A 53971-nucleotide genomic window follows, 5' to 3' on the forward strand; every position below is an offset into this window, starting at 1 on the left:
CTGGTGGAGCATCCGGGCGACGCCCCGGCCGCCGGTGCCGTGGCCGGCGGGGAGCAGCAGGCCGTCTTCCGCCACGCCCTGATGGGCGAGGCCCTGTACGCGGCGACCCCCTGGGTGCGCCGCCGCCGGCTCCACGGCGCCCTGGCCCGGGCCCTGGAGGCACACGGTGAGCCGCCCGCCCTGGTGGCCGCGCACTGGGAGAAGGCCCACGAGCCGGGGCGGGCCCGGCCGCTCCTGCTGGCCGCCGCCGAGGCCGCGTGCCGGGTGCACGCCTACCGCGACGCCAAGGACGCGCTCGGCCGGGCGCTCGCCCTGTGGCCCCCGGGCGCGGACGGCGCGGCCCGGCTGCGGGCCCTGGACCGGCTGGCCGAGTGCGCCGAGCGCTGCGGCGACACCGCCGGGGCGGCCCGCGCCTGGGAGGAGGTGGCGGCCGCCCACCGGGCCACGGGGGACCACGCCGGGCTGGCCCGGGTCAGCCGGTGCCTGGCGGGCGTGTACGAGCTGGCGGACGACTGGCCGCGCGCCCTCGCGGCCCGGTACGCGGCCGTCGAAGGTTTCACCCGCACCGGCCGGCGGGCCGAGGCCGCGGCGGAGCGGCTGGCGGCGGCCTCCCACCTGCACTCCGCCGGCGACCTCAGCGGGGCGATGCGGCTCGTACGGGAGGCGTGGGCGGACATCGACGCGGCGGCGCCGGAGGTGCCCGCCGAGCTGCGCGCCCGCGCCATGGGCGTGGAGGGCCTGATCAGGACCAAGCTCGGCGAGGGAGCGGCCGGCGCCGAGCTGACCCGCAAGGCTCTCGACCTCGCCCTGAGCCGTGGCCTCGACTCCCTCACCGCCGACATCTACTACCTGTACGCCGACGCCCTGGAACAGCGCACCGACTATCCGGCCGCCCTGGACGCCTGGACCGAAGCGCTCACCTTCTGCCGCACCCGGGGCCTGGACGCCGACGCCCACGTCTGCCTGGCCTGCCTGACCCCCGCGCTGCGCCACACCGGCCAGTGGGACCGCGCGCTCCAGGCCGCTCGCGAGGTGCTCGCCCGGGACGGCGCTCCCGAAGTGGCGCACATGGTGGCCGCCGGGGAGATCGGGCTGATCCTCGCGAACCGGGGAACGACGGCGTCGGCACGCCGCCATCTCGCCCGCGCCGGGGCGTACGCGCGGGTCCACGAGCTGTTCGGGCTGGAGATCGACACCGACTGGGGCCTGGCCCGGGCCGACGCGCTGGACCACGACGACACCAGCGCCACCACGCGGCTGCGGGAACTGGCCGCCCGCTGCCTCGCCCGCGAGGAGCGCCACTACTCGGTGGCCGCGCTGCGCTGGGCCTCGACGTACTTCGCCCGCCACGGGCACCCCGGCGACCTCGGCGCGTGCACGGACGCCCTGGCCCGTATCGCCGCCGCCACGGGCACCGCCGAGGCGACCGCCGCGCTGGCGCACGCCCTCGCGGAGGCGGCCCTGCTGGAGGGCGACGCCCGCCGGGCCGCCGACCTGTTCGAGCGCGCGCTCGGCTTCCTGGGCGCCGTCGCGCTGCCGCCCGAGACCGCCGAGACGCAAGCGAGGGCCGGGGCCGCCCTGGCCGCCGCCGGTGACCGGACGAAGGCGGTCGAGCGCCTCGTCGGCGCGTACCACACCGCACGCGCCCTCGGCGCCCGTCCACTGGCCACCGCGGCGGTCCGGGAGCTGGAGGCGCTCGGCGAGGACGTACGCGTACGCCACCGGCCGGGCGACGCCGCCCGGCTCACGCGGCGGGAGGGCGAGGTGCTGCGGCTCGTCGCGGCCGGGCTCACCAACGCCGAGATCGCCGGCCGGCTCTTCCTCAGCACCAGGACCGTCGACATGCACGTCCGCAACCTGCTGGCGAAGCTGGGCTGCCACACCCGTACGGAAGCGGTGCGGAGAGCCGAGGAACTGGCCGTCCTCACCACCGTGGCCTGACCGGTCGCACCCGTCCCCGACCGGCCGCGCGAATACGGCAATTTCGCCGTTCCTGCCGGTCCGTCCCCTCCATAGATTCGGTGCGTGACCAGGATTCGGTGCGTGACCAGGAGGAGTGAGGAACATGGAGACCAGGACGACGACCATCGAAGACACCACCGCGATGTGGACGCGCGAGCCGGACCGGGCACGCAGCGCCCCGACCGCCACCGCGCGCGTGGAGGGCGGCCAGGCCGCCATCCAGACCGGCCCCTTCACCCTCCGCGCCGACCTGCCGGCACCGCTCGGCGGCACCAACCAGGCGCCCAGCCCGACCGCGCTGCTGCTCAGCGCGCTCGCCGGCTGTGCCGTCGCCTTCGTGTACGACACGCTCGGCCCCCAGCTCGGCGTGCGGATCGACGGCGTGGAGGCGACCGCGCGCTGCGCCGCCGACGCGCGTGGCCTGCTGGGCATGGACGGCGCGGAGCCCGACCTCCGCGACCTGGCCGTGGACATCACGGTCGACTGCCCGGACGGCGAGGAGGCCGTCGCCGAGGTCGCCCGCGCCTGGCGGGAACGCTGCCCCATCTACCTGGCGCTCCAGCGCCCCACCGACGTGGCCGTGCGCTTCCGCGCGGCGGCCTGAGGAGGAGGCGGCCATGTCACTGATGGAGTCACTCCGGCCCGGCATCCACCCCCGGAAGGCCACGCCGGACGAGACCGGGCCCATCGCCCGGACGCTCGCGTCGGCGTTCTTCGACGACCCGGTGATCGGCTGGGCGTGGACGAACGCCGACAGGCGCCGGCGGATCCTCCCGGACTTCTTCGAGCTCTGGGTCGCCGGCTGCATGGAACACGACGAGGTCTACACGACCCCCGACCTCGCGGGCGCCGCCCTGTGGATGCCGCCGCACGTACAGCGGGCGTTCGACGACAGGGCCGACGCCTTCACCGCCGACGTCGAACGCGCGTCCCGCGAATTCGCCCCCGCCGTCCTGGAGTTGCTCACCCTCCTCGACGACCACCACCCGCACGAGCCCCACTACTACCTGCCCATCATGGGCACCCGCCCGGACCGCCAGGGCCACGGCATCGGCGCGGCACTCCTCGACACGGTGCTGGACGAGTGTGACCGCCGGGGGATGCCCGCCTACCTGGAAGCCACCAGCACCCGCAACCAGTCCCTCTACGCCCGCCACGGCTTCCACCCCACCCGCGACCTCCGCCTCCCCAACGGCCCCACGCTCCACGCCATGTGGCGCGAGCCGAGCGCCTGACGACCGTCACCCCGGCGGGCGCAGGCCTGCCAGGGTGACGGTGACGAGCCGTCGGACGGCGGCTTCGGAGGGCAGGTCGCCGGCCGCGGCGAGGGCGTGGAGGCAGTAGCTCGCGAGCTCGTCGGGGGCGACGTCGGCGCGGAGGCCGCCGGTCGCCGCCACTTCGTGCAGGAGCTCCCGGAAGAGCGCGAGGAGCTGTCGCTGGGCGTGGTCGACGTGCTCGCCGCGGTGCAGGAGCGCCGCCAGTTCCTCGGTGCCGTGGCGGCGGCGGTGGTGGCAGATGAGCGCGTACCGCTCCAGTACCGCTTCGAGCCGTTCGCCGGGGTCGCCGGGCCGGTCGCGGAGTTCGGCGAGGTGCGCGAGGTGGGCGGTGACGTGCCGCTCGTGACGGGCGGTCAGGATCGCCGTGACGTCGGGGAAGTACTTGTACAGCGTGGCCCGGCCGATGCCGGTCCTCTCGGCGATCTGCGTCATGGTCACCGACATCGGTCCGTGCTCCGCCACCAGCGCCCAGGTGTTCTCCAGGATCGCCTCACGGACGGCGTTGCGGTGCGTCTCGATGGTCTCGTTCCACAGCTTCGGCACGCCGCAAGTGTACGGGGCGACCAGGCCGTGACAGGCTGACGTGTGGTAGACACAGTGTCTCGTAAACTGGTGTGGTCCGACGGAGGAGTCCCATGGCCGAGTCACCTCGCCACCCCGACCGGGGAACGCCCCCACCCATGCCGCGCTGGGTGAAGTGGCCCGCGATCGTCATCGGCATCGTGGTCCTGCTGTTCGTCGTCCTCCAACTGACCGGCCATGGCGGCGATCACGGGCCGGGACGACACCTGTCCGGCAGCGGTGTGCCGCAGGCCGGCGTCACGCAGGAGTACGTACGCCGATGACCATGTCCCCGCGCCTCCGCAAGGCCGTCCTCACCGCGCACGTCACGACCTCGCTCGGCTGGCTCGGCGCGGTCGCCGCGTACCTCGCCCTCGACGTCGCGGCCGTGGCCGGTCAGGACGTCCGGACGGTGCGGGGCGCGTACCTGGCGATGGAGCTGATCGCCTGGTACGTCATCGTTCCGCTGGCCCTCGCGTCGGTGCTCATCGGGGTGATCAACGCGCTGGGCACCCAGTGGGGGCTGTTCCGGCACTACTGGGTGCTGGTCAAGTTCCTGCTCACCCTCCTCGCCACCGCCGTGCTGCTGGTGGAGACGCGGACCATCGGCGCCCTGGCGGACGCGGCGGCCTCCGGAGCCGACCCCCGGGAGCTGCCCGGTACCCTCGCCCATTCCGTCGGCGGCCTGGTGGTCCTGGTCCTCATCACGGTCCTCTCGGTGTTCAAGCCACGGGGCCTGACCCGGTACGGGTGGCGCAAGCAGGAGCGGCAGGGGGGTGACGACCAGGCGGGGCGATCGTCACGAGGGGCGGCCGGCGTGGCTTGGTAGGGTCCCGCGCGGGGGTCGAACGTGAACCCGAGCAGCGACGTACGCACGGGCGGTGCCCTCCGGCGCCTCCTGCCGACACGAGGTGCAACCCGACCATGAACGTCTGCGCAAACCCGCCCCGCCGGCCACGCCGCCGCGCCCTCGCCGCCATGGGGGCCTTCGCGGTGGGAGCCCTGCTCCTCGCCGGCTGCGGCGAAGGCCCCACCGGTGACGCCGCCCCGGCGGGCGACGACCACAGCGAAGCCCACCAGGAGGCCGGCCAGGAGGCCCACCGGCAGGGCTCCGCCATACGCAGCCACATCCACGGCCTGGGCATCGACCCGGCCGACGGCCGGCTGTACGTGGCCACCCATGAGGGCATCTTCACCGCGAGCGGATCGGGAACGCCGCAGCCGGTGGGAACCAGCAGGGACGACTTCATGGGCTTCACCGTGACCGGGGGCAGGACGTTCCTGGCCAGCGGCCACCCGGCGCCCGGCGGCGACCGGCCCATGAACCACGGGCTGATCAAGAGCACCGACGCCGGGAAGTCCTGGCGGACCACGTCGCTCCGGGGTGAGGCGGACTTCCACGCCCTGGAGTACGCGAAGGGCACCATCTACGGCTACGACAGCACGGGCGGCCTGCTGCGCGTCAGCGAGGACGGCGCCGCCTGGCAGGACCGGGCCCGGCTCCAGGCCCTGGACATCGCCGTCGATCCCGCCGACCCGGACCAGGTCGTCGCCAGTACGCCGGAGGGCGTCGCCCGCAGCACGGACGGCGGCAGGACCTTCGCCCCCGGTGAGGCGCCGGCCATGGAGTTCCTGTCCTGGGCGGCGCCGGAGGCCCTGTTCGGCGTCGACTTCACCGGCGCGCTGAGTGTGAGCCCGGACGGCGGATCCACCTGGCGGAAGACGGCCACCGTGCCCGGAGGCGGGCCGCAGGCCCTGACGGCCGTGAACGAGCGGCACATCCTGGTGGCCACGCAGAACGGCGTCTACGAGTCGAAGGACGCCGGAGAAACCTTCACGAAGCGGCTCACCGTGGCGAGCGAGGGCCACCACTGACTCCGTGCCGGCGTCACCGCCTCCGTGCCGGTCGTCACTGACTCCGTGCGGGCCGTCAGTGGTAGGCGTGGACGACGGCGTGGCCCTTACCGCGGCCGATCATCCACTTGTTCACCGGCGTGGTGATGAGGAAGGCGACGGCGAAGCCGCCCAGCAGCGCCGACCAGAACAGCCCGTCCGAGAGGTGGGCGTCCAGGGCGCCGGGCGTCAGCGCGATGATGAGGTTGTCCACCAGTTCCATGATCGCGATGGACACGGTGTCGGCGGCGAGGGCGACACGGATCGCGGCCTTCAGGCTGAGGCCCGCCTTGCGCACGGCGTAGAGGGTGAACGAGTAGCCGAACAGGAACGCCAGGGCGATCGCCAGCACCATGGTCGGGACGTTGCTCCAGAGCAGCGCGGTGCCGATCACCATGCCCAGGATCTCGCCCAGCGCACAGCCGGTGAGGCAGTGTGCCGTCGCCTTCGCCGCGGTACCCCAGGAGGCACCCTCGGCACCGTGCCCCTGGTGATCGTGGGCGTGACTCTCCCGAGCCGACGGGCCGGCCTGGTGATCGGGGTGATCCATGTGATCCATGTGGTCCATGACGTACTCCCTCTCACCCTCCAGTGTGGGTGCATGACCGCGCTCGCACATACCGCGGGGCGGCGGGCGGAGGCGGCGGAGCCGGTTACTCCGCGGCCGCCGGGGCGATCTCCTCGATGAGTCCTTCGACGAGCTTCTTGATCTCGTCGCGGATGGGGCGTACGGCCTCGACGCCCTGGCCGGCCGGGTCGTCGAGCTTCCAGTCCAGGTAGCGCTTGCCGGGGAAGACCGGGCAGGTGTCGCCGCAGCCCATGGTGATGCAGACGTCGGACGCCTTCACCGCGTCGACGGTGAGGATCTTGGGAGTCTCGGCGGACATGTCGATGCCGACCTCGCGCATGGCCTCGACGGCGGCCGGGTTGACGCGGTCGGCGGGGGCGGAGCCGGCCGAGCGGACCTCGACACGGTCCCCGGCCAGGTGGGTGAGCCACGCGGCGGCCATCTGGGAGCGGCCGGCGTTGTGGACGCAGACGAACAGCACGGAGGGCTTGTCGGACATCGAGGTCTCTCTTCACGTCTTCGCATCGGTACCCGGTGGTGTCAGCCACCGATGATGTGAAAATATCAGCCCATGATGACGTCAGTCGACACTGAACTGATCCGGGTTCTGGCCGACCCGCTGAGGCTCCGGATCGTGACCCTGCTCGCCCGCGAGACCCTCTGCACCACCCACCTCGTGGAGGAGACCGGCGCCCGGCAGACGAACCTCTCCAACCACCTGAAGGTGCTCCGGGAGGCGGGAGTCGTGGAGACCGAGCCGTGCGGCCGTTTCACCTACTACAAGCTGCGCCCCGACGTCATCGCTCAACTCGCTGACCGATTCGCCGAGCTGGCCGCCACCGCTCGTACCGCCGCCGACAACAAGAGGGCCTGTCCGTGACCCGCACCGAAACACCCGCGACCACCGCGGAGGAACCGTCCGTCGTCGCGAAACTCTCCACGCTCGACCGCTTCCTCGCCCTATGGATTCTTCTGGCGATGGCGCTGGGTCTCGGCCTGGGCCGCGTGGTTCCAGGATTGAACGACGCCCTGGCGAAGGTCGAGATCGGCGGGATCTCGCTCCCGATCGCCGTCGGCCTGCTGATCATGATGTATCCGGTCCTGGCGAAGGTCCGCTACGACAAGCTCGACTCCGTCACCGGCGACCGGCGGTTGATGGTCTCCTCGCTGGTCATCAACTGGGTCCTCGGCCCGGCCGTGATGTTCGCGCTGGCGTGGATCTTCCTGCCGGACCTGCCCGAGTACCGCACCGGCCTGATCATCGTGGGTCTCGCCCGCTGCATCGCCATGGTCGTCATCTGGAACGACCTGGCTTGCGGCGACCGCGAAGCCGCCGCCGTCCTCGTCGCGCTCAACAGCGTGTTCCAGGTCCTCGCCTTCGGCCTGCTCGGCTGGTTCTACCTGGACCTGCTGCCCGGCTGGCTCGGCCTGGGCGATGGCGCGGCGCTCGACATCTCCATGTGGGAGATCGCGCTCAACGTCGTCATCTTCCTGGGCGTACCGCTCCTCGCGGGCTTCCTCACCCGCCGGATCGGCGAGAAGAAGCTCGGCCGGGAGTCGTACGAGTCCGGCTTCCTGCCGAAGATCGGCCCGTGGGCGCTGTACGGCCTGCTCTTCACGATCGTGATCCTCTTCGCCCTCCAGGGGAGGACGATCACCTCGCAGCCGCTGGACGTGGCCCGGATCGCGATTCCGCTGCTGGTGTACTTCGCCGTGATGTGGTTCGGCGCCTTCGCCCTCGGCAAGGCGATCGGCCTCGCGTACGACCGCACCGCAACGCTCGCCTTCACGGCGGCCGGCAACAACTTCGAGCTGGCGATCGCGGTCGCCATCGCCACCTTCGGTGTGACGTCCGGCCAGGCGCTCTCGGGCGTCGTCGGCCCGCTGATCGAGGTCCCGGTACTGGTGGCGCTGGTGTACGTCTCCCTTGCCTGGCGACGCACGTTCACCACCGCGTGAGGCCCGGCCCCGATGCGGTGGTGACCGGCGCCCGTCACGTCCTGCTGGTGAGCATCCGCCCCATGGCCGCCATGACGGACGGCTCCACCCGGTAGAAGACCCAGGTCCCGCGCCGCTCGGAGGTGAGCAGCCCGGCTTCCTTGAGCTTCTTCAGGTGGTGGGAGACGGTCGGCTGCGAGACGCCGACGTCGGAGATGTCGCAGACGCACGCCTCGCCTCCCTCGTGGGAGGCGACGGCGGAGAACAGCCGCAGCCGCACCGGATCGCCGAGCGCCTTGAACATCGCGGCGGTACGTACCGCCTCCTCGGCCGTCAGCGGGCGTTCGTTCAGCGGCGGGCAGCACGGCTCGACGTCCGACTCCAGCAGCGGTGGCGCCTTCGCGATCGACATGGCTCTATGTTGACACATGTCGAATCAAGGCTCTGTTTTGAAGCTTGTCTATGTTGACGTATGTCGAATCAGGGCGCATGCTGATCACCTAAGCATCGACGAACGTCGAACCAAGGGAGTCGTCGTGAACGCGCCCACCACACCGGAGCCGCCCGTCGTCGTGATCGGCGCCGGCCCGATCGGTCTGGCCGCCGCCGCCCACCTCGTGGAGCGGGGCCTCGAACCGCTGGTCCTGGAAGCGGGCCCGGCCGCCGGGTCCGCCGTACGGGAGTGGTCGCACGTGCGGCTGTTCTCCCGCTGGGCCGAGCTCGTCGACCCGGCCGCCGAACGGCTGCTGGCCCCGACCGGCTGGGTGAGGCCCGACCCCGCCGCGTACCCGACCGGTGGCGACTGGGCCGACCGGTACCTCCAGCCGCTGGCCGACGTGCTCGGCGACCGCGTCCGGTACGGCGCGCGGGTCACCGGCGTCTCCCGGGCGGGCCGCGACAGGGTCGTCGACTCCGGGCGCGACGAGCAGCCGTTCACGGTCCACCTCCTGGGCGCGGACGGCCGCGAGGAGCGCCTCACCGCCCGCGCCGTGATCGACGCCTCCGGCACCTGGTCCACCCCCGGCCCGCTCGGCGGCAACGGCCTGCCGGCCCTCGGCGAGCGCGCGGCCGCCGACCGCATCGCCTACCGCGTCCCCGACCTCGGCGACCCTGCCGTCCGGGCCCGTTACGCGGGCCGGCGCACCGCCGTCGTCGGCTCCGGCGCCTCCGCCTTCACCGCCCTCGCGCACCTCGCCGACCTGGCCGAGGACGAGCCGGGCACCCACGCCGTCTGGATCCTGCGCCGCGGACTGAGCGAGTCGACCTACGGGGGCGGCGAGGCCGACCAGCTCCCCGCGCGCGGCGCGCTGGGCCTGCGGGCCAAGGCGGCCGTCGAATCCGGGCGCGCCTCCGCGGTCACCGGCTTCCGCGCCCAGGCGGTGGAGCGCACCGACGCGGGACTCGTCCTGGTCGGCGAGGACGGCCGCCGCCTCGACCCCGTCGACGAGGTCGTCGTCCTGACGGGCCTCCGCCCCGACCTGTCGCACCTGACCGAACTGCGCCTCGGTCTCGACGAGCGCCTCCAGGCACCCACGGCCCTCGCGCCCCTCATCGACCCGAACGTCCACTCCTGCGGCACGGTCTATCCCCACGGCGTCAACGAGCTCACCCACCCGGAGAAGGACGTCTACCTGGTCGGCATGAAGTCCTACGGCCGCGCCCCGACGTTCCTCGCCATGACCGGTTACGAGCAGGTCCGCTCCATCGCCGCGGCCCTGGCGGGCGACCGCGAGGCCGCCGAGCGCGTCGAACTCACCCTCCCGGAAACGGGAGTGTGCGGCGGCGCGGGCCTCTTCGACGAGCCCGAAGCGGCCGAGGCGGACGCGGGTGGTGCGGGCGGCTGCTGCGGCGCCCCGGTCACGCTCCGGATCGGGGCCGGTGCCCCGGCCTCCTCCCCCTCCTCCGGCGGCTGCTGACGCGCCGTGCGATCCGGCCGCTCATGGTGATCCACGACACACGCTGTCACAGCGCCCCGCGCCGCGGTGTCTTGAGGCCGAACCCGTGGAGACGGAGGAGACACCATGGCTGGGAACACCGAGGTCGTCGTGATCGGTGGCGGATACGCCGGCGTCATGGCGGCCAACCGCCTGACGCAGCGCGCCGACGTGGCCGTGACGCTGGTCAACCCGCGCCGGACCTTCGTCGAGCGGATCCGCCTGCACCAACTGGTGGGCGGTTCCGACGACGCGGTCGTCGACTACCGGGAAGTCCTGAGCGAGCGCGTCCGGCTGGTGGTCGACACCGTGACCCGGATCGACACGGCCGGGCGCGCCGTGTCGCTGGCGTCGGGCGGCACGGTCGGCTACGACTACGCGATCTACGCGGTGGGAAGCGGCAGCGCCGACCCCCGCGTGCCCGGGGCGGCCGAGTTCGCCCACCCCATCGCCACCCTGGAGGAGGCGCGGCGATTGCGGGCGGTCGTCGACGCCGCGCCCGCCACGGCCGCGGTGACGGTCGTCGGCGCCGGTCCGACCGGCATCGAGACCGCCGCCGAGCTGGCGGAGGCGGGCCGTCCCGTGACCCTCGTCTGCGGCGGGTCGCTCGGCCCGTACCTGCACCCGCGGGGGCGGCGCTCGGTCGCCACGTACCTGGCCGGGCTCGGTGTGACCGTGCTCGACGGCCCCGGTACGGAGGTGACGGCCGTGACGGACGACGCCGTGCGGCTCGGTGACGGCCGCACGGTGCCGAGCGACGTGACGATCTGGAGCGCCGGGTTCGGTGTGCCGGAGCTGGCCGCGCGCAGTGGGCTGCGTACCGACGCCCTGGGCCGCCTGCTCACGGACGAGACGCTGACCAGCGTGGACGACGTACGCATCGTCGCGGCCGGGGACTCGGCGGCACCGTCGGACCTGCCGTTCCGGATGAGCTGCCAGTCCGCGGTGCAGCTCGGCCCGCAGGCGGCCCGGACCGTGCTCAGCCGGATCGCCGGTGAGCGGCCCGCGCCCGTCGAGGTGGGGTTCGCCGGCCAGTGCATCAGCCTGGGGCGCCGTGCCGGCTTCTTCCAGCTCGCCCGCCGGAACGACACCGCGGTCGGGCTCTGGCTCGGCGGCCGTCCTGGCGCGAAGCTCAAGGAGTTCGTCGTCGAGCACACCGTCAAGCAGTTGGCGTACGAGGCACACAAGCCCGGCGCGCGCGATCGGTGGTTCAAGGACGACGAGCGCCGGGAGCTGCTTCAGGCCCGGCTCGGCGCGTAGCGGCCCAGCGAAGGAGAAAAGCGGAGAGATGATGAGCGACGACCACACCACGGCCCCGGCCACCGACCCTGCGACCGAGGCGTTCGTCGCCCACCGCAATCTGCTCTTCACCGTCGCGTACGAGATGCTCGGATCGGCCGCCGACGCGGAGGACGTTCTCCAGGAGACCTGGCTGCGCTGGGTCGGTGTCGACCCGGGCCAGGTGCGCGACCCGCGCGCCTACCTGGTCCGGATCACGACCCGGCAGGCGCTCAACCGGCTGCGCACCATGAAGCGCCGCCGGGAGGCGTACGTCGGCCCCTGGCTGCCCGAGCCGCTGCTCACCGCCCCGGACGTGGCCGAGGAGGTCGAGCTCGCCGACAGCGTCTCCATGGCGATGCTGCTGGTCCTGGAGACGCTCTCCCCCACCGAACGCGCGGTCTTCGTCCTCCGCGAGGTGTTCGACCTGCCGTACGACGACATCGCCGCCGCCGTCGGCAAGGGCCCCGACGCCGTCCGCCAGATAGCCCACCGCGCCCGCAAGCACGTCGATGCCCGCCGCCCCCGCCAGGCGGTCTCCTCCCGCGAGACCCGGGCGGCCCTGGAGTCGTTCCGCCGCGCGGTCGAAACCGGTGACCCGCAGGGCCTCCTCGACGTACTCGCCCCCGAGGTCGTCCTCGTCGGCGACGGGGGTGGCGTGAAGAAGGCCGCGCTGCGGCCGGTCACCGGCGCGGACAAGGTCGTCCGCATGTTCCTCGGCAGCCTGCGCAAGGGCGACCGCGCGTTCACCCTCGCCCCGACCGCGGTCAACGGCAACCCGGCACTCCTCGTCCACCTGAACGGCGAGTTCGACGGCATCCTGGCGGTCCGCACCGAGGACGCCCGCATCACCGGCCTCTACTACGTCCGCAACCCGGAGAAGCTGTCCCGCATCGCCTCCGAGACCCCGCTCACCCGCCGCTGAACGAGCGTCGTTGATCGACGCCCTTTATGTCCCGATATGATGGCTTTTATGATCACGTTCGGGCGCCTGCGTCGCCGCCGCGTTCCCCGCGGCGGCGAATGGCAAGCAGCACTGCTGTCCCCCGTGATCCTCACGGTCCTCATCGCCGGCCTGGCGTTCTCCACCCCACGGGAGATCGCCTTCAGCCGCCTCCTGCCCGCCGCGCCCGCCCTGGCCGCCGCGATGTGGCCCGTGCTCCCCACGATCCTGCTGGGCACGTTCTGCCTGCTGGTCATGATCACCCTCAGCTTCTTCCACACCGACCTGGGGACGCCGTACACGGGGGCCGCGATCGTCGCCGTCACCCTGGCCGCCGCGTACGCGAGCCACCTCCGCCTCCAGCGGGAGGAGACGCTCTTCCATGTCCGGCTCGTCGCCGACGCGGCCCAGAAGGTGCTGCTGCGCCCCCTGCCCTACCGCATCAGCGACATCGAGATCGAATCCCTCTACCTCGCGGCCCAGGAGCAGGCCCGCATCGGCGGCGACTTCTACGAGGCCGCCGACACGCCGTACGGGGTACGCCTGCTCATCGGTGACGTACGCGGCAAGGGCCTGTCCGCCGTGGGGGCGGCCTCGGCGGTGATCAGCTCCTTCCGGGAGACCGCGTACGAGGAGCCCGACCTGCGGGGCATCGCCCGGCGCCTGGAAACCAGCATCACCCGCTACATCGCCGCGTTCCCCGGCCCCGACGTCCCGGAGCGCTTCGCCACCGTCCTCATCGCGGAGGTCACCCGCGGCGGCGGCGAGCTCAAGATCCTCAACTGCGGCCACCCCCCGCCCCTGCTCGTCCACGACGGCCGAACCCGCGTCCTGGACCCCTCCGTCCCCTCGCCACCCCTCAACCTGGCCACCCTCATCGGCGACACCTACTACGTCGACACCGTCCCCTTCGCGCCGGGTGACCAGCTACTCCTCTACACCGACGGCGTGACAGAGGCCCGCGACCGCACGGGCGAGTTCTTCCCCCTCCCGGACTGGCTGGCCCAGCAGCCCCTGCTGCCGCCCCACGACCTCCTCGACCGCCTCCACCACGACCTCCTCCACTACAGCGGCGGCCGCCTCGACGACGACATCGCGGCCCTCGCCCTCCGCTGCCCGAGCGCCCACCCCCGCACGTCGCGCCCCGGTCTCGCTACCGGGTGAGGGCGAGCGCCGCGTCGAGGAGCGCGGAGGTCAGGGCGGGGAGCCGGCCGGGGGACTCGGACAGCAGGAACAGCCAGGCGAAGACAGGGCCGACCAGCAGGGCGTTGAGGGCGGCCGGGTCGGGGCGGCTGGTGATCTCGCCGCGTGCGGCCGCGCGGTCCAGGATCTCCATGAGGGTCTGGCGCTGGGCCCCGAGGTACTTCTCGTCGAACCGCTCACGCAGCGCGGGGTCGGCGTCGATGTCGGCCAGCAGCCCCGGGATCGTCCCCGGCGGCGGCGCGGCCATGCTGTCCGCGACCTCGGCGAGCACGGCGGCCAGATCGGCGCGGAGTGACCCGCGGTCGGGTGCCACGGCCAGGAACCGGTCCGGCAGGAGAACGTCGAAGATCATCTCCTGCTTGGTGGCGTGGCGCCGGTAGATCGCCGCCTTCCCCACCCCCGCTCGCGCGGCCACCTCGGCCATCGTGAGCCGCATGTACCCCACCTCGGCCAGCAGCTCCCGCACGGCGGCGGCGATGGCGTCATCCACCCGGCTGTCCCGGGGACGGCCCCCCTGGTTACGGACTTGCTTTGGCGCAGACATGGCTGCATCATACGAAACCAAGAGTATCGAAACTGTCGGTTCCATAACTATGAGGGCGGCCCGTCAACCGGCCGACCACACCGCAACGGATGGGACGCTCAGATGATCAAATGTGCCGGCTGGCTCCTCGTCCTCCTCGGAGCCGCACACACGCTCCTCGCCCTCACCCTGGAAGGAGCAGCCCGCCACGCCGGCGAGTGGTTCAGCGGTGCCCTGTGGGGCGCGGACTTCTCCGACATGACCCCGGCCAACAGCGCCCTCTGGCTCTCCCTGGAGAGCTTCGGCCCGCCGCTCGTCGTGGTCGGCCTCATCGTCCTGTGGCTGGACCGCCGCGGCATCACACCCCCGCCCTTCATCGCCTGGACGCTCGGCGTCTGGGGCGTCGTGGACGCCTTCATCCTCATCACGACCCCCTGGCCGCTCTTCCTGCTCGCCAACACCCTCCTCCTCATCGGAGCCCACCGCGCCACCCGCCCCACCACCCCCGCACCCCCCGCGGACGCCACGCGGGCGCCGTAGCACACCGCGTGGCGACCAGCTCTGGGGGCCTGGGTGCGGGGTCACCGGCCAGGAGCGGGGCTCAGTGGTGGTGGCCGTCTTCGTGGGCGGGGTCCTCGGCGGGGTGGGGGTCTGCGGGTGCCGTGGGGGTGGGGGCGGTGGGGTCATTGGCGGGAGGCGCGTCGCGGGTGGTGTCGTGGCCTTCGTCGTCGCTCTTCTCGGTCACGGCGTTGCCGTGGCTGTGACCGCCGCCGGCCTCGCCCATGGTGGGGGCGAAATGGCGCAGGCCCGCGAAGGTGAGGGCCGCGACGACGAGGACCGCGAGCCCCATCAGGCCGAAGACGCGTCGCCAGGGCTTCTTGTCCTCCTTGAGGAAGTAGGCGACGAAGGCGAGGACGAGGCCCACCGGGATGAGAACGGCGCAGCGGTACGGCAGGTCCGCGAAATGCTGCATGCCGCCGCTGAGCATCCCGAGCCCGAACGACAGCATCGTGGAGGCGCCGAGCACCCGCAGCGTCTTCGCCAGGGCGGGCTTCTCGGACGCGAGGACGACCTCGTTGAGGAAGGTGGCGACCAGGAAGACCAGCACACCGGCGCCGGCGATCAATGAGTAGCGGGTCGGGTCCATGGGGTAGTGGACGACCGCACCGCTGATGAGCCCGGCGCCGACGTAGTAGCCGACGTAGCCGAGGAAGCGCCATGGCAGCGAGGCGCCTTTCCGCTGCCTGGGGGACGGGCCGTGGCTCGGGGCGGGGGGCGCGGTGAGAGTGGATGACGAGGGCAAGAGCTGACCTTTCACGGGCAGGGGGGATGGGGGGACGGGGGGTGTGGGGATGGGGGAAACCGGGACGCGGAACTCGCGGTCGGAAAACCGGGACGCGGGTACGGCCGAGCGCCTCACACCGCCCTTGGGCGCGGCAACGCATGGCTGAGCTGCCGCCGACCGGTGGGTGGCGGAGATGGGGGACGTGAAGGTGCGCCGGGGTGAGGGCTAGATCCGTAGGACCGTTGAATTCGGCGGAGCGGGAGGCCGCCAGGCGACGGCGTCAGGACGGGCGGCGATCAGCGCGGACGCCCGCGGGAAGCGCTCGCCGGCGGTCAGCGGAGCCTCGCACGGGATGGGCAGTGCGGGGCCCTGCTCGGGCTGGCCGGAGACGCACTGGTGCGCCGCGTGATCCGGCGCAGCCGGGGCGTCGTGGTGGTCGGCGTTCCGTTCACCGTGGTCCGGGACGGTGTGGTCGTGGGTGTGACCTGCCGGAGTGGTTCCGTCGGCAGCGAGGGTCACCGCGCTGGACGCCCGGGGGTGTGCGTGGCCTGCGGCGCTCTCCCCGCTGACGCCGTGCGTGTACGCCAGCGCCAGGAGCAGTGCGGCCAGCACCCACGTACGCAATGGCCCCGCCGCACTACAGCGGGACCACACGCTGGGGGTCAGCCGGGCCGCAACCATGCGGGGGAGCATAGCTCCACCCCGGGTACGGGCGGCCGCCGGCCACCGCACCACCGCCGTCCGCCTCTTCCAACCCATCGATCTCTCCGCGAGGGAACCGCTGTCCAGCTCCGTAGAGAGGTGACAGCGCCGCCCCACCACGAGGGGCGGCGGAAGCGGAGAGTTGATGGGATCGATCATGCGATCACTGCGCAAGGGGGCGGCCAAGCTCGTCTTGGCACTCGTCAGTGCCCTTTCCCTGGTCCTGGTCTCAGCCACCGCGGCACAGGCTCACTTCGTCGGAGACGACTCCGTGGACGCCACGTGGGGCTACGAGATCAAATACGAGGACTACACGCAGTACGACGACGCCAAGAACTGGGGCGTCAGCGAATGGAACAAGCTCGGAAAGGTCAACATCGCGGCTGACGACGCGGTGAGCACCACGGATCTGGAATACGGCGACTACTACGATTCCTCGACGGCGACCATTGGGTACTGGCAGCCGCGCTTTCTTTCGGATCTGATCAACTTCAATCGCTACCAGATGGACAAGCTCTCAAGCTTCAACAAGCGCACCACGGGAGCCCATGAACTGGGGCACGCGTTGGGTCTCGGCCACTCGTACAGCACCGAGCTGATGTCCGCGTACTGCTGTAACGGCGTCAACACGCCGCAGAGCCACGACAGGGCCGACTACTACGAGCTGTGGGGCTGAGGGCCGGACGCAGGCCGGAAGAAAGGACGTTCCATCATGGGAAGACTGAGGATTGCGGTGGCCGCTGCCCTGGCGGCGGCGGTCACCATCGGGGCCGGTGCCCTGGTGCTCGGAAGCACGGATGAGGAAAGGGAAGGCGGAACGTACAGTGCGGAGGCGTTCTTCGCCTTCGATGTGCGGGACAAGAGGAAACTGACCGGGTTTGCCGAGTACGTGTTCCTGGGGCGCGTTGTGGAAAAGGCGGGATCGGAGGGAAAGGGGACGACGAACCCGGGGACCGTCATGCCGCAGACACAGTTCCGTGTCGAAGTGCTGCGGGCGCTCAAGGGTGGGGTCAGCGGCGAGGTGGTCGTGAATCAGGAAGGCGGCTACGACCCGGAGGACAAGAGCACCATGCTCATGGAGAACGACCCTCTCCTGGAACCCGGAAAGACCTACCTCTTCACGACCAAGCGGGACCCCCGCAAGGGCTGGCTGTCGATCGTCGCACCCGGGTACGCCAATGTCGCGATCACCGGCCCCGAGCAAGGAAAGCGCGTCGTCGGGGAATTCGAAGAGGCGATTCGGCACCAAGTGGTCCCGAAGTGATGGTCCCAGGCGGTACGCCTGGCGACTGATCACCCCGGAGCCGCGGTAACCGGCCGTCAGCGCGCCGCTGACGGCCGGTCCGCTCCCGGCGCCGGCCATCGGCCCCGGCCGGCCGGGCTCGGCGCCGGCGCGTTCGTATACTGCGCGCGCACACACGAGTCCGGCCGAGGGGCGTCCGAAGGCGCCGGTTTCCGGCCGCGGCGACGAGAGAGGCATGCGCTTGCCCACGAGCCACCCCGGCAGCTCCGACCGGCCCGGTAGACCTGTTGTACCCGGTACGCCCGGTACGGGGGCCGCGGACCCGTGGCAGAACATGTGGAGCCACCGCGAGCAGTTGCTGCGAGTGGCACGGAAACGGTCCGTCAGCATCGAGGACGCCGAGGACGCGGTGCACGAGGCGCTGGTCCGCGCGGCGGAGCGCCCGCACCTGGACACGGAGCGACTGGGCGCCTGGCTGACGTCGGTCACCATCCGGCTGTGCGTCGACCGGTACCGGCAGATGAGCCGGGACGCCCGGGTGGCCTTGCGTCACCCGATGCCGGCCGGCCCCTGGGCGGGGTCTCCCGAGGAGACCGTGTGCGAGCTCGCCGAGGCGAAGTGGCTCGCCCTCAAGAGCGCGGAGCTGCCGGGCCGCCAGGCGGAGGCGCTGCGGCTCAGGGCGCAGAACCTCGACGTCGAGCAGGTCGCCCAACGGATGGGCCTGACGTACAAGGCCGTCGAGTCGCTGCTCGGCCGGGCCCGGCGGACCCTGCGGGCGGTGCTGGCCGGGACGCTGGCCCTCGCCGTGGGCCTGTGGCGGGGACGCCCACGCGTCGAAGGCGGTGCGCCGGCCGCTGCGTTGGCGTCCGCGGCGGCGACGCTGGTGATCACGGGGCTGGCCCTGGTGTCGCCCTTCGTGGGCGACGGAGCGGCCTCGGCGCCGCCCCCGGCGCCCCCCATGTCCGGCTCGGTCGCCCGCTCCGCCCCGTACGACGACTCCCGCGGCTCCTCCCTGCCGAACGAGCCCACCGCCCCGTCCGTCGAGGCGGACACGCCGCCTGCCCCGTCCCGGCCTCCGGCGCAGCCCGCGCCCGATCGGCGCACGGACAGCGGCCCTACCCGGGTGGTCGCCGCCTCCCCGGAGCCGTTGTCGCTGCCCGCCGCCCCGGTACCGGTACCGGTCCCGGTCCTGCCGGAAGCACGGCTCCCGGAAGCGCGACTGCCCGAAGCGCGACTGCCCGAAGCGCGGCTCCCGGAACCGCCCGCCGTGCCGACCCTGTCGCCTCCCCCTGCCGTCGCCCTGCCGGCCGGCCTGCCCGGCATCCCGGAACTGTGATCCGGATCACTCAACTGCGGCGCGGGTCGGCTGCTCTGACCGCGTAGAGGGGTCGTCAGTCCGACTTTCCTCACAGCGAGAGGAGCACGACCATGGCGTCTCGACGCCTGCGCCGACTCCAGCACGGCACCGCGGCGGCGCTCGCCACCGCCACGCTCGGCCTCGGCCTCTTCGCGGCACCGTCCGCCACGGCGGACACCTCCGGCTCCGGCTCGGAGCCCTCCTCGGTGGTGACCCAGGAGGCCACCAGCACCCCTGAGCAGATACGCGAGTTCTGGACGCCGGAGCGTGTCAGACAGGCCCTCGCCAACCCGCTGCCCGCCCCGGTGGCCGATCCGGCAGCCGAGCCGGCCCCCGCCCCCGCCTCCACGGAGAGCGGCCCCACGTCCGCACCCGAGAGCCAGGCGGTATCGGCGGACGCCGTGCCGCCGAGGGATACGCACACGGAGGGACCCGGAGCGGAGAGCATTGCCACAACGGCCTCCGCGCCGACGGTGTCCCGCTCCGTCCGTGTGTCGAACGAGCTGACGTGGCCGTACCGCGCCACCGGGAAGCTGATCTTCGAGACGCCCAAGGGCACGTACAACTGCAGCGCCTCGGTGATCGTGTCCAACACCAAGAACGCGGTGTGGACGGCTGCCCACTGCCTCCACGGCGGCAAGGGCGGCGCCTTCTACAAGAACTTCCTGTTCCTGCCCGGCTACAACGGAGTCACCCAGTACCACTGGTGGGTGCACGACCGGGTCATGGTCCCGACGAAGTGGGTCAACTACAGCGACCACTACTCCTCGGACCTGGGCGCCATCATCGTCAAGAAGGACCTCGCGCTCGGCAATCTCCAGGACTTCGTCGGCGGTTACGGATACAACTTCAGCGACGGGCCCGGGCACACCGATGTGCACTCCTTCGGCTACCCGTTCGACGGCTACAACCGTCCCGACTCCGACTTCAACGGCGGCGAGTACATGATGTACTGCCGCGGCAACACCGTGGACGGCGGCTCCTGGGACCTCCTGGACGAGCGACTGCGGCTGAACTGCGACATGGGCCACGGCTCCAGCGGCGGCCCCATGGTCACGGGCGTGGCCGGCGGCAACATCCGCATCGTGGGCGTCAACAGCCACCGCAACGTCGACAGCAACGGCAACTGGTCGAACAACTACCTGTTCTCCTCCGAGCACGCCTCCGAGGCGAGGTCGTTGATCTACAAGATCAACGGCTGACACACCACCGGCATGACAGCGGCGGGCGCCCACCACCTCCCGGTGAGCGCCCGCCGTCCGGTTCCCGGCCGTCGCCGCTCTCAGCCGCCTTCAGTCGCCCTCAGTCGCCCTCGACCCCGAGAGGCCCGAGCGGCTTGGACTCGCGCACCGCCTCGCGCACCCGCTCCTCGGTCCACTGGCCCTGCTGCTCGCGGCTCTCCTCCTCGGTCACCGCGCGTTCCACGACCGTGCCGTCGTCCCTGACGACGCCGCGCCCGTCGGCCGCACGGCCGCTCACGGCGAACGCCGCCGTGCCCACCGCCACGGCCACCGCCACACCCGCGGCCACGCCGACCGCCCACGGTGACATCGACTTGGCGAGCGACCGTCTCTCCGGCCGCGCTCGTGTGCCTGCCATCGTGTGTGCTCCTCTCGATGGCGGGATTGTGCCAGCCACACCGGCGGCGCGGGCCACCGGGCGGCTCCGCCGCCGACGAGGCCGCCGACGAGGCCGCCGCCGAGGTCGACGGCCGCGCTCACCCGACCGTCGCCGCCGCGGGCTCCGCCAGATCGCGTGCCGTGGCCCGGGCCAGGGCGGTGGCGGCGTCCGGACGCAGGTGACCGACGACGGTGAGGGTGTAGGCGTCGCCGGTCTGGACGAGACAGAGGTTGGCCGTGCCCGGGGGAGACAGCTTCGGTACCGCGACGATCCGCGTCAGCCGGCGGCCGCACAACGACGCCGTCACCTCACGCCACTTGAAGGCGGTGCATCCGCTCGCGGTGACGTCGGCGCGTACGCCGTGCCGGGCCATGGCGTGCGTCAGCCAGGGCAGGAGACGGCCGGCGCCCTCCAGCACGGGCAGCGCGGCTCGGTGGACGTCGGCGCGGCTCGGCAGGGCCGCCATCAGGCCCTGGACGGTGCGCAGGCGGTCGTCCGGGCACTCGGTGTCGACGGGCAGCGGTACGCGGACGGTGGTGGCGGCGTTGCCCAGCCGGTGTGCGGTGTGCCCGTCACGGAGGTCGACCGGGACGGTGGCGTGGAAGGGGGCGGGGCCTTCGGGCCGGCCGCGAAGGGGGCCGTAACAGGCGCGCAGGGCTCCGGCGAAGGAGCTCACGAGCAGTTCGTTGAGCGTCGCGCCGCGGCCCTCGGCGAGCCGGCGGCGCGCCGCGCGCACCACCTGCGGGTCGATCCCGAGCACGGCGAGGGAGGGTTCGACGTCGCCGGGCGCGCCCGGCGGCAGGGACTGTCTCCGGGCGCAGCTACCGCGCAGTTCCCGCCACAGGGCGGCGGGAGGGATGGCGGGCCGCGTCGGGGTGGCCCCCGGGCGGCGTCGCGGTGGTGGATCGTCCATGAGGAGACGGAAGACGCTTTCGAGGGACCTGCCGTCCAGCAGGGCGTGGTGGGCGAGCAGGACGACGGCGTGTTCGCCTCCGGGCACGGCGTTCGGCGCCACGACCAGACGCCACAGGGGCCGGCCGGCGGGGAGCCGCTGTCCGACGGCGGTGGCCAGGAGGGGTTCCAGTGCCTGGTCGTCGACGGTGATGTGCGCGGTCGGGTCGAAGGAGCGGAGGCGCTCCCAGTGGTGTCCCGTCAGCGCCGCCGGCCCGGCCGGTGGTCTCAGGACCAGGTTCATGCGGTCGAGACCGCTCCACCTGTCGGCGACCCGGGACCGCATCTCGGCCGGGGCCGGCGGTGGTCCGGAGAACAGCGCGGCCAGGCCGATCGTCTCCGGCAGCCCGGTCCGTACGTGCCCCTCGTCCAGGACGGACAGCCTCGTCCGCATCAGCGCGGTCCCCGCTCGGGTGCGTCGAAGACGAGACAGGCGTTCTGCCCGCCCACGGCGAAGCTGTTGCTGAGCACGGGGCCGCTCGGAAGCTTGCGGGCTTCCACGGTGACCACGTCGAGCGCGAGGCGGGGATCCAGCCGGGCGAGGCGGGCGGTGGGCGGCGCCAGGCTCCGGCTCACGGACAGCACGGCGGTCACGGCCTCCAGCGCTCCCGTCGCGCCGAACCCGTTCCCGGTCACCGACTTCGGCGCGGTGACCGGCACCCCGGCGGGCCCGAACACGGCGGCGATCGCCCGGCCCTCGGCCAGGTCGTTCAGTTCGGTGCCCGTGCCGTGGGCGTTGACGTGGGCGACGGCGTCCGCGGTCGTCCCGGCGTCGGCCAGCGCCCGTTCGACGCACGCCCGGGCCCCGGAGCCGTCGGGCCGCGGGGCCGTGAGGTGGTGGGCGTCGGTGGTACGGCCGTATCCGGTCAGGACGGCGTGGACGCGGGCGCCACGCGAGCGGGCCGCGTCCAGCCGCTCCAGCACCAGGAAGGCCGCGCCCTCGGCCAGTACGAACCCCTGCCGGTCGGCGTCGAACGGGCGGCAGCCGGCGTGCGGGTCACCGCAGTCGGTGACCATGACCCCGGACCGTGCGGAGGCCAGCGCGATGGTCGGGGTGAGGGGGCTGTCATGGCCCCCGGCCACCACGACGTCGGCGGCGCCGCTGCGGATCAACTGGAGCCCCTCGCCCACCGCGTGGGCGCCCGAGGCGCACGTCGTCGACACGGTGAGGCTCGGCCCCGTGACTCCGAGCCGGGCACTGATCCAATGGGCGCCGGCGTTGTACATCGCCCGGTTCGGCCAGAGCACGTCGGGCTGCCCGATGCCGCGCTCCAGGCTGATGCCACCCCCGAACCCGGTGCCGGTGACCACCGCCCGCCGTGCGGCCGGGGCGTGGACGCCACCCGCGTCCTCCACCGCGTCCAGCGCCGCGCACACCGCCAACTGCACCGACCGGTCCGCCCGTAGCCGTTCCTTGCGCGTCATGTACCCGTCGGCGTCGAAGCCGGGCACCGGGCAGGCGGGGTACACGACCCCGCCCTCGTCGTCGAAGGCGTGCGGTACCACCACGGAGCGGGCCTGGAGCAGGCTGTCCCACAGGTCCCGAGGTGTCGAGCCGGCCGCACAGCGCACCCCCAGGCCGGTCACCGCGGCGACGCCGTCGCGGATCACCCGGCGGCCCGGGCCGGATTCCCCACCGGGCGGCGGAGCCGCACGACCAGGCCGGCCACATCGCGTACGGTCGCCACCCCGGTGGTGTCGACCCCCTTCAGGGACACTCCGAACCGTTCCTCCAGCGCAGCCGTCAGCTCCGCGATGTCGAGGCTGTCGGCCTCCAGGTCGGCGACCAGCCGGGCGTCCGGGACCACGGCCTCCGGCGCCACGGACAGCACCCGCGCGCACAACGGAACCAGACGGTCCCAGACCTCCCGCTCCTCGACGTCCATACGACCTCGACTCCTCTCCGCTCCTGGGGCACGGGTGACCGGCAGGGCCCGGAAGGTGCGCAGGCTCATCCCCGGCGCCCGCACGGGCGGTCCGGCCGTGCGCAGCGTGGGGAACCGCCGGAACAACTCGGGCAGGAACTCGACGGCCTCCAGCCGGGCCAGGCCCGCACCGAGGCAGTAGTGGGCGCCCGCGCCGAAGCTGAGGTCGCGTTGCGGCACCCGCCGGAAGTCCAGGGCGTTCGGGTGGGGGAACCGGTCGGGATCGCGGTTGGCGGCCGCGGTCAGCACGTACACGAGGGTCCCGGCGGGGACCGGGACTCCGGCCAGCTCGGTGTCGCCGACCGGTACGCGGATGACCATCTGCACGGCGGGGTCCCAGCGCATGATCTCCTCGACCGCCGCCGGGAGGGCCTCCGGGTGGGCGCGGAGCCAGTCGGCCTGCTCGGGATGGCTTTCCAGGGCGAGCAGGCTGGTGGCCAGCAGCGCGGAGGTGGTCTCGGAGCCCGCCGCTACGAGGAAGACGATGTTGGAGGCGAGGTCGTCCAGGGAGATGCCGCCGTCGGCCACGTGCCCGTGCGCGGCCCATTCCGAGAGCAGACCCGTGCCGGGCTCGTCGAGGGCGGCCCGTACGAACGCGTGGAAGTCGGCGGCCACCGCCTCGGCGGTGGCGATGTCGTCGGCATCGGCGAAGGGCTCGGTCAGCGGGCCGCTGAGCGCGCTGAAGCGGGCGGCACGGGCGCGTTCCCGGGCGGGCAGCCCGAGGACGTCGCACATGACGGCGGCGGGCAGGGCACGGGCGACGGTGTCGACGAAGTCCGCCGTACCGTCACGGTCGAGCCGGTCCTCGAGCGCGTCGAGACACTCGGCCACGAGCCGCCGGACGACGGGGCGCAGGGCGCGCAGCCTCCGGGGGGTGAAGGGGCCTCGGGCCAGCTCCCGCAGCCGGCCGTGCCGAGGGTCGTTGACGCGCAGGACGGTCGCCGACATCGAGAACCCGGGAGGGTCGGGGGCGATGTTGCGGCGGGCACGCCACTGCTGGTCGGGGGCGATCCAGGTGCGGCTGGTGAGGATGTGCTCGCACAGGGAGTAACCCGTCACCAGCAGGGCGTACGGGCCGTGTGCGAGGACCGGTCCGGCGCGGCGCAACTCCTCCAGGAGGGGAAACGGGTTATCGCGGCCCCGACGGGAGTTGAGCCGGCTGATGATCCCGCGGGGCGCCGGCGGTGCGGCGGGTCGCGGCGCGGTGGTGGTCATGGGGTCTCTCGACGGGGACGAGACGGTCATGCGGCGCGGAAGGCGAGGACGACGTTGTGCCCGCCGAATCCGAACGAGTTCGACAACGCGGCCCGCACCGGCTGGTGCAGTGCGGTCTTGGTGACGAGGTTGAGGTCCACGGCGGGGTCGGGGGAGTCGAGGTTGGCGGTGGGCGGGATGGTGGACCGCTCGATCGTCAGCACGGTCAGCGCCGCCTCCACGGCCCCGGTGGCCCCGAGGGAATGCCCGAGGACGCCCTTGGTGGACGTGACGGGCGGCCCGTCGGGCAGCACGGAGCTGATCGCCTTCGCCTCCATGGTGTCGTTCAGGGGCGTGGCCGTGCCGTGGGCGTTGACGTGGTCCACGTCCCCGGCGGCGAATCCGGCGTCGTTCAGGGCCGCGTGCAGCGCCTCGCGGGCGCCCCGCGCCTCGGGATGGGACGCGGTGGGGTGATGGGCGTCGTTGGCCGCGCCGCAGCCGACGAGCAGCGCGCGCGGGCGCCGGCGGCGTGCCGCGGCATCGGCGGCCCGTTCCAGTACGAGGACCCCGGCGGCCTCGGCCATGACGAAACCGTCCCGGTCGGCGTCGAAGGGCCGCGAGGCCCGGGCCGGGTCGTCGCAGCGGGTCGACAGGGTGCCCAGATTGGCGAAACCGGTCACGATCAACGGGGTGTTCACCGACTCGGTGCCGCCCGCGATCACGACGTCGCACTGGTGCGAGGTGAGCAGGTCGCGCGCGACGGAGATCGCCGTGGCGCCCGAGGCGCACGCGGTGGAGGTCACGCAGCTCGGCCCCCGCGCACCGCAGGCCAGCGCGACCTCCCCGGCGGCCATGTTGGGCAGCATCATCGGCAGGAGCAGCGGGGACACGGCGTCCGGGCCGCGCTCCAGCAGCCTGGCGTGCTGCTTCTCCCATGCGGCCGCTCCGCCCAGGCCGCAGCCCATGACGACGCCGACGCGGGCACCGTCCCAGGAGGCGGTGTCCAGACCCGAGTCGGCCAGGGCCTCCCGCGCGGCCGGCAGGGCGAGCCGGGTGAAGCGGTCCAAGCGGTAGGTGGTGCGGCGCCCCAGGCCGCTGGTGTCCCGCTCCGGGATCGCGCAGCAGAAGTCGACGGGGAGCCCGGCCAGGTCCGCCCGGGTGGCCGCCACGGTGGAGCCGCCCTCGCACACCCTCCGCCAGGTCGCGTCCACGCCCGCGCCCGCCGGGGTGAGCAGCCCCAGACCGGTGACGGCGATCTCCGCCACGCTCAGTTCCCGCCTGCGACCGCGGCCGTCCGTCCTTCGACCACCGCGACGACGTCGGCGAAGGTGGACCCCTTGCCCACCTGCTCACCCGCGACCTTGACCCCGAACTCGTCGTGCACGGCCGCACCGAGCTCGGCCAGGGCCAGGGAGTCGAGCTCCAGCCCCGCCATGGTGACGTCGGGCCGGAGTTCCTCCGGCTCCACTCCGAGTGTGTGCGTCAGGATGTCGGCCAGCTTCTCCGCGACCGTGGGCATGCTCCTGCGCTCTCCTTCTGAAGCAGGGGTACGGGCCATCGCACTGCCGGCTTGATCAGCAGGTCAGCGCCGACATGGTCAACGGCGAACGCGTGGTGAGGACACGCTGTTTCCACCAATGGGGTTCGTCCGGGCATTCGCTCAGGGGAGCGCGGCGGGCGCGTTCCGGGCGCGCGCACCGGGCTCCGGGCATGCGCCCGGGCAAGGCCGTAACCTCGGCCGGCGCGCGGAGTTCCTCAGGCTGCGCACCGCCGCCGGGCGGTCGCGCCCCGCACCGGACTCCGCAGAAGCACGCCGAGGAACGACCATGGCGCCCCACCCCGAGAAACTGTCCTTCGCCGACGAGGTACTGCTCCGGAACGGCTGTCCAGGCGTGGTCGGCATGGCGGCGGTCTTCGCGGGCGGCCCGCCGGACCTGTCCGACGTACGGGACCGGGTCGCCGAGCGGTGGGGTGTGCTGGAGCGCATGCACCAGGTGCTGGAACACCCCCGCGCCGGCGCCCCGGACGCGCGCCGGGGGCGGCGCGGGACTCCGCGGTGGACGGCGGCCCACCCGTTCGATCCGGACGTCCATGTGCTGGACTCTCCGGCCGGACTGGAGGACCTGTGGGGGCACAGCACCGACCGGCCGCTTGCCGAGGGGCTGCCCCCGTGGCGCCTCTACCTCGTGCCGGGGGTGCCGGGCGGGCCGGACGGGGGCTTCGCCCTGTCCCTCATCGCCCAGCACACCCTCATCGACGGCCGCTCCTTGCAGACACTGCTGTGCGCGTTGATGGACGGCACCGCGCCGGCTCGGTTGTCCGGCCGGCCGACGCGCCTGCCGCGGGTGGGGCCGCGTGACGTGGGCGGGGAGATCCGTGCCCTGACCGCTGCCGGTCGGGCGCTTCCCATGGCCGACCCGACCGGGGCACGCCCGTCCGTGGCGGTGCACAGCCTCCCCCCGCACCTGGTGGCCGCCGCACGCCGGCCGCGAGCCGACGGCCGCCGTGCCAGTCTGAACGAGCTGCTGCTGAGCGCGGTGGCCGGCGCCCTGCGCAGCACGTTCGGCCCGCCCGAGCAGTGGCCGGGGCAGGGCGGCGCCGTCTACTCGGCCGTTCCGTGCGATCTCCGCACGCGGGAGAACCTCCGCGAACTGGGCAACATCGTCACCGCTGTCCGGGTCCGGGTGCCGGTCGACGCGGACTCGCCCGAGGCCCGGCTGAGGCAGTCGCAGCTCATGCTGGAGGAGGTGCCCGCCCGGGCCGCCGCGCACGCCGTGATGTTCTCGCTGACGAGCGCGGTGCGCGGGATGTTCCCCTGGGCGACCCGGCTGGCCACCGGGCGCGGGTACCGGCCCTCGTACATGGCCACGTCCACCACCGTCCTCCGATGGCACGACGCGCCCAGCACCTTCTACGGGCGGGACTTCCGCCAGGGCATCGTGCTACCGCCGCTGCACCGGCCGGGCAACGCCAGTTTCGCCGCGGTGAAGACCGGGGACGCCCTCGCCCTGACGGTGGTCTGCAACATGCGCCCCGATGAGTCCCGGGTGCTCGGCGAGGCCGTCATCGCGGAGCTGGAGGCCTTGGCAGGGTGATGTTGTAGGCCCTCGCCCGAGGCACGGTGCCGCGCCGGTGCGATCGGACGGGAGGTCTTGGCAAAGCCAGTGCAATGTGAAATGTTACTGGCGTGCTCAAGGGAAACGCGTCGGACGTCATCGTCGTCGGAGCGGGCGTGGTCGGCGCTGCCTGCGCCTACTACACGGCCCGGGCCGGGCTGACCGTCACCGTGATCGACCGGGGCTCCGTCGCGGGCGGCACCACGGGCGCGGGTGAGGGGAACCTGCTGGTCTCCGACAAGGAGCCCGGGCCCGAACTCGAACTCGCCCTGCTCTCCACCCGGTTGTGGCGAGAGCTGGGCGAGGTGATCGCGCCCGCCGTCGAGTACGAGGCGAAGGGCGGGCTCGTGGTCGCCTCCGCCGAGTCCGGCATGGCGGCGCTGCGCGCCTTCGCGGCCGGACAGCGTGCGGCGGGCGTCGTCGCCGAGGAGGTCCCGGCGGACGGGCTGGGCGACTTGGAGCCCCACCTCGCCCCCGGTACGGCGGGCGGCTTCCACTATCCGCAGGACGCCCAGGTGCAGCCCGCGCTGGCCGCCGCCCACCTGCTGCGTGCGGCGGGGGAACGGGTGCGGCTGCGGCTGGGCGAGGAGGTCACCGGCCTGCTCACCGGGGCGGCCGGCGAGGTCCGCGGCGTCCGCACCGCGAAGGGCGAGGTTCATGCCCCGTACGTGGTCAACGCCGCCGGGACCTGGGGCGGCGACCTCGCCCGGCTCGCCGGGGTCGAGCTGCCCGTCCTGCCCCGGCGGGGCTTCGTCCTGGTCACCGAGCCGCTGCCGCGCGTGGTGCGGCACAAGGTGTACGCCGCCGACTACGTCGCGGACGTCGCCAGCGGCTCGGCGGCGTTGCAGACCTCCGCCGTGGTGGAGGGGACCCCGGCCGGCCCGGTCCTGATCGGCGCCAGCCGGGAGCGGGTGGGGTTCGACCGCTCGCTGTCCACCGAGGTGCTGCGGCGCCTGGCGCTCGGGGCCACGGCCCTGTTCCCGGTGCTGGCCGGCGTGCGGGTGATGCGGACGTACGCGGGCTTCCGGCCGTACCTGCCGGACCACCTCCCCGCGATCGGCCCCGACCGGCGCGTACCCGGGCTGCTGCACGCCTGCGGCCACGAGGGCGCGGGCATCGGGCTCGCCCCCGCCACCGGCCTGGTGATCGCACGGTGCCTGACCGGCGACGAACCACCCCTCGGCATCGCCCCGTTCGACCCGGCCAGGTTCGGACCGGCGCCCCGAGCCGACTGACCCCGGCCGGGTCCCCTGTGACCCGTACGAGACGACACCCGTTGGGAGAGAGAGGAGGCCCGCCGTGGCCCGTACCCCCGCCGAACTGGCCGGCGCGCAGCCCGGCCCGCCCTTCGAGATCACCCTGGACGGCCGGCCGGTACCCGCCCTGCCCGGGCAGTCCGTCGCCGCCGCGCTGTGGTCGGCGGGCATCCTCGCCTGGCGCACCACCCGCGTGGGCGGCCGGCCGCGCGGCGCGTTCTGCGGCATCGGGCAGTGCTACGACTGCCTCGCCACCGTCAACGGCACGCCCAACCGCAGGGCCTGCCTGGTCCCGGCCCGCCCGGGCGACGAGGTCACCACCCAGGAAGGACACGGCCGTGCCGAGCTCAGCGTCTGACCCGTACGACCTCGCGGTCATCGGCGCCGGGCCGGCCGGGCTGTCCGCGGCCGTCACCGCCGCCGAATCCGGCCTGTCGGTCGCGCTCCTGGACGCCTCCGGCCACGTCGGCGGACAGTTCTACCGGCACCCCGCCGCCGCTCTCGGAGCCGTACGCCCCGAGGCCCTGCACCACGGCTGGTCGCTCTTCGCCGATCTGCGCCGCAGGCTCGAACCGAGCGGCGTCAGTCACCTGGCCGGGCACCACGTCTGGTCGGTGACCCGGGAGGGGGCGGCGGAGGACGGCCGGTGGGCGGTGCACGCCGTGACCGGGGCGGACGGCGACGAGGAGCGGCCCGTACGCGTACGGGCCCGGGCGCTGCTCCTGGCGACGGGCGCGTACGAACGCCAACTCCCCTTCCCCGGCTGGACCCTGCCCGGTGTGGTGGGGGCCGGGGGCGCGCAGGCGATGCTCAAGTCCGGCCTTGTGCTGCCGGGTAAGCAGGTCGTCGTCGCGGGAAGCGGACCACTGCTGCTCGCGGTCGCCGTCTCGCTCGCCGCCGCCGGGGCCCGGGTCCCCGCCGTGGTGGAGGCGTCCGGCTACCTGCGGTACGCCCGCCATCCCCGGGCACTCGCCGCCAACCCGCACCAACTGCTCGAGGCGGTGGCGCACGGGACGGCGATGCTGCGGCACCGGGTGCGCCCGCTGCTGCGCAGTGCCGTCACGCACGTGCACGGTACCGAGCGCGTGGAGGCGGTGACCGTCGCCCGGCTCGACCGCGACTGGCGGCCCGTGCCCGGCTCGCAGCGGCGCATCGCGTGCGACGCCCTCGCCGTGGGGCACGGTCTCGCCCCCCAGATCGAACTCGCCACGGCACTCGGCTGCGCCACCCGCCGCACCGTGGACGCCACGGCCGCCCTCGTCCTGGACGCACTTCAGGAGACGACGGTGCCCGGCGTGTGGTCGGCGGGCGAGACCGGCGGCGTCGGCGGCTTCCGACTGGCCATCGCCGAGGGGGAGCTGGCGGCGCTCGCGATCGGCGCCCGGCTGACCGGGCGGAGTGACCCGACCCGGGACAGGCGCGCGGAGAGGCTGCGGCGCCGGCGGGACCGCATGCGCGCCTTCGCCGACGCCATGGCCGCCTGCCACGCGCCCGGAACGGGCTGGCCGCAGTGGCTTCCCGACGACACGGACGTGTGCCGCTGCGAGGAGGTCACCGCCGGGCGCGTCCGGGAGGCGGTCACCGAGCTCGGTGCCCGTGACGCCCGGACCGTCAAACTGCTGACCAGGGCGGGTATGGGGTGGTGCCAGGGCCGGATGTGCGGTGCTGCCGTGGCCTGCCTCGCGGCGGGCGGCGACCAGGTGCCGCCGCCCGCCGAACGGCGCCCGTTCGCCGTCCCCGTCCCGCTCGGTGCGCTCGCCGGGCTCGACCCGGCCGCCGCTTGCTCCGGCACGAACGCCGCTTCCTCCGACGCGGACGCGGGCGAGGGCTGATACCGGCGTACGCGGGGCCGGGGACGGCCTTCGTCCATCAGCGAAATGTCACATCATAGAGAGAGGTTCACCGACATGACCGCCACCACCTGGAACTCCGCCCGCCCCTGGCGCGGCGTCATGGTCGCGACCGCCCTGCCGCTACGCGCGGACCTGTCCGTCGACTACGACGCGTACGCCGAGCACGTCGCCCGGCTGATCGAGAGCGGCTGCGACGGCGTCGTCCCCAACGGCTCGCTCGGCGAGTACCAGACCCTGACCGACGAGGAGCGCGCCCGCGTGGTGCGGGTCGCCGTCGAGGCGGCGGGCGACGGGGCCCGGGTAATGCCCGGCGTCTCCGCGTACGGCAGCGCCGAGGCCCGCCGGTGGGCCGAGCAGGCGGCGCAGGCGGGCTGCGGATCCGTGCTGCTGCTGCCGCCCAACGCCTACCGCGCCGACGAGGACGCCGTACGCGCCCACTACGCCGAGGTCGCCGAGGTGGGCCTGCCGGTCGTCGCGTACAACAACCCCATCGACACCAAGGTCGACCTCACGCCCGGCCTGCTCGCGCGGCTCCACCAGGAGGGGACCATCGTCGCCGTCAAGGAGTTCAGCGGCGATGTGCGCCGGGCGTACGAGATCGGCGAACTCGCCCCGGACCTCGACCTGCTGATCGGCGCCGACGACGTACTCCTCGAACTCGCCCTCGCCGGCGCCGTGGGCTGGATCGCGGGCTACCCCAACGCTTTCCCGGCCACCTGCGCCGCCCTCTACCACGCCGCCGTCTCCGGCGACCTGGACACGGCCGTCCCGCTGTACAAGTCGCTGCACCCGCTGCTGCGCTGGGACTCCAAAACCGAGTTCGTCCAGTCCATCAAGCTGTCCATGGACATCGCCGGGCGCCACGGCGGCCCGGTCCGCCCGCCGCGCGCCGCGCTGACGGGTCCGGTCGAGGCCGCGGTACGCGAGGCGACCGAGAAGGCCCTCGCCCACGGCCACCACTGACCACGCCGCGAAGGAGCCGTCATGCGCACCCGCCATGTCTTCCACGCCGTCGACTCGCACACCGAGGGGATGCCCACCCGCGTGATCACCGGAGGTGTCGGGGTGATCCCCGGCGCCACCATGGCCGAGCGGCGACTGCACTTCATCGAGCACCTGGACCACCTCCGTACGCTGCTGATGTACGAGCCGCGCGGGCACGCGGCGATGAGCGGCGCGATCCTCCAGCCCCCCACCCGCCCCGACGCCGACTACGGCGTCCTCTTCATCGAGGTCTCCGGGCTCCTGCCGATGTGCGGACACGGCACCATCGGGGTGGCCACCGTGCTGGTCGAGACCGGAATGGTCCCGGTCGCCGAACCGGTGACCACCGTGCGCCTGGACACGCCCGCGGGTTTGGTGAGCGTGGACGTACACGTTGAGGACGGCGTGGCGAAGTCGGTCACGCTGACCAACGTGCCCGCGTTCTGTGTGGGGCTCGGGCTCAAGGGCGAGGTCCCCGGGTACGGGACGGTCGGCTACGACCTGGCGTTCGGCGGGAACTTCTACGCGTTCGTCGAACTCGACGCGCTGGGGCTGCCGTTCGACCGGGCCCGCAAGGACGACCTGCTGGCCGCCGGGCTCGCGATCATGGACGCGATCAACCGGTCGCCGAACCGGCCGGTCCACCCCGAGCGCCCGGAGATCGCCGGCGTCAAGCACGTCTACCTCGCCGCGCCCGGATCGGACGCCCGCCGCTCACGGCACGCCATGGCCATCCACCCGGGGTGGTTCGACCGCTCGCCGTGCGGTACGGGGACCTCGGCCCGGATGGCGCAGTTGCACGCCCGCGGCGAACTGCCACTCGGCCGGGACTTCGTCAACGAGTCGTTCATCGGCACGGAGTTCACCGGCCGGCTCGTCGCGGAGACGGAGGTCGGCGGGGTGCCCGCCGTCGTGCCCACCATCACCGGCCGCGCCTGGATCACGGGCACCGCCCAGTACTTCCTGGACCCCGACGACCCCTTCCCCGGAGGCTTCCTCCTATGACCGCCCACCTGGACACCCTCACCTCCCGCAGCCCGGCCGACCCCTCCGACGTCCTCGTGCGGATCGCGGCTCCCGGGGCCTTCGCCGCGGTGGACGCCGTGGACCGGGCACGGGCCGCGCGGCCGGACTGGCAGGCGGGCGGGGCGGCCGCCCGCTCGGCGGCGCTCGGCGCGGTCGCCGACGCCGTCGAGGCCGCCGCGGGTGAACTGGCCGCGCTGGCCGTACGCGAGGTGGGCAAGCCGCTCACCGAGGCCCGCGCCGAGGTCGCCCGTACCGCCGCGATCTGGCGGTACTACGCCCAGGCGCCCTACGAACCGACCGGCGCCGTCCACGAAGCGGCCGCCGGAGCCGGACTGCTGCTGAGCCGGCGCCGCCCGCACGGGGTGGCCGGGCTGATCACCCCGTGGAACTTCCCCTTCGCCATACCCAGTTGGAAAGCCGCGCCGGCCCTCGCGGTCGGCAACGCGGTCGTCCTCAAGCCCGCGCCCGAGGCGACCGCCTGCGCCCAGCGCCTCGCCGAGATCGTCCGGCGGGCGCTGCCGGCCGGCGTGTTCACCGTCGTCCCGGGCGGTGCCGTCGAAGGCAACGCGATCATCTCCGCCGCCGACGTCATCTCCTTCACCGGCTCGACCGCCGTCGGCCAGGCGGTCGTGCACGCCGCCACCGGCCGGGGCGTCCCGGCCCAGGCCGAGATGGGCGGCCTCAACGCCGCGATCGTCCTCCCGGACGCCGACATCGGGCAGGCGGCCGCCCACATCGCCGCCGCGATCGCCGGATACGCGGGCCAGAAGTGCACCGCCACCAGCCGCGTCATCGCGGTCGGCGCCGCGCTCGACCCGCTGCGCGAGGCGCTCGCCGAGGCGCTGGCGGCCGTCCCGGCAGGCGACCCGGCCGACGCCGCGACCGTGTGCGGGCCGCTCATCAGTGAGCACGCCCGCGCCCAGGTCCTGGACGCCTCGCACGGGCTGCGCACGCTCGCCCGGGGGACAGTTCCGCACGGCCCCGGCTGGTACGCCGCCCCGACCCTGGTCGAAGGAGCACCGGCCGGGCACCGGCTGCTGCGCGAGGAGGTCTTCGGCCCCATCGCCGCCCTGCTGCCGGCCGACGACCTCGCCCATGCGGTGCGGATCACCAACTCCGTCCCGTACGGCCTGGTCACCTCCGTCCACACCGCCGACCTGAACACGGCCCTGACCGGCCTCGACCGGCTGGACACCGGCATGATCCGGATCAACGCCCCGTCCAGCGGCGTCGACTTCCACCTGCCCTTCGGTGGCACCAAGGCGTCCAGTCACGGCCCGCGCGAGCAGGGCCGCGCCGCTCTGGACTTCTACACCTCCAGCCGCACGTACACGCTGTCACCAGCAGGAACAATGTGACATTGTATTCTGGCGGTCCTGTTCGGTACGAAGAGAACGCCAGGGGACCCCATGGGCCATCTGATCCGCCGCGACCTCGGCGCCGCCCGCGAGCGGCTGCGCGACCAGGTGGCCCACGCCCTGCGCGCCGCCCTGATCTCCGGCGAACTGCGGCCGGGGCAGGTGTATTCGGCACCCGCGCTCGCCGAGGACTTCGGGATCTCGGCGACGCCGGTGCGCGAGGCGATGCTCGACCTCGCCCGCGAGGGCCTGGTCGAGCCGGTCCGCAACAAGGGCTTCCGGATCACCGAGGTCGACGACCGCGACCTGGACCAGTACACCGAGATCCGGTCCCTGATCGAGGTGCCCACGGTCGGCCGGGTCGCCCGCACCGCCGCCCGAGCCGACCTGGAGGCGCTGCGCCCGGTCGCCGAGGAGATCGTGCGCGCCGCTCGCGAACACGACCTGATCGGCTACCTGGAGGCGGACCGCCGCTTCCACCTGTCCCTGCTCGCCCTGGCGGGCAACGACCGACTGGTCGAGGTCGTCGGCGACCTCCGCAAGCGCACCCGTCTGTACGGCCTGACGGCCCTGGACGAACGCGATCGGCTGCTGCCCTCCGCCGAGGAGCACCTGGAGCTGCTGGACCTGATGCTCGCGGGGGACGCGAAGGGAGCGGAGGAGTGCATGGCCAAGCACCTCGGCCATGTCCGCTCGATCTGGGCCAAGCCCGATTCCGCCGCGGCGTCCGCCCGCTAGCGACCCGCGCGGCGGGCTCCGTGAGGCGGGGCCGTGGCCGCGTGCCGGCCCTTGCCAGGTCACACCGCGCGGCGTCGAGTGGCGACCGGAGTGGCGGCCCGGGGCCGTGGGGCCGGCCGGGGAGCGCACGTGGACGTCGAGCCTTCCGTACGGCCAGGACCGCTCCGTCACGTCGGGGCCTCTCGGCGCTGCCGGTCGCGGGCCCGCCGGAACCGGTCCAGCCCGTCGGACAGCTCCACCACCGGATCGGGGTAGTCCAGCGCGGCCCGGTCCGGGCCGGGCAGCTTCCAGGGCTCGTGCACCACCGGGGCGTCCACGCCACGGAGTTCGGGCACCCAGCGACGCACATAGACACCGTCGGGGTCGTACCGCTTGGCCTGGGTGACGGGGTTGAGGACCCGGTTGGGCCGGGTATCGGTGCCCGTCCCGGCCACCCACTGCCAGTTGAGCTGGTTGTTGGCCACGTCGCCATCGACCAGCCACCGCAGGAAGTGGGCGGCGCCGATCCGCCAGTCGACGTAGAGGGTCTTGGTCAGGAAGCTCGCCGTCAGCAGCCGGGTGCGATTGTGCATCCAGCCCTCGTGGCGTAGCTGCCGCATTGCCGCGTCGATGACCGGGTAGCCGGTACGGCCCTGCCGCCACGCATCGATGTCGGCCTTCGCGGTGCGCTCCGTGCGCCACCGGTCGTGTTTGGTGCGGTAGTCGGCGTGGGCGGCGTCAGGGCGGGCGGCGAGGACCTGGCGGTGGAAGTCGCGCCAGGCAAGCTGCCGGACGAACGCCTCGGCGCCCGGTCCGCCGTGGCGCCTGGCCCGGTGGACGAGTTCCGTCGGGGACAGGGTGCCGAAGTGGAGGTGCGCGGAGAGCCTGGAGGTGGCATCGGCGGCCAGGTCGTCGCGGGTGGTGTCGTAGGCGCCCAGACCGCGCCTCCAATAGGCGGTCACCCGCTTGCGGCCTTCGCTCTCCCCGCCGGCCGGCAGCGCGGGCGAGACGCCGGTGACGTCACCGCGGGAGGGTGGCGGCTCGCCTCTCACCTGGTCGGGGACGCGCACGCGGCGCGGAGCGGCGGCGACGGCACGCAAGGGCGCCTGCGACCATCGCCGGTAGTACGGCGTGAAGACGGCGTAGTGGTCGGAGGACGCGGGAGCCACCTCACCGGGCGGCACGGCAACGCTGACCGCGTCATGGACGAACAGCCGCCGCCCCGCCGCCTCCAGGGCGGAGCGCAACCGCTCCTCGCGCCGGTTGGCGAAACGGCTGTGCCCGGCGGACATGTGCACCTCATCAGCGTCCGCATCGGTCACGATGCGGCACACCTCCTCCACCGGGTCGCCGGAGCGCACCACGAGCCGTCCACCCAGCTCACGCAGCGAGGCGTCGAGGTCGGCCAAGCAGTCGGCGAGGAAGGCGCTGCGATTGGGCGCGGCGAACCCCGCCGCCACCACGGCGCGGTCCCGCACGAAGAGCGGGACGACCGCGTCGGACGCGTCCAGGGCCGCACGCAACGGCGGATGGTCGTGCAGACGCAGGTCGCAGGTGAACAGGACGACTGAGACGCGCATGGGTTTCAGCTTCTCCCCGGTGGTTCGCGAGGGCCGCTGCGGACGGCACGGTCCGGACCGCGGGGCCCGTCGGCCGCGGCCGTCACCGAGGACCGCGCGCGCTCCTGCTGGGCTCGGCCCGCGGCGCGGACGATGTTGCGGGCCATGCCGCCGAAGACGACCGCGTGGAACGGCGAGACGCTCCACCAGTACAGATGGCCGAGCAGTCCGCGGGGCAGGAACACCGCACGCTGCCGGTAGCGGACGGGCCCCTCGCCGTCCACGCGCATCTCCAGCCATGCCAACCCCGGCAGCCGCATTTCGGCGCGCAGCCGCAGAAGCCGACCGCGCTCGATCTCCTCCACCCGCCAGAAGTCCAGCGAGTCGCCGACTCTCAGCCGGCGCGCGTCACGCCGGCCCCGACGCAGGCCCACACCGCCCGCGAGCCGGTCGAGCCAGCCGCGCACCGCCCAGGCCAGGGGGAAGGAGTACCAGCCGTTCTCCCCGCCGATGCCCTCGATGACGTCCCACAGCGCCTCCGGGGCGGCCTCGGCTTCGCGTTCGCGCACGTCGGTGTAGAGGCTGCCGCCCGCCCAGCCCGGGTCGGTGGGCAACGGGTCGCTGGGCGCGCCCGGCACGGACGCCGACGACCAGCGGGTGGTGACCTGTGCGTCGCGGACGCGTTGCAGCGCCAGGGAGACGGCGCGGTCGAAGCCGAGGGGGTGGCCGGGCGGGCTGGGTACGTACCCTTCGATGTCGTTCTCCCGGCAGACCACCTCGTGGCGCAGGGACTCCGTCAGCGGGCGGGCGATCGAGGCCGGCACCGGCGTCACCAGGCCGATCCAGAGGCTGGACAGGCCAGGGGTGAGGAGGGGGACGGGCAGGATCAACCGTCGAGGCAGGCCGGCCACGGCGGCGTAGCGCCGCATCATGTCCCGGTAGGTGAGCACCTCAGGGCCGCCGATGTCGAAGGCGCGGTTGACGTCGGGGGGCAGACCGGCGCAGCCCACCAGGACGCGCAGCACGTCCCGCACGGCGATCGGCTGGATGCGGGTGCGCACCCAGCGCGGAGTGATCATCACCGGCAGCCGCTCCGTGAGGTAGCGCAGCATCTCGAAACTGGCCGAGCCGGAGCCGATGATCACCGCGGCGCTCAGCACAGCGGTCGGCACGCCCGAGGCCAGGAGAATACGGCCGACCTCCGCACGGGAGCGCAGGTGCGGAGAGAGGCGGGACTCCGGAACGCCCGCGGGATGCAGTCCGCCGAGGTAGACCAGGCGGCGCACACCGGCCCGCCGGGCCTGTTCGCCGAAGACCTGCGCGGCGTCGCGGTCGGCGCGCTCGAAGCCGCGCCCGCTGCCCAGCGCGTGCACCAGGTAGTAGGCCACGTCCACACCGTCCATCGCCCGCGCCACCGACCCGGCGTCGGTCACGTCGCCCGGGACGATCTCCACCCGGCCGGACCACGGATGGTCACGCAGCTTGCCCGGGGAGCGGACCAGACAGCACACCCGGTGACCGGCGTCCAGCAACTCGGGCACCAGCCGGCCTCCGACGTAACCACTGGCGCCGGTCACCAGACAGGTCAGGGCGTCCGGAGCCGCCCCCCTGCCATCGGCCGTCGTCATGGCTGCCTTGTCCACCACAGGTCCCGTCCGCCCATGAGTGATCCTCCGATGCACCGCACCGGTCTCTTCGCCCCTCCACCGTGCGGGCGCTCCGCCCGGATGCGCCAGCGCGCGCGGCGATCGGGTGACACCCGATCGCCCCGGAGCACGAGGCCGCGTCCGCACTCCTCCGGGCAGCCGCCCACACCGGGCCCGTCACAGGCCGGCGCCGCGCCAACCGGTCGTGCACCGGAGAACTTCGACCCGACGGGCACTCCGTCCGGCGAGCGGGTGATGGCACGAGGGGAAATCCGTTGTCGTGCCAGCGCTGCCGGCGCATCCTTCCGTGCGTGAACACTGAAGACGACTCCACTGAGGCCGCCGTCATCTTGCCTGTCAGCGTGCGCGATCTACTGCCCCAGGACCTGCCGGCGTGCACTTGGTCGGGCTCGGACGCCCACCTGCGCCACGTGGAGCGGGAACTGGCGCGCGTTGCGGCGGGTGAGGTGGAGTACCTCGCTGTTTGCACTCCTGCGGATCTGCCGGTGGCGATCGGCGGCATCGACTACCAAGTCTCCGAGGGAGCCGGGACCCTATGGCAGCTCGCCGTGCTGCCGGCGCTGCAGTCCCGCGGCTTGGGAACGCTGCTCGTCCGGGCAGCCGAACAACGGATTCGGGACCGCGGGCTGCGCAGGGCCGCACTCGCTGTAGAGGAGGACAATCCCCGGGCGCGCGCCCTGTACGAGCGCCTGGGCTATGTCGCATACGGCCGTGAGCCGGACGCCTGGGACGAGGAAGGGCCCGACGGGTCGATCCGTCGCCACGAGACGATGTGCGTTCTCATGCGCAAGAGCCTCTGAACCCGGCGCAGCCGCACCTGCTCAACAGGGGCGGCCGGGATGGTCCTCGCGCAGGTGCCGGATGTACCAGTCGAAGCGGGTGGCGTCCTTGCTGTGCGGTTGCTTGCCGGGAGTGAATCCCGCGCGCCGCGCGACTGCGGCGGATGCGGGATTCTCCGGATCGACCTGGATGACGATCTCCTGCCCGCCCTCAGCGGCCGCGTACCGCGATGCCAGGAGGACCGCGCGGGTGGCCAGGCCCCGGCCTCTCCAGGACGGGTAGAGGCCGTAGGCGACGTTCACCTGGCCGGGAGCCAGGCCCTCTCCTGTGAACCGCAGGTCGATCGTTCCCGCGAGCACCTTGTCGGCGCCCGTCCGGATGCCGAAAGCACGGAGTGGCCCGGCGGTGTCCCACTGTTCCCGGCAGTGCCGGAAGTACGCTTCCACGCCCTCGCGCGTACCGGGACCTCCGTTGAGCCAGCGAACCAGCAGCTCGTCCTCCCCCGTGAGATGCGCCTCCACATCGTCCAGGCGCAGCGGCGACAGCGTGATGACCCCGTCGGACAGCTCTATTTCATGCACCCGCCGATTCTTGATGGCGAAGCCGCGTCGCACCATCGGATTCCGCGGGGCGTCGTGCAGAGCTTCTTGGTGTGGCTGGTGTGATAACGGCGTCGGAGCCGTCTTGAACAGCCCGCGAATGACCCCCTGTTGACCGTCGACCAGGCCGCCGAACGCCGGATCGCCTTCGTCAAGGCGGGCCGCCACGTCCGCATCCCGGAGCGGTGCTGGCCCTCAGCGTGTCGACGCGCATCCGGATCACCCTGGAGAACCTGGACCGCCTCGGCCCCGTGGACGGGCTCGAGACCAGGCTCAGCAGCGCCGAGGACGCCGTGAACCACGTATCGCTGTCCGTCCTCAGATTCGACCAGCAGGCGCTGGTCACCCCGCACCTGGCCCGGCTCGTGGGACACGACTCGCCCCTGCTTCATCTGCGCCGCCAGAGTGATGGCGGGATGTTCGACCGGTTCGCCGAGCACGCCTGGGAGGAACGGCAGGTGGTGCGGATCTGGTGCGCGACGCCTAGCGTGGCCGGACAACAAGAAAGGCCCGGGTCGTCGACCTGGGCCTTCTGCGTGGAGCGGGTGACGGGAATCGAACCCGCGCTCTGAGCTTGGGAAGCTCATGTTCTACCATTAAACTACACCCGCGTAAGTAGGCACCGGAGGACCGGTGTCGTACCGTCGCTCACTGTACCTCATTGGCAGGCCCCCGGTGTATCGCGCCGCGGGGTCTTTGTGCTGTGTGGGGGACGGATCCGTGTGCGGGGGGCGGGAGTTGAGGCGTACGGTGTGGGGGCGGAGTGCCGCCTGGAGTGGTGTCCTGTTGATCCCCTAATGTGGCTTTCTCGTCCACGCTTTGGTTGGGGAAGGGACTTGATGGACTCCATGGAGCGCACCGTCGTCCGCTGTGCCGAAGGGCATGTGTTCAGTACCGCTTCGTTCCCGATGCAGCAGCTCGGTGCCGGCCGGATCGGGCCCGGGCGGTTGTTGCGGTGTCCGCGGTGTGCGCGGTTGCGGCAGGCCGTGCCGGTGGAGCTGCAGCGGCGGTAGCGGGGAGTAGCCGGAAGTGGTGGTGAGCGCGCGGGGGCCGTCCGATTGGGGCGGGCCCGCGCGCTCTGCGTATCCTCGGGGAGTGCTTCTCTCAGACAAGGACATCCGGGCCGAGATCGACGCCGGGCGGGTACGTATCGACCCGTACGACGACTCCATGGTGCAGCCCTCGAGCATCGACGTGCGGCTGGACCGCTACTTCCGGGTGTTCGAGAACCACCGCTACCCCCACATCGACCCGGCCGTCGAGCAGGCCGACCTCACGCGGCTGGTCGAGCCGGAGGGGGACGAGGCGTTCATCCTGCACCCGGGCGAGTTCGTGCTCGCGTCGACGTACGAGGTGATCAGCCTGCCTGATGATCTCGCTTCGCGGCTCGAAGGGAAGAGCTCGCTCGGGCGGCTCGGGCTGGTGACCCACTCGACCGCCGGGTTCATCGACCCCGGCTTCTCCGGGCACGTGACGCTCGAGCTGTCGAACCTCGCCACGCTGCCGATCAAGCTCTGGCCGGGCATGAAGATCGGGCAGCTCTGCATGTTCCGGCTCAGTTCGCCGGCGGAGTTCCCGTACGGCAGTGAGCGCTACGGGTCGCGGTACCAGGGGCAGCGGGGGCCGACCGCCTCGCGGTCCTTCCAGAACTTCCATCGGACGCAGGTGTGAGCATGAGTGACGTACGGGAGAACCTGACCTACGAGAAGTTCGGGACCGCGATCCGCGAGCTGGCGCAGACCATCGCGGACGACGGTTACGAGCCCGACATCGTGCTGAGCATCGCCCGCGGCGGGGTGTTCGTCGCCGGTGGGCTCGCGTACGCCCTGGACTGCAAGAACATCCACCTGGTGAACGTGGAGTTCTACACCGGCGTCGGGACCACGCTGGAGATGCCGGTGATGCTCGCACCGGTGCCCAACGTGATCGACTTCAGCGACAAGAAGGTGCTGATCGCCGATGATGTGGCAGACACCGGCAAGACCCTGAAGCTGGTGCACGACTTCTGCCTCGGCGCGGTCGCCGAGGTGCGCAGCGCGGTCATCTACGAGAAGTCGCACTCCCTCGTGAAGTGCGAGTACGTGTGGAAGAAGACCGACGAGTGGATCAACTTCCCGTGGAGCGTCGAGCCGCCCGTCGTGAAGCGTGAGGGCCAGGTCCTCGACGCCTGACAGACGGCGGTACGTGAAAGGCCCCCGCCTTGGCGGGGGCCTTCGTCGTGCGTACGCCGCTCAGATCGTGCCCAGCTTGATCAGCGACAGCAGCGCCACGAGCTGGATCGCCGACGCGCCCAGCGCCTTCGGCCACGGCAGGTCGTGCGAGGTGCGGACCATCGACGTGAAGAGAGCGCCCGCCGCCAGCCAGGACAGCCAGCCGATGACCTGGACGAGGGTGTTCTCACCGCCCAGGAACAGCGCGAAGAGCAGGCGGGGCGCGTCCGTCATCGCCATGATCAGCATGGAGAGACCGACCGTCGGCTGCCAGGCGCCGTCGCCGCCGAGCTGGCGCGCCAGGGTGTGGGTGACGGCGCCCATGATCAGGCCGCCGACGACGAACATGACCCCGGTGACGAGGACGTACGGGATCGCCGTCGACAGCGTGGCGTTGATCGCCTCCTCGCGGGCCTGGTCGAACCCGAAGAGGGCGAGCAGGCCGTAGAGGAACGTCACCACCAGCGCGGGGCCCCACACGGCGTGGTCGCGCATCTGATAGAACGTCGGGCCCGGGCGCAGCACGATGCCGCTCAGCAACTGCTTCCAGTGCAGGCGCGGGCCTGCCGGGGCGGGGGCGGCGCCGGCCTGGTACGTGGCGCCGTCGCCGTACGCGTCGGGCCCGGCGGCGTACGCCTCGTCGTGGATGCTGAACGCCCGGGTGTGGCCCGGGTTGTTCGCCGCGTACGGGTCGTGCGGGGCGGCGGAGGGCTGCTGCTGGTACGGGTCGCCGAAGTACTCCGGCTCGCCGTACTGCTGCTGCCCCTGGGGCCACTGCTGCTGCGGGCCCGTGTACGGGGGCGGCGCTGCCGCGCTGCCGTACGGCGCCTGCTGCGGTTGTTGTTGCGGGGTGCGGTTGTCCCGGCCGCGTCCGATCCTGAATCCAGCCACGTCACCGAACGTACCCGGTCCCGCTGCGCCGGGTGGACGGGCCCGGGAACGGGGGGTCGTTTGCTGCTGAGCTGTGACATCCCCTAGGGGTTGGATTCGTCCAGGATTGACCTATTCACGGGGTTGTGCTGATGGCTATGGCTGTTCGTTACCGTACTGAGGCGTAGGTCACATGAGCGGCCTCTAGCTTCGTGGGTGTCGGTTTTCGCACGAAACACGAAGGATGCCCATGCGTAGCACCACCCTCCGCACCGCCGCCATCGCGACCGGGCTGGTCGCCTCCCTCACCCTCCCCGCCACGGTCGCCTTCGCAGCCGACGATGTGCCGGCGCCCGTGGGACCCGACACCGTCGACACGCGGATACAGGACCCGGGCCAGGACCAGGGGCAGGACGAGGGGCAGGACCAGGGCCGGACCGGTGTCGTACGGGAGCTCGTGAAGTCCGTCCGGCTCGCCGACGGGTCCACCGCCCGGGTCTTCAAGCTCGGCGAGAACCACTACGAGGCCGAGATCTGGGCCGGCGGCGACAGGCTCGACACCCTGGTGACCACCGGGTCCCCCGCGTACGGGCAGAACAACGGCCTCCACGTCGTCCTCCAGCCGGACGGGTCCGTCACCTCCTGGGTGGAGGGCGCCAAGCAGCCCACCGACAAGAAGCAGCCCACCGACAAGAAGCAGCCCACCGCCAAGAAGTCGCACGCCAAGCAGCACCCCGCCGCCAAGCAGCAGAAGAAGGCCGTGCGGGTCAACATGCCCGACGGGCGCGTCGCGACGCTCAGCAAGGGCAAGCAGGGGCCCCGCGCCGACATCTCGATGGCCAACGGCAACCGCCTCGGCACGCTCACCCTGAAGAACCGGTCCGCGCTCAACGACGGCTGGACCTACAAGATCGCCGACGGCGGCAAGGGCCACAGGGGCACCTACACCTTCGTGGTCGCCGACGGGAAGCCCGGCGGCGGCACCTGGGTCTACAGCTTCCAGGGCAAGCTGATCAAGAAGTACACCCCGGGCGCCGCCCCCGGCGCCGCCGCCCCCGGGCGCTGACGCGTCCCGCGCTGACGCGTCCCGCGCTGAGGCCCCGGGCGCCACGTTGAGGCCCGGGCGCCATGGAGAGCTGAACCGCGGCCGGTGGGACGAAAACGGCCGGACCCGCCCCTTTGGGCAGGTCCGGCCGCTCACGCTCGTACGAGGGCTACTTCACCGGCTCCGGCTCCGTGTCCGCGTCCGAGTCACCGGCCGGGGACTCCTCCAGCGGCTTCTTGACGGACTCCAGCAGGAGCTGGGCCACGTCCACGACCTGGAGGTTCTCCTTCGCCTTGCCGTCGTTCTTCTTGCCGTTCACGGAGTCCGTGAGCATCACGAGGCAGAAGGGGCAGGCGGTGGAGACGATGTCCGGGTTCAGGGACAGGGCCTCGTCGACGCGCTCGGTGTTGATGCGCTTGCCGATCCGCTCCTCCATCCACATCCGCGCGCCACCGGCGCCACAGCAGAAGCCGCGCTCCTTGTGGCGGTGCATCTCCTGCTGGCGCAGGCCCGGGACGGCCGACATGATCTCGCGCGGCGGCGTGTAGACCTTGTTGTGGCGGCCCAGGTAGCAGGGGTCGTGGTAGGTGATCAGACCGTCGACCGGCGTCACCGGGATGAGCTTGCCCTCGTCGATGAGGTGCTGGAGCAACTGCGTGTGGTGGATGACCTCGAACTCGCCGCCCAACTGCGGGTACTCGTTCGCGATCGTGTTGAAGCAGTGCGGGCAGGTGGCGACGATCTTCTTCGCCGACTTGGGCTTCTTCGTCGACTCGTCTTCGTCATCCTCGCCGAACGCCATGTTCAGCATCGCCACGTTCTCCTGGCCGAGCTGCTGGAACAGCGGCTCGTTGCCCAGGCGGCGGGCGGAGTCACCCGTGCACTTCTCGTCGCCGCCCATGATCGCGAACTTGACGCCCGCCATGTGCAGCAGCTCCGCGAAGGCCTTGGTGGTCTTCTTGGCCCGGTCCTCCAGGGCGCCGGCGCAGCCGACCCAGTACAGGTAGTCGACCTCGGACAGGTCCTCGATGTCCTTGCCGACGATCGGGACCTCGAAGTCGACCTCCTTGGTCCACTCCACGCGCTGCTTCTTGGCCAGGCCCCAGGGGTTGCCCTTCTTCTCCAGGTTCTTGAGCATCGTGCCCGCCTCGGACGGGAACGCGGACTCGATCATCACCTGGTAGCGGCGCATGTCGACGATGTGGTCGACGTGCTCGATGTCGACCGGGCACTGCTCCACGCACGCACCGCAGGTGGTGCAGGACCACAGCACGTCCGGGTCGATGACGCCGTTCTCCTCCAGCGTGCCGATCAGCGGGCGTTCCGCCTCGGCGAGGGCGGAGGCGGGGACGTCCTTCAGGGCCTCCTCGGACGCCTTCTCCTCGCCCTCCATCGTCTTGCCGCCGCCCGCCAGGAGGTACGGCGCCTTGGCGTGCGCGTGGTCGCGCAGCGACATGATGAGCAGCTTCGGGGAGAGCGGCTTGCCCGTGTTCCAGGCGGGGCACTGCGACTGGCAGCGGCCGCACTCGGTGCAGGTGGAGAAGTCGAGCAGGCCCTTCCAGGAGAAGTGCTCGACCTGGGAGACGCCGTAGACGTCGTCGTCGCCCGGGTCCTCGAAGTCGATCTCCTTGCCGCCGGACGTCATCGGCTGGAGGGCGCCGAGGGCGGTCGAGCCGTCGGCGTTGCGCTTGAACCAGATGTTGGGGAACGCCAGGAAGCGGTGCCAGGCCACACCCATGTTGGTGTTGAGCGAGACCGTGATCATCCAGATCAGCGACGTACCGATCTTGATCATCGCGACGAAGTAGACCAGGTTCTGGAGCACTCCGACCGACAGGCCCTCGAAGGCCAGGACCAGCGGGTACGAGGCGAAGTAGGCGGCCTCGTAGTGGTCCACGTGGTGCAGGGCACCCTCCAGGCCGCGCAGCACGTAGATCGCCAGGCCGATGGTGAGGATCACGTACTCGACGAAGTACGCCTGCCACGCCTTGGAGCCCGCGAAGCGGGACTTGCGGCCGGCCCGGGAGGGCAGGCTCAGCAGGCGGATCACCATCAGGACGGCGATGCCCAGGACGGTCATCACACCGATGAACTCGATGTACAGCTCGAACGGCAGGAAGCCGCCGATGACCGGCAGCACCCAGTCGGCCTGGAAGAGCTGGCCGTACGCCTGGGCCAGGGTCGGCGGCAGCGTCAGGAAGCCGACCGCCACGAACCAGTGGGCGATGCCGACGATGCCCCATCGGTTCATCCGCGTGTGACCGAGGAACTCCCGGACCAGCGTGACACTGCGCTGGTAGGGGTTGTCGGTCCGGGTGCCGGCGGGGACCGGCTGGCCCAGCTTGAAGTGGCGGACGAACTGGCCGATGGCGCGGGCGAGCAGCGCAACGCCGACCACGGTCAGGGTCAGCGACACAATGATCGCGGCGAGTTGCATGGAGGCTCCTCGGGCCTGCGAGGGTGGGAGAACGTGGGCACTACTACTAAGCGGTAACTTATTCAGTTCGTGCTGAGCGTACCCACTTATTCCGCCGCACTGTAGCCGCGCACGCGGTGATCTGCGTCGCTCAGGTGAGCCTGACCGGGCACGGTCCGCGACCGGTGCGACCGGTGCGACCGGTGCGGCGGCCGCCCCGGGCGCGGCGTATGCAGCGCGCGCAGCAGCAGCGCGAGGTCCAGGCCGATCCACCGGTGCTCCACGTAGTGCTGGTCGAGCAGCAGTGGCTCGTCCCACGGCAGCGTCGAGGCGCGCCTGACCTGGGCCAGCCCGGTCAGCCCGGGCCGGACGCTCCGCCGCCAGGGGGCGTGGGCCGCCGGGTCGCCGGGCGGGAGGGGTGCCGGGCCGACGAGCGACATCTCACCGCGTACGACGTGGGGCAGCCTGGACAGTACGTGCAGCCCGAAGCGGCGCGTGCGGAGGTGGCGCAGCGTGAAGGGCCGGCCGTCGAGGCCGATTCTGGTCTCCGTCGCGAAGACGCCGCCGGGCGGGCGTCTCAGCGCGGTGGCGACCGTGGCCGCGAGCAGCAGCGGGGCGGCCAGCGCGAGCAGTACCGAGCCGAGGGTCACGTCCAGGACGCGCTTCGGGTCCGGGGAGGGGTGCGGCGGGCCGGGGGCGGTGAGGGGCCGCGGCTCGGGGGAGGGGTGCGACGGGGAGGGGCGCATGGGCACACCACCTGACAACTTTGCGACTTATGCGGCTTTTGGTTCGTTCTTTGAACGATCGCACGGTTGTGTGTGAGGTGGTAGTGGTTCGCGGGTACGCGGCGGGTCGTGCGGCCGGCTGCGTGAGCCGAGCCGCATAAGTTGAGCGTAAGTGACTCAACTCTGTTGACTCCGGTCCGGCCGTCGTGCATCCTTGAGCCTGTTCCACTCAAGTCAGTTGGAGGAATCGAAAATGGCACGTGCGGTCGGCATCGACCTGGGCACGACTAACTCCGTCGTCAGCGTTCTGGAAGGCGGCGAGCCCACCGTCATCACCAACGCCGAGGGCGCCAGGACCACGCCGTCCGTCGTCGCCTTTGCCAAGAACGGCGAGGTGCTCGTCGGCGAGGTGGCCAAGCGTCAGGCGGTCACGAACGTCGACCGGACCATCCGGTCCGTCAAGCGTCACATGGGCACCGACTGGAAGATCGAGCTCGACGGGAAGAACTTCAACCCGCAGCAGATCAGCGCGTTCATCCTGCAGAAGCTGAAGCGCGACGCCGAGGCGTACCTGGGCGAGAAGGTCACCGACGCGGTGATCACCGTCCCCGCGTACTTCAACGACTCCGAGCGCCAGGCCACCAAGGAGGCCGGTGAGATCGCGGGCCTCAACGTCCTGCGCATCGTCAACGAGCCGACGGCCGCCGCCCTGGCGTACGGCCTGGACAAGGACGACCAGACCATCCTGGTCTTCGACCTCGGTGGCGGCACCTTCGACGTCTCGCTGCTGGAGATCGGCGACGGCGTCGTCGAGGTGAAGGCCACCAACGGTGACAACCACCTCGGTGGTGACGACTGGGACCAGCGCGTCGTCGACTACCTGGTCAAGCAGTTCCACTCCGGGCACGGCGTCGACCTGTCCAAGGACAAGATGGCCCTCCAGCGCCTCCGCGAGGCCGCCGAGAAGGCCAAGATCGAGCTGTCCTCGTCCACCGAGACCTCGATCAACCTGCCCTACATCACGGCGTCCGCCGAGGGCCCGCTGCACCTGGACGAGAAGCTCACCCGCGCCCAGTTCCAGCAGCTCACCGCGGACCTGCTGGAGCGCTGCAAGACGCCGTTCCACAACGTGATCAAGGACGCGGGCATCCAGCTCTCCGAGATCGACCACGTCGTTCTCGTCGGTGGCTCCACCCGTATGCCGGCCGTCGCCGAGCTCGTCAAGGAGCTGACCGGCGGCAAGGAGGCCAACAAGGGTGTGAACCCGGACGAGGTCGTCGCCATCGGCGCCTCGCTCCAGGCCGGTGTCCTCAAGGGCGAGGTCAAGGACGTCCTGCTCCTCGACGTCACCCCGCTGTCCCTCGGCATCGAGACCAAGGGCGGCATCATGACCAAGCTGATCGAGCGCAACACCACGATCCCGACCAAGCGCTCGGAGATCTTCACGACGGCGGAGGACAACCAGCCGTCGGTGCAGATCCAGGTCTACCAGGGCGAGCGCGAGATCGCGGCGTACAACAAGAAGCTCGGCATGTTCGAGCTGACCGGCCTTCCGCCGGCCCCGCGCGGCGTCCCGCAGATCGAGGTCTCCTTCGACATCGACGCCAACGGCATCATGCACGTGACCGCCAAGGACCTGGGCACGGGCAAGGAGCAGAAGATGACCGTCACCGGCGGCTCCTCGCTGCCGAAGGACGAGGTCGACCGGATGCGTGAGGAGGCCGAGCGGTACGCGGAGGAGGACCACAAGCGCCGCGAGGCCGCCGAGACCCGCAACCAGGGCGAGCAGCTCGTCTACCAGACGGAGAAGTTCCTCAAGGACAACGAGGACAAGGTTCCGGGCGACGTCAAGACCGAGGTCGAGACGGCGGTGAACGAGCTCAAGGAGAAGCTGAAGGGCGAGGACACCGCCGAGATCCGCACCGCCACGGAGAAGGTCGCGGCCGTCTCGCAGAAGCTCGGCCAGGCCATGTACGCGGACGCCCAGGCCGCGGGCGGGGCCGCCGGTGCCGGTGAGGCCCCGGGTGCCGCCCAGGGCGCCGCAGCCGACGACGATGTCGTCGACGCCGAGATCGTCGACGACGAGAAGCCGAAGGGGGCCGCATGACGGAGGAGACCCCGGGCTTCGAGGAGAAGCCCGACGTCCCCTCCGGCGCCGCGCCTGACGACGCCGCCGACGCCGCCGGTGCCACTCCCTCCGCGAACGCCGCGGAGGAGGGCCCGGCGGCCCCGGCAGGGGACGCCACCGCACAGATCGCCGGCCTGACGGCCCAGCTCGACCAGGCCCGCACCGCGCTCGGCGAGCGCACCGCGGACCTGCAGCGGCTCCAGGCCGAGTACCAGAACTACCGCCGCCGGGTCGAGCGCGACCGGGTCACGGTCAAGGAGATCGCCGTGGCGAACCTCCTGACCGAGCTCCTGCCGGTGCTCGACGACATCGGCCGCGCCCGTGAGCACGGCGAGCTGGTGGGCGGCTTCAAGTCGGTGGCCGAATCGCTGGAGACGGTCGCCGCGAAGATGGGCCTTCAGCAGTTCGGCAAGGAGGGCGAGCCCTTCGACCCGACGATCCACGAGGCGCTGATGCACTCGTACGCGCCGGACGTCACCGAGACGACCTGCGTCGCGATCCTTCAGCCGGGGTATCGCATCGGCGAGCGGACCATCAGGCCCGCCCGCGTCGCGGTGGCCGAGCCCCAGCCCGGGGCGGCCCCGGCCGCCCAGGCGGCGCCCAAGGAAGAACAGCAGGAGTCGGCCGACGAGGAGAGCGGTGGCCCCGAGGAGGGCTGACGCGTTGACCGGCGGCGCGTCGACCGGTGACGCGCCGGCCGGTGACCGGAAGGATCGGAAGGAGGGACGTCGATGAGCACGAAGGACTTCGTGGAGAAGGACTACTACAAGGTTCTCGGCGTCCCCAAGGACGCCACCGAGGCCGAGATCAAGAAGGCGTACCGGAAGCTCGCCCGCGAGTTCCACCCGGACGCCAACAAGGGTGACGCGAGCGCGGAGGCGCGCTTCAAGGAGATCTCCGAGGCGAACGACGTCCTCGGCGACCCCAAGAAGCGCAAGGAGTACGACGACGCCCGCGCCCTGTTCGGCAACGGTGGCTTCCGGCCCGGCCCTGGCGGCGGGCCCGGCGGCACGTTCAACTTCGACCTGGGCGACCTCTTCGGCGGCGCCCAGGGCGGACCCGGGGCCGGCGGCTTCGGCGGCGGTCTCGGCGACGTGTTCGGCGGCCTGTTCAACCGGGGCGGCGCGGGCACCCGCACGCAGCCGCGCCGGGGCCAGGACATCGAGTCCGAGGTGACGCTCAGCTTCACCGAGGCGGTCGACGGGGCCACGGTCCCGTTGCGCATGTCCAGCCAGCAGCCCTGCAAGGCCTGTTCGGGCACCGGCGACAGGAACGGCACGCCCCGCGTGTGCCCGACCTGTGTCGGCACCGGACAGGTCTCGCGCGGCGGCAGCGGCTCCTTCTCGCTGACCGACCCGTGCGTGGACTGCAAGGGCCGCGGGCTCATCGCCCAGGACCCGTGCGAGGTCTGCCACGGCAGCGGCCGCGCCAAGTCGTCCCGCACCATGCAGGTCCGCATCCCCGCGGGCGTCTCCGACGGGCAGCGCATCCGGCTGCGCGGCAAGGGCGCGCCCGGCGAGCGGGGCGGACCGGCCGGTGACCTGTACGTGGTCGTCCACGTCGACGCCCACCCGGTCTTCGGCCGCAAGGGCGACAACCTGACCGTCACGGTGCCCGTCACCTTCGACGAGGCGGCGCTCGGCGGCGAGATCAGGGTGCCGACCCTCGGCGGGCCCGCGGTCACGCTCAAGATCCCGGCCGGCACGCCCAACGGCCGCACCATGCGCGCCCGCGGCAAGGGCGCCGTCCGCAAGGACGGCACGCGCGGGGACCTGCTCGTCACCGTCGAGGTGGCCGTGCCGGTGGACCTGAGCGACAAGGCGCGCGAGGCGCTCGAAACGTACCGGGAGGCCACGGCGGGTGAGGACCCGCGGGCCGAGCTGTTCCAGGCCGCGAAGGGGGCTTGAGATGGACGGACGCCGTCGCAATCCGTACGAGCTGACCGACGAGACACCGGTGTACGTCATCTCGGTGGCGGCCCAGTTGAGCGGGCTGCACCCGCAGACGCTGCGCCAGTACGACCGGCTGGGCCTGGTCTCGCCGGACCGTACGGCCGGGCGGGGCCGGCGCTACTCGGCCCGCGACATCGAGCTGCTGCGGCAGGTGCAGCAGTTGTCGCAGGACGAGGGCATCAACCTGGCGGGCATCAAGCGGATCATCGAGCTGGAGAACCAGGTCGCCGCCCTCCAGGCCCGGGTCGCCGAGCTCACGGCGGCGGTCGAGGGCGCGGCGGCGGCGATGCGGCAGCGCGAGGCCCAGGTGCACGCCTCGTACCGGCGCGACCTGGTGCCCTACCAGGACGTGCAGCAGGCCGGCGCGCTGGTGGTGTGGCGTCCGCCCAAGCGCGGTGAGTGACACGGCGTTCACCTGCCGGGCAGGCCCCTTCCGTTCCGGCGGAGGGGGCCTTCCGCGTCGTACGGGCTTTCCGCCTCGTGCGCGCGTGCGATGATCCGGGCGTGCGTACGAGATACGGGGTGGGCGCCGCTCTGGTGGCCCTGGCCGCCCTCGCGGTGGGGTGTGACGAGGAGACGGGCGACGCTCCGCTGCCGGAGCGGATCACGGCGAGCCCGGCCGCGCCGTCGGCGCCGTCCCTGCCGGGGCCACCGCCCCGGCCGCAGGCGCCGCCCCCGGTCGCCGAGGGGGCCGGGGACTGCCCCGCCTCCGGCGTACGCGTGGTGACGGGGATGACCGACGCCGCGATGGGGCTGCGGGCGATGGGCGTGATGCTGGTCAACTGCGGCACGAAGCCGTTCGAGGTGAGCGGTTACCCCGTGCTCGACGTCCTCGACGAGCGGCGCGAGCGACTGGACGTCGCCGTCCGGCGCGGGTCGTCCGTCGACACCACCGCGAAGCCCTCGGCGTTCGTCCTGGCGCCCGGCGAGCGGGCCGAGGCGTCGGTGGTGTGGCGCAACACGGTGACCCGCACCGACGTCGTGGCGACCGACGGCGCGTACGTCCGTGTGACGCCCGCCCCCGGCGTGGCGGCCCAGACGGTCGCCCCGGCCGACGGCGGCCCGCTGGACCTCGGCAACACCGGCGCCGTCGAGGTGACGCCCTGGGCGCCGTACGACCGGCCGCCGGGGGGCTAGGGGATCAGCTCGGCCACCGCGTCCAGGGCCGTCTCCCACATCGGCTGGGCGCCCGTCCCGAAGGCCGCCGCGAGGGCGGTGCCGACGGCGACGTCCTGGGCCAGGACCTCGGCGTCCTCGCGCCAGTCGGCGGTGACGCGGCCGTCGCCGGAGGACTCCAGCTCGCCGAGCCGGCGGCCGTCGCGCAGCAGCCGGCTCTCCCCGTACGAGCACGGCACGAGCCGGTAGCGGGTGTCACCGACGCGGGCGTCGACGCGGTAGGAGCGCCGGGACAGCCTGCCCCTGGCGGGGGCGATCCCGGCCCGGTGGCCGTCGACGGTGAGCGTCAGCAGGGCGGGGTCGCGGGTGCCGATGGGGATGTGCGGGTGGCCTTCCGTGCCGGGGTCGCGGACGAGGCGTACGCGGGGCAGGCCGGGGCCCGCGACGTCGAGCGTGCCGGCGCCGGTGTCGAGGTGGACGTCGGGCATGGTCAGTGATCCTGCTCCAGGATGCCGGACTTGGCGATCAGGTACCCCAGTTGGGCCCGGCTCCCGCTGCCGAGGACGGAGGCGAGCTTGGCGATGTGGGCGCGGCAGGTCCGTACGTTCATGCCGAGGCGGCGGGCGATCGCCTCGTCGACGTGGCCCTCGACGAGGAGCTTGGCGATGGAGCGCTGGACGCCGCTGATGCCGTCCGACTTCAGGTCGTAGGGGATCTCCTCGTTGATGGGGACGGCGAGCTGCCAGAACTGGTCGAAGACCCCGGCGAGGTAGGCCACCAGCCCGGGGTGGCGCAGTTCCAGGGCGACTTGGCGGTCGCTGCGCGCCGGTACGAAGGCGACTTCGCGGTCGACGATGATCAGCCGGTCGATGATCTGTTCCAGGGTGCGCACCTGCACCTCCGGACCCACGTGCTCCAGGTACGTGAGCGTCAACTCGGTGTGCCGGGCGGTGTGCTGGTAGAGCGTCCGCATCCGGATGCCCCGGCCGAGCAGGGGCCGTACCCGGCGCAGGGCCTCGCTCAGCCCGTGGGCGGGTCGTCCGCCGCCCGGCTGGACGGTCAGCAGCTCCTTCTCGCAGCCGGCGACCACGCGGTCCAGCGTGGCGTTGATGCGGCTCAGGCCCTCCAGCACGGTGATGGCGTGCGTGGTGGGCGCGTTCTGGGCGCTGATGGCCATGAATGGCTCGAACGCGTCGGACAGTTCGACGGTGAGACGTCTACGCTCCAGGATCTCGCGCTCGATGGGCTGGAGCAGTTGCGCCAGCGCGGAGGAGGGCGGCACGGGACGGAGCCACTGGGCGTCGTCCGGGTCGGGGTGCAGCAGCGCCAGGTCGAGCAGACAGGGCACCTCATCCGCCTCTGACCGGGGTATTCGTCCGCTGCGCAAGGCGTTCGCGTAGAGCTCGGAACCCGCCTCGCACAGCTCCGTGTGGGAATGGGGGTGGCCAGGCTTGTCCGGTTTTACGCTCATCTGTACACCCCCAGGCTCCTGCATCTCAGGAACATGATGCCTGTCGTAGGTGGTGGAAGCGTGGAGAGTGAGCAATCGTCGTAGCCGCGGGGGTTGGAAAGAGACGTTGCCTTCAAGTGAGGTTGCTCGGTGATGACGAAGAGACTCATACGCGCAGTGGTTGCCAGTGCGTTCATCGCTGCCGGCGCGGTAGGGGTTCTGGGGGCGGCCGAGGGTCAGGACTCGCAGGCGGCTCCCGGCACCGGAACCACGACGCAGGACCCCGGCTGGACCGCCGCGCCCGCCAAGTCGGGCCTGACCGTGAACGACCCCTCGTGGACCGCCGAACCCGTCAGGTCGGGTACGGCCGCGCTCGACCCCGGCTGGACCCTCGCGTCACCCGCGGGATCGGGGCGGGCGGCGAACGACCCCGGCTGGACCCTCGTCGGCGCATGAACGTTCCCGACGACTCGCGCTTCCGGCGCGAGATGGCATCCGCTTACCGTTCCGGGTGGCATTTCATCGACCTCGTCACAGCTGTGCCGCACAGTGGCGATTCGTTGATGGTCACCCTCTTCGGGGAGCCGATCGTCATCACGCGCGGAGAAGACGAGGACATCCGAGCCTACCGATGCCTTCGGCGGCCCCGCGGAGCTCCGCAGCCCGTCCGATGCGCCATCCGGTACGGCATGATTTTCGTCAACCTCGACCAGCGTGACCACCAGCTCGTCGAGCCGGAGACCACCACCGCCACCCCCCGCAGCGCCTGAGCGGTTCCCCCGTCGTT

At 72.4% G+C, this 53971-nt stretch carries 57 protein-coding genes, 1 tRNA gene and 2 pseudogenes (1 of these 60 running past the window's edge); 38 read left to right on the forward strand and 22 right to left on the reverse strand.

Going from position 1 to position 53971, the window contains the following annotated elements:
• The 3 genes from ACZ46W_RS17450 to ACZ46W_RS17460 form a co-directional block, all read left to right on the forward strand.
• On the forward strand, positions 1–1941 hold the 3' portion of the coding sequence (locus ACZ46W_RS17450; protein WP_468338138.1) for an ATP-binding protein. The gene continues 852 nt to the left of window position 1, outside the view; the window shows 1941 of its 2793 coding nt (coding positions 853–2793); its start codon lies off the left edge, out of view; its stop codon occupies positions 1939–1941.
• A gap of 124 nt (positions 1942–2065) precedes the next feature.
• Complete coding sequence (locus tag ACZ46W_RS17455) at positions 2066–2566, forward strand: OsmC family protein (protein ID WP_468338141.1); 501 nt, start codon at positions 2066–2068, stop codon at positions 2564–2566.
• Between the two features lie 13 nt (positions 2567–2579).
• Positions 2580–3197, forward strand: a complete 618-nt coding sequence (locus tag ACZ46W_RS17460) for a GNAT family N-acetyltransferase (RefSeq protein WP_468338145.1) — start codon at positions 2580–2582, stop codon at positions 3195–3197.
• A 6-nt stretch (positions 3198–3203) separates the two neighbouring features.
• Here the strand turns inward: ACZ46W_RS17460 and ACZ46W_RS17465 are convergent, their stop codons facing one another.
• Positions 3204–3782, reverse strand: a complete 579-nt coding sequence (locus tag ACZ46W_RS17465) for a TetR/AcrR family transcriptional regulator (protein ID WP_468338148.1) — start codon at positions 3780–3782, stop codon at positions 3204–3206.
• A 92-nt stretch (positions 3783–3874) separates the two neighbouring features.
• On the opposite strand from ACZ46W_RS17465, the gene ACZ46W_RS17470 reads away from it, so the two are divergent.
• The 3 genes from ACZ46W_RS17470 to ACZ46W_RS17480 all read left to right on the forward strand — a co-directional run bounded on the left by ACZ46W_RS17470 (position 3875) and on the right by ACZ46W_RS17480 (position 5675).
• Positions 3875–4084, forward strand: a complete 210-nt coding sequence (locus ACZ46W_RS17470; RefSeq protein WP_468338152.1) for a hypothetical protein — start codon at positions 3875–3877, stop codon at positions 4082–4084.
• The gene (locus ACZ46W_RS17475) at positions 4081–4629 is read left to right on the forward strand and encodes a hypothetical protein (RefSeq protein WP_468338155.1); all 549 of its coding nucleotides are present in this window, start codon (positions 4081–4083) and stop codon (positions 4627–4629) included. The genes ACZ46W_RS17470 and ACZ46W_RS17475 overlap by 4 nt, the downstream gene beginning before the upstream one ends.
• A 95-nt stretch (positions 4630–4724) precedes the next feature.
• The gene (locus ACZ46W_RS17480) at positions 4725–5675 is read left to right on the forward strand and encodes a F510_1955 family glycosylhydrolase (protein ID WP_468338158.1); all 951 of its coding nucleotides are present in this window, start codon (positions 4725–4727) and stop codon (positions 5673–5675) included.
• A 55-nt stretch (positions 5676–5730) separates the two neighbouring features.
• On the opposite strand, the gene ACZ46W_RS17485 is transcribed toward ACZ46W_RS17480, so the two are convergent.
• Both ACZ46W_RS17485 and ACZ46W_RS17490 read right to left on the reverse strand, forming a co-directional pair.
• The gene (locus ACZ46W_RS17485) at positions 5731–6261 is read right to left on the reverse strand and encodes a DUF4396 domain-containing protein (protein WP_468338161.1); all 531 of its coding nucleotides are present in this window, start codon (positions 6259–6261) and stop codon (positions 5731–5733) included.
• An 85-nt stretch (positions 6262–6346) separates the two neighbouring features.
• A complete protein-coding gene (locus tag ACZ46W_RS17490) occupies positions 6347–6760 on the reverse strand; it encodes an arsenate reductase ArsC (RefSeq protein ID WP_468338164.1) in 414 nt (137 codons plus the stop codon).
• A gap of 72 nt (positions 6761–6832) precedes the next feature.
• On the opposite strand from ACZ46W_RS17490, the gene ACZ46W_RS17495 reads away from it, so the two are divergent.
• Both ACZ46W_RS17495 and arsB read left to right on the forward strand, forming a co-directional pair.
• Positions 6833–7141 carry an ArsR/SmtB family transcription factor gene (locus tag ACZ46W_RS17495; RefSeq protein ID WP_468338167.1) on the forward strand — a complete coding sequence of 103 codons (309 nt, stop codon included), beginning with the start codon at positions 6833–6835 and terminating at the stop codon, positions 7139–7141.
• Entirely contained in the window at positions 7138–8220 is a 1083-nt protein-coding gene (gene arsB / locus ACZ46W_RS17500) for an ACR3 family arsenite efflux transporter (RefSeq protein ID WP_468338170.1), read from the forward strand. The genes ACZ46W_RS17495 and arsB overlap by 4 nt, the downstream gene beginning before the upstream one ends.
• Positions 8221–8254: 34 nt before the next feature.
• On the opposite strand, the gene ACZ46W_RS17505 is transcribed toward arsB, so the two are convergent.
• Entirely contained in the window at positions 8255–8611 is a 357-nt protein-coding gene (locus tag ACZ46W_RS17505; RefSeq protein WP_468338173.1) for an ArsR/SmtB family transcription factor, read from the reverse strand.
• A 124-nt stretch (positions 8612–8735) separates the two neighbouring features.
• Between ACZ46W_RS17505 and ACZ46W_RS17510 the strand changes: the two genes are divergently transcribed.
• The 4 genes from ACZ46W_RS17510 (at position 8736) to ACZ46W_RS17525 (ending at position 13518) form a co-directional block, all read left to right on the forward strand.
• On the forward strand, positions 8736–10115 hold the full coding sequence (locus ACZ46W_RS17510) for an FAD-dependent oxidoreductase (RefSeq protein ID WP_468338176.1): 1380 nt from the start codon (positions 8736–8738) through the stop codon (positions 10113–10115).
• Between the two features lie 105 nt (positions 10116–10220).
• Entirely contained in the window at positions 10221–11393 is a 1173-nt protein-coding gene (locus ACZ46W_RS17515; RefSeq protein WP_468338179.1) for an NAD(P)/FAD-dependent oxidoreductase, read from the forward strand.
• A 28-nt stretch (positions 11394–11421) separates the two neighbouring features.
• The gene (locus ACZ46W_RS17520) at positions 11422–12336 is read left to right on the forward strand and encodes an RNA polymerase sigma-70 factor (protein ID WP_468338182.1); all 915 of its coding nucleotides are present in this window, start codon (positions 11422–11424) and stop codon (positions 12334–12336) included.
• A 48-nt stretch (positions 12337–12384) separates the two neighbouring features.
• The gene (locus ACZ46W_RS17525; protein ID WP_468338185.1) at positions 12385–13518 is read left to right on the forward strand and encodes a PP2C family protein-serine/threonine phosphatase; all 1134 of its coding nucleotides are present in this window, start codon (positions 12385–12387) and stop codon (positions 13516–13518) included.
• Here ACZ46W_RS17525 and ACZ46W_RS17530 read toward each other — a convergent pair.
• Entirely contained in the window at positions 13508–14047 is a 540-nt protein-coding gene (locus ACZ46W_RS17530; protein ID WP_468338188.1) for a TetR/AcrR family transcriptional regulator, read from the reverse strand. The genes ACZ46W_RS17525 and ACZ46W_RS17530 overlap by 11 nt on opposite strands.
• Positions 14048–14203: 156 nt before the next feature.
• Between ACZ46W_RS17530 and ACZ46W_RS17535 the strand changes: the two genes are divergently transcribed.
• Entirely contained in the window at positions 14204–14620 is a 417-nt protein-coding gene (locus ACZ46W_RS17535) for a DUF6463 family protein (protein ID WP_468338191.1), read from the forward strand.
• A gap of 61 nt (positions 14621–14681) precedes the next feature.
• Here the strand turns inward: ACZ46W_RS17535 and ACZ46W_RS17540 are convergent, their stop codons facing one another.
• A complete protein-coding gene (locus tag ACZ46W_RS17540) occupies positions 14682–15383 on the reverse strand; it encodes a hypothetical protein (protein ID WP_468338194.1) in 702 nt (233 codons plus the stop codon).
• A 207-nt stretch (positions 15384–15590) separates the two neighbouring features.
• A complete protein-coding gene (locus ACZ46W_RS17545) occupies positions 15591–15977 on the reverse strand; it encodes a hypothetical protein (protein ID WP_468338197.1) in 387 nt (128 codons plus the stop codon).
• Positions 15978–16212: 235 nt separating this feature from the next.
• On the opposite strand from ACZ46W_RS17545, the gene ACZ46W_RS17550 reads away from it, so the two are divergent.
• From ACZ46W_RS17550 to ACZ46W_RS17565, 4 genes are all read left to right on the forward strand, one after another.
• Complete coding sequence (locus tag ACZ46W_RS17550; protein ID WP_468338200.1) at positions 16213–16743, forward strand: matrixin family metalloprotease; 531 nt, start codon at positions 16213–16215, stop codon at positions 16741–16743.
• Positions 16744–16779: 36 nt separating this feature from the next.
• Positions 16780–17331 (forward strand): hypothetical protein, encoded by a 552-nt coding sequence (locus ACZ46W_RS17555; protein WP_468338203.1) that lies wholly within the window; start codon positions 16780–16782, stop codon positions 17329–17331.
• Between the two features lie 214 nt (positions 17332–17545).
• Positions 17546–18646, forward strand: coding sequence for an RNA polymerase sigma factor (locus tag ACZ46W_RS17560; RefSeq protein ID WP_468338206.1), 1101 nt, complete (start codon positions 17546–17548; stop codon positions 18644–18646).
• Between the two features lie 92 nt (positions 18647–18738).
• Positions 18739–19869 (forward strand): trypsin-like serine peptidase, encoded by a 1131-nt coding sequence (locus ACZ46W_RS17565; protein WP_468338209.1) that lies wholly within the window; start codon positions 18739–18741, stop codon positions 19867–19869.
• Between the two features lie 100 nt (positions 19870–19969).
• Here ACZ46W_RS17565 and ACZ46W_RS17570 read toward each other — a convergent pair whose 3' ends face one another.
• The 6 genes from ACZ46W_RS17570 to ACZ46W_RS17595 all read right to left on the reverse strand — a co-directional run bounded on the left by ACZ46W_RS17570 (position 19970) and on the right by ACZ46W_RS17595 (position 25876).
• The gene (locus ACZ46W_RS17570) at positions 19970–20266 is read right to left on the reverse strand and encodes a hypothetical protein (RefSeq protein ID WP_468338212.1); all 297 of its coding nucleotides are present in this window, start codon (positions 20264–20266) and stop codon (positions 19970–19972) included.
• 118 nt (positions 20267–20384) lie between these two features.
• Positions 20385–21632 (reverse strand): wax ester/triacylglycerol synthase domain-containing protein, encoded by a 1248-nt coding sequence (locus tag ACZ46W_RS17575; RefSeq protein WP_468338215.1) that lies wholly within the window; start codon positions 21630–21632, stop codon positions 20385–20387.
• Positions 21632–22849, reverse strand: a complete 1218-nt coding sequence (locus tag ACZ46W_RS17580) for a beta-ketoacyl-[acyl-carrier-protein] synthase family protein (RefSeq protein WP_468338218.1) — start codon at positions 22847–22849, stop codon at positions 21632–21634. The genes ACZ46W_RS17575 and ACZ46W_RS17580 overlap by 1 nt, the downstream gene beginning before the upstream one ends.
• The gene (locus ACZ46W_RS17585; protein WP_468338221.1) at positions 22846–24378 is read right to left on the reverse strand and encodes a cytochrome P450; all 1533 of its coding nucleotides are present in this window, start codon (positions 24376–24378) and stop codon (positions 22846–22848) included. Before ACZ46W_RS17585 ends, ACZ46W_RS17580 begins: the two co-directional genes overlap by 4 nt.
• A 26-nt stretch (positions 24379–24404) precedes the next feature.
• Complete coding sequence (locus ACZ46W_RS17590; RefSeq protein ID WP_468338791.1) at positions 24405–25628, reverse strand: beta-ketoacyl-[acyl-carrier-protein] synthase family protein; 1224 nt, start codon at positions 25626–25628, stop codon at positions 24405–24407.
• Positions 25625–25876 carry an acyl carrier protein gene (locus ACZ46W_RS17595; RefSeq protein ID WP_468338224.1) on the reverse strand — a complete coding sequence of 84 codons (252 nt, stop codon included), beginning with the start codon at positions 25874–25876 and terminating at the stop codon, positions 25625–25627. The genes ACZ46W_RS17590 and ACZ46W_RS17595 overlap by 4 nt, the downstream gene beginning before the upstream one ends.
• 307 nt (positions 25877–26183) lie before the next feature.
• Between ACZ46W_RS17595 and ACZ46W_RS17600 the strand changes: the two genes are divergently transcribed.
• From ACZ46W_RS17600 to ACZ46W_RS17635, 8 genes are all read left to right on the forward strand, one after another.
• A complete protein-coding gene (locus ACZ46W_RS17600; protein ID WP_468338227.1) occupies positions 26184–27452 on the forward strand; it encodes a wax ester/triacylglycerol synthase domain-containing protein in 1269 nt (422 codons plus the stop codon).
• Between the two features lie 92 nt (positions 27453–27544).
• A complete protein-coding gene (locus ACZ46W_RS17605; RefSeq protein ID WP_468338230.1) occupies positions 27545–28708 on the forward strand; it encodes an NAD(P)/FAD-dependent oxidoreductase in 1164 nt (387 codons plus the stop codon).
• 64 nt (positions 28709–28772) lie between these two features.
• Entirely contained in the window at positions 28773–29087 is a 315-nt protein-coding gene (locus ACZ46W_RS17610) for a (2Fe-2S)-binding protein (RefSeq protein ID WP_468338233.1), read from the forward strand.
• Positions 29068–30561 (forward strand): FAD-dependent oxidoreductase, encoded by a 1494-nt coding sequence (locus tag ACZ46W_RS17615; RefSeq protein WP_468338236.1) that lies wholly within the window; start codon positions 29068–29070, stop codon positions 30559–30561. Before ACZ46W_RS17610 ends, ACZ46W_RS17615 begins: the two co-directional genes overlap by 20 nt.
• Before the next feature lie 75 nt (positions 30562–30636).
• Positions 30637–31545 carry a dihydrodipicolinate synthase family protein gene (locus ACZ46W_RS17620; protein ID WP_468338239.1) on the forward strand — a complete coding sequence of 303 codons (909 nt, stop codon included), beginning with the start codon at positions 30637–30639 and terminating at the stop codon, positions 31543–31545.
• Positions 31546–31566: 21 nt separating this feature from the next.
• Positions 31567–32571, forward strand: coding sequence for a proline racemase family protein (locus ACZ46W_RS17625; protein WP_468338242.1), 1005 nt, complete (start codon positions 31567–31569; stop codon positions 32569–32571).
• Positions 32568–33950, forward strand: a complete 1383-nt coding sequence (locus ACZ46W_RS17630) for an aldehyde dehydrogenase family protein (protein WP_468338245.1) — start codon at positions 32568–32570, stop codon at positions 33948–33950. Before ACZ46W_RS17625 ends, ACZ46W_RS17630 begins: the two co-directional genes overlap by 4 nt.
• A gap of 51 nt (positions 33951–34001) precedes the next feature.
• The gene (locus ACZ46W_RS17635) at positions 34002–34688 is read left to right on the forward strand and encodes a GntR family transcriptional regulator (protein WP_468338248.1); all 687 of its coding nucleotides are present in this window, start codon (positions 34002–34004) and stop codon (positions 34686–34688) included.
• Between the two features lie 167 nt (positions 34689–34855).
• Here the strand turns inward: ACZ46W_RS17635 and ACZ46W_RS17640 are convergent, their stop codons facing one another.
• Both ACZ46W_RS17640 and ACZ46W_RS17645 read right to left on the reverse strand, forming a co-directional pair.
• A complete protein-coding gene (locus ACZ46W_RS17640) occupies positions 34856–36247 on the reverse strand; it encodes a cryptochrome/photolyase family protein (protein ID WP_468338251.1) in 1392 nt (463 codons plus the stop codon).
• A 5-nt stretch (positions 36248–36252) separates the two neighbouring features.
• Positions 36253–37854 (reverse strand): SDR family oxidoreductase, encoded by a 1602-nt coding sequence (locus tag ACZ46W_RS17645; RefSeq protein WP_468338254.1) that lies wholly within the window; start codon positions 37852–37854, stop codon positions 36253–36255.
• A 329-nt stretch (positions 37855–38183) separates the two neighbouring features.
• Here ACZ46W_RS17645 and ACZ46W_RS17650 point away from each other — a divergent pair, with 329 nt between their 5' ends.
• Positions 38184–38693 carry a GNAT family N-acetyltransferase gene (locus ACZ46W_RS17650; RefSeq protein ID WP_468338257.1) on the forward strand — a complete coding sequence of 170 codons (510 nt, stop codon included), beginning with the start codon at positions 38184–38186 and terminating at the stop codon, positions 38691–38693.
• A gap of 21 nt (positions 38694–38714) precedes the next feature.
• On the opposite strand, the gene ACZ46W_RS17655 is transcribed toward ACZ46W_RS17650, so the two are convergent.
• Positions 38715–39398 carry a GNAT family N-acetyltransferase gene (locus ACZ46W_RS17655; RefSeq protein ID WP_468338793.1) on the reverse strand — a complete coding sequence of 228 codons (684 nt, stop codon included), beginning with the start codon at positions 39396–39398 and terminating at the stop codon, positions 38715–38717.
• Here ACZ46W_RS17655 and ACZ46W_RS17660 point away from each other — a divergent pair.
• Positions 39381–39455: pseudogene (locus ACZ46W_RS17660) on the forward strand (DNA-binding protein); the annotation flags it as partial. The gene ACZ46W_RS17655 and the pseudogene ACZ46W_RS17660 overlap by 18 nt on opposite strands.
• A 5-nt stretch (positions 39456–39460) precedes the next feature.
• Positions 39461–39721, forward strand: a pseudogene (locus ACZ46W_RS17665) (XRE family transcriptional regulator); the annotation flags it as partial.
• An 88-nt stretch (positions 39722–39809) separates the two neighbouring features.
• On the opposite strand, the gene ACZ46W_RS17670 reads toward ACZ46W_RS17665, so the two are convergent.
• Positions 39810–39883: transfer RNA gene (locus ACZ46W_RS17670), tRNA-Gly, on the reverse strand.
• 484 nt (positions 39884–40367) lie between these two features.
• On the opposite strand from ACZ46W_RS17670, the gene dcd reads away from it, so the two are divergent.
• Together dcd and ACZ46W_RS17680 are read left to right on the forward strand one after the other, a co-directional pair.
• The gene (gene dcd / locus ACZ46W_RS17675) at positions 40368–40943 is read left to right on the forward strand and encodes a dCTP deaminase (protein ID WP_064067207.1); all 576 of its coding nucleotides are present in this window, start codon (positions 40368–40370) and stop codon (positions 40941–40943) included.
• A gap of 2 nt (positions 40944–40945) precedes the next feature.
• Complete coding sequence (locus ACZ46W_RS17680; RefSeq protein WP_468338261.1) at positions 40946–41443, forward strand: phosphoribosyltransferase; 498 nt, start codon at positions 40946–40948, stop codon at positions 41441–41443.
• 60 nt (positions 41444–41503) lie between these two features.
• Here the strand turns inward: ACZ46W_RS17680 and ACZ46W_RS17685 are convergent, their stop codons facing one another.
• On the reverse strand, positions 41504–42373 hold the full coding sequence (locus ACZ46W_RS17685) for a Yip1 family protein (protein WP_468338264.1): 870 nt from the start codon (positions 42371–42373) through the stop codon (positions 41504–41506).
• Positions 42374–42602: 229 nt separating this feature from the next.
• Here ACZ46W_RS17685 and ACZ46W_RS17690 point away from each other — a divergent pair, with 229 nt between their 5' ends.
• Positions 42603–43418: a hypothetical protein gene (locus ACZ46W_RS17690; protein WP_468338267.1), complete on the forward strand. Its 816-nt coding sequence runs from the start codon at positions 42603–42605 to the stop codon at positions 43416–43418.
• Positions 43419–43566: 148 nt separating this feature from the next.
• Here ACZ46W_RS17690 and ACZ46W_RS17695 read toward each other — a convergent pair whose 3' ends face one another.
• Both ACZ46W_RS17695 and ACZ46W_RS17700 read right to left on the reverse strand, forming a co-directional pair.
• Positions 43567–45834, reverse strand: coding sequence for a (Fe-S)-binding protein (locus tag ACZ46W_RS17695; RefSeq protein WP_468338270.1), 2268 nt, complete (start codon positions 45832–45834; stop codon positions 43567–43569).
• A gap of 86 nt (positions 45835–45920) precedes the next feature.
• Entirely contained in the window at positions 45921–46559 is a 639-nt protein-coding gene (locus ACZ46W_RS17700) for a sugar transferase (protein WP_468338273.1), read from the reverse strand.
• Between the two features lie 232 nt (positions 46560–46791).
• Between ACZ46W_RS17700 and dnaK the strand changes: the two genes are divergently transcribed.
• The 5 genes from dnaK to ACZ46W_RS17725 all read left to right on the forward strand — a co-directional run bounded on the left by dnaK (position 46792) and on the right by ACZ46W_RS17725 (position 51755).
• A complete protein-coding gene (gene dnaK / locus ACZ46W_RS17705; protein WP_468338276.1) occupies positions 46792–48645 on the forward strand; it encodes a molecular chaperone DnaK in 1854 nt (617 codons plus the stop codon).
• Positions 48642–49325, forward strand: coding sequence for a nucleotide exchange factor GrpE (grpE, locus tag ACZ46W_RS17710; RefSeq protein WP_468338279.1), 684 nt, complete (start codon positions 48642–48644; stop codon positions 49323–49325). The genes dnaK and grpE overlap by 4 nt, the downstream gene beginning before the upstream one ends.
• A gap of 72 nt (positions 49326–49397) precedes the next feature.
• Positions 49398–50573: a molecular chaperone DnaJ gene (dnaJ, locus tag ACZ46W_RS17715; RefSeq protein WP_468338282.1), complete on the forward strand. Its 1176-nt coding sequence runs from the start codon at positions 49398–49400 to the stop codon at positions 50571–50573.
• 1 nt (position 50574) lies between these two features.
• On the forward strand, positions 50575–51021 hold the full coding sequence (locus ACZ46W_RS17720; protein WP_468338285.1) for a heat shock protein transcriptional repressor HspR: 447 nt from the start codon (positions 50575–50577) through the stop codon (positions 51019–51021).
• A 101-nt stretch (positions 51022–51122) separates the two neighbouring features.
• Complete coding sequence (locus tag ACZ46W_RS17725; RefSeq protein WP_468338288.1) at positions 51123–51755, forward strand: DUF4232 domain-containing protein; 633 nt, start codon at positions 51123–51125, stop codon at positions 51753–51755.
• On the opposite strand, the gene ACZ46W_RS17730 is transcribed toward ACZ46W_RS17725, so the two are convergent.
• Complete coding sequence (locus ACZ46W_RS17730) at positions 51752–52222, reverse strand: hypothetical protein (RefSeq protein ID WP_468338291.1); 471 nt, start codon at positions 52220–52222, stop codon at positions 51752–51754. The genes ACZ46W_RS17725 and ACZ46W_RS17730 overlap by 4 nt on opposite strands.
• A 2-nt stretch (positions 52223–52224) precedes the next feature.
• Positions 52225–53205, reverse strand: a complete 981-nt coding sequence (locus ACZ46W_RS17735; protein ID WP_126885621.1) for a helix-turn-helix transcriptional regulator — start codon at positions 53203–53205, stop codon at positions 52225–52227.
• Positions 53206–53337: 132 nt separating this feature from the next.
• Between ACZ46W_RS17735 and ACZ46W_RS17740 the strand changes: the two genes are divergently transcribed.
• Complete coding sequence (locus ACZ46W_RS17740) at positions 53338–53640, forward strand: hypothetical protein (RefSeq protein ID WP_468338294.1); 303 nt, start codon at positions 53338–53340, stop codon at positions 53638–53640.
• Positions 53637–53954, forward strand: a complete 318-nt coding sequence (locus tag ACZ46W_RS17745) for a Rieske (2Fe-2S) protein (protein ID WP_064067217.1) — start codon at positions 53637–53639, stop codon at positions 53952–53954. The genes ACZ46W_RS17740 and ACZ46W_RS17745 overlap by 4 nt, the downstream gene beginning before the upstream one ends.
• Positions 53955–53971: the final 17 nt, after the last annotated feature.

This window comes from Streptomyces sp. NPDC031064, from assembly GCF_055570965.1.

What these genes read in the sequence shown, in the direction of transcription:
- ACZ46W_RS17455 (WP_468338141.1), top strand. Translation starts at nt 2,066, where the DNA reads ATGGAGACCAGGACGACGACCATCGAAGACACCACCGCGATGTGGACG.
- ACZ46W_RS17460 (WP_468338145.1), top strand. Translation starts at nt 2,580, where the DNA reads ATGTCACTGATGGAGTCACTCCGGCCCGGCATCCACCCCCGGAAGGCC.
- ACZ46W_RS17470 (WP_468338152.1), top strand. Translation starts at nt 3,875, where the DNA reads ATGGCCGAGTCACCTCGCCACCCCGACCGGGGAACGCCCCCACCCATG.
- ACZ46W_RS17475 (WP_468338155.1), top strand. Translation starts at nt 4,081, where the DNA reads ATGACCATGTCCCCGCGCCTCCGCAAGGCCGTCCTCACCGCGCACGTC.
- ACZ46W_RS17480 (WP_468338158.1), top strand. Translation starts at nt 4,725, where the DNA reads ATGAACGTCTGCGCAAACCCGCCCCGCCGGCCACGCCGCCGCGCCCTC.
- ACZ46W_RS17485 (WP_468338161.1), bottom strand. Translation starts at nt 6,261, where the DNA reads ATGGACCACATGGATCACATGGATCACCCCGATCACCAGGCCGGCCCG.
- ACZ46W_RS17490 (WP_468338164.1), bottom strand. Translation starts at nt 6,760, where the DNA reads ATGTCCGACAAGCCCTCCGTGCTGTTCGTCTGCGTCCACAACGCCGGC.
- ACZ46W_RS17495 (WP_468338167.1), top strand. Translation starts at nt 6,833, where the DNA reads ATGATGACGTCAGTCGACACTGAACTGATCCGGGTTCTGGCCGACCCG.
- ACZ46W_RS17505 (WP_468338173.1), bottom strand. Translation starts at nt 8,611, where the DNA reads ATGTCGATCGCGAAGGCGCCACCGCTGCTGGAGTCGGACGTCGAGCCG.
- ACZ46W_RS17515 (WP_468338179.1), top strand. Translation starts at nt 10,221, where the DNA reads ATGGCTGGGAACACCGAGGTCGTCGTGATCGGTGGCGGATACGCCGGC.
- ACZ46W_RS17520 (WP_468338182.1), top strand. Translation starts at nt 11,422, where the DNA reads ATGATGAGCGACGACCACACCACGGCCCCGGCCACCGACCCTGCGACC.
- ACZ46W_RS17525 (WP_468338185.1), top strand. Translation starts at nt 12,385, where the DNA reads ATGATCACGTTCGGGCGCCTGCGTCGCCGCCGCGTTCCCCGCGGCGGC.
- ACZ46W_RS17535 (WP_468338191.1), top strand. Translation starts at nt 14,204, where the DNA reads ATGATCAAATGTGCCGGCTGGCTCCTCGTCCTCCTCGGAGCCGCACAC.
- ACZ46W_RS17550 (WP_468338200.1), top strand. Translation starts at nt 16,213, where the DNA reads ATGGGATCGATCATGCGATCACTGCGCAAGGGGGCGGCCAAGCTCGTC.
- ACZ46W_RS17555 (WP_468338203.1), top strand. Translation starts at nt 16,780, where the DNA reads ATGGGAAGACTGAGGATTGCGGTGGCCGCTGCCCTGGCGGCGGCGGTC.
- ACZ46W_RS17560 (WP_468338206.1), top strand. Translation starts at nt 17,546, where the DNA reads ATGCGCTTGCCCACGAGCCACCCCGGCAGCTCCGACCGGCCCGGTAGA.
- ACZ46W_RS17565 (WP_468338209.1), top strand. Translation starts at nt 18,739, where the DNA reads ATGGCGTCTCGACGCCTGCGCCGACTCCAGCACGGCACCGCGGCGGCG.
- ACZ46W_RS17570 (WP_468338212.1), bottom strand. Translation starts at nt 20,266, where the DNA reads ATGGCAGGCACACGAGCGCGGCCGGAGAGACGGTCGCTCGCCAAGTCG.
- ACZ46W_RS17575 (WP_468338215.1), bottom strand. Translation starts at nt 21,632, where the DNA reads ATGCGGACGAGGCTGTCCGTCCTGGACGAGGGGCACGTACGGACCGGG.
- ACZ46W_RS17585 (WP_468338221.1), bottom strand. Translation starts at nt 24,378, where the DNA reads ATGACCACCACCGCGCCGCGACCCGCCGCACCGCCGGCGCCCCGCGGG.
- ACZ46W_RS17595 (WP_468338224.1), bottom strand. Translation starts at nt 25,876, where the DNA reads ATGCCCACGGTCGCGGAGAAGCTGGCCGACATCCTGACGCACACACTC.
- ACZ46W_RS17600 (WP_468338227.1), top strand. Translation starts at nt 26,184, where the DNA reads ATGGCGCCCCACCCCGAGAAACTGTCCTTCGCCGACGAGGTACTGCTC.
- ACZ46W_RS17620 (WP_468338239.1), top strand. Translation starts at nt 30,637, where the DNA reads ATGACCGCCACCACCTGGAACTCCGCCCGCCCCTGGCGCGGCGTCATG.
- ACZ46W_RS17625 (WP_468338242.1), top strand. Translation starts at nt 31,567, where the DNA reads ATGCGCACCCGCCATGTCTTCCACGCCGTCGACTCGCACACCGAGGGG.
- ACZ46W_RS17630 (WP_468338245.1), top strand. Translation starts at nt 32,568, where the DNA reads ATGACCGCCCACCTGGACACCCTCACCTCCCGCAGCCCGGCCGACCCC.
- ACZ46W_RS17635 (WP_468338248.1), top strand. Translation starts at nt 34,002, where the DNA reads ATGGGCCATCTGATCCGCCGCGACCTCGGCGCCGCCCGCGAGCGGCTG.
- ACZ46W_RS17640 (WP_468338251.1), bottom strand. Translation starts at nt 36,247, where the DNA reads ATGCGCGTCTCAGTCGTCCTGTTCACCTGCGACCTGCGTCTGCACGAC.
- ACZ46W_RS17645 (WP_468338254.1), bottom strand. Translation starts at nt 37,854, where the DNA reads ATGACGACGGCCGATGGCAGGGGGGCGGCTCCGGACGCCCTGACCTGT.
- ACZ46W_RS17680 (WP_468338261.1), top strand. Translation starts at nt 40,946, where the DNA reads ATGAGTGACGTACGGGAGAACCTGACCTACGAGAAGTTCGGGACCGCG.
- ACZ46W_RS17690 (WP_468338267.1), top strand. Translation starts at nt 42,603, where the DNA reads ATGCGTAGCACCACCCTCCGCACCGCCGCCATCGCGACCGGGCTGGTC.
- ACZ46W_RS17695 (WP_468338270.1), bottom strand. Translation starts at nt 45,834, where the DNA reads ATGCAACTCGCCGCGATCATTGTGTCGCTGACCCTGACCGTGGTCGGC.
- ACZ46W_RS17700 (WP_468338273.1), bottom strand. Translation starts at nt 46,559, where the DNA reads ATGCGCCCCTCCCCGTCGCACCCCTCCCCCGAGCCGCGGCCCCTCACC.
- dnaK (WP_468338276.1), top strand. Translation starts at nt 46,792, where the DNA reads ATGGCACGTGCGGTCGGCATCGACCTGGGCACGACTAACTCCGTCGTC.
- grpE (WP_468338279.1), top strand. Translation starts at nt 48,642, where the DNA reads ATGACGGAGGAGACCCCGGGCTTCGAGGAGAAGCCCGACGTCCCCTCC.
- dnaJ (WP_468338282.1), top strand. Translation starts at nt 49,398, where the DNA reads ATGAGCACGAAGGACTTCGTGGAGAAGGACTACTACAAGGTTCTCGGC.
- ACZ46W_RS17720 (WP_468338285.1), top strand. Translation starts at nt 50,575, where the DNA reads ATGGACGGACGCCGTCGCAATCCGTACGAGCTGACCGACGAGACACCG.
- ACZ46W_RS17730 (WP_468338291.1), bottom strand. Translation starts at nt 52,222, where the DNA reads ATGCCCGACGTCCACCTCGACACCGGCGCCGGCACGCTCGACGTCGCG.
- ACZ46W_RS17735 (WP_126885621.1), bottom strand. Translation starts at nt 53,205, where the DNA reads ATGAGCGTAAAACCGGACAAGCCTGGCCACCCCCATTCCCACACGGAG.
- ACZ46W_RS17740 (WP_468338294.1), top strand. Translation starts at nt 53,338, where the DNA reads ATGACGAAGAGACTCATACGCGCAGTGGTTGCCAGTGCGTTCATCGCT.
- ACZ46W_RS17745 (WP_064067217.1), top strand. Translation starts at nt 53,637, where the DNA reads ATGAACGTTCCCGACGACTCGCGCTTCCGGCGCGAGATGGCATCCGCT.